Annotated in this window: 54 protein-coding genes and 1 tRNA gene (1 of these 55 running past the window's edge); 33 read left to right on the top strand and 22 right to left on the bottom strand. The window is 68.0% G+C overall.

Annotation, left to right across the window (positions count from 1 at the left end; genetic code table 11):
- Nucleotides 1–80: 80 nt before the first annotated feature.
- Nucleotides 81–1,346, bottom strand: coding sequence for an SGNH/GDSL hydrolase family protein (locus DFS13_RS30215; RefSeq protein ID WP_111442475.1), 1,266 nt, complete (start codon nt 1,344–1,346; stop codon nt 81–83).
- A gap of 199 nt (nt 1,347–1,545) precedes the next feature.
- Here DFS13_RS30215 and paaA point away from each other — a divergent pair, with 199 nt between their 5' ends.
- From paaA to DFS13_RS30175, 8 genes are all read left to right on the top strand, one after another.
- A complete protein-coding gene (gene paaA / locus DFS13_RS30210) occupies nt 1,546–2,544 on the top strand; it encodes a 1,2-phenylacetyl-CoA epoxidase subunit PaaA (RefSeq protein ID WP_006497418.1) in 999 nt (332 codons plus the stop codon).
- A 35-nt stretch (nt 2,545–2,579) separates the two neighbouring features.
- Nucleotides 2,580–2,864, top strand: a complete 285-nt coding sequence (gene paaB / locus DFS13_RS30205) for a 1,2-phenylacetyl-CoA epoxidase subunit PaaB (RefSeq protein ID WP_006482881.1) — start codon at nt 2,580–2,582, stop codon at nt 2,862–2,864.
- 10 nt (nt 2,865–2,874) lie between these two features.
- A complete protein-coding gene (paaC, locus tag DFS13_RS30200) occupies nt 2,875–3,678 on the top strand; it encodes a 1,2-phenylacetyl-CoA epoxidase subunit PaaC (RefSeq protein WP_006482907.1) in 804 nt (267 codons plus the stop codon).
- A 25-nt stretch (nt 3,679–3,703) separates the two neighbouring features.
- Complete coding sequence (paaD, locus tag DFS13_RS30195) at nt 3,704–4,258, top strand: 1,2-phenylacetyl-CoA epoxidase subunit PaaD (RefSeq protein ID WP_006482879.1); 555 nt, start codon at nt 3,704–3,706, stop codon at nt 4,256–4,258.
- 2 nt (nt 4,259–4,260) lie between these two features.
- Nucleotides 4,261–5,349: a 1,2-phenylacetyl-CoA epoxidase subunit PaaE gene (gene paaE / locus DFS13_RS30190; protein ID WP_006482925.1), complete on the top strand. Its 1,089-nt coding sequence runs from the start codon at nt 4,261–4,263 to the stop codon at nt 5,347–5,349.
- A 127-nt stretch (nt 5,350–5,476) separates the two neighbouring features.
- Nucleotides 5,477–6,298 carry a DUF1835 domain-containing protein gene (locus DFS13_RS30185; RefSeq protein WP_012492290.1) on the top strand — a complete coding sequence of 274 codons (822 nt, stop codon included), beginning with the start codon at nt 5,477–5,479 and terminating at the stop codon, nt 6,296–6,298.
- Nucleotides 6,299–6,310: 12 nt separating this feature from the next.
- Nucleotides 6,311–6,916 (top strand): TetR/AcrR family transcriptional regulator, encoded by a 606-nt coding sequence (locus DFS13_RS30180; RefSeq protein WP_006482923.1) that lies wholly within the window; start codon nt 6,311–6,313, stop codon nt 6,914–6,916.
- A 234-nt stretch (nt 6,917–7,150) separates the two neighbouring features.
- Nucleotides 7,151–7,798 carry a GNAT family N-acetyltransferase gene (locus DFS13_RS30175; RefSeq protein ID WP_006497421.1) on the top strand — a complete coding sequence of 216 codons (648 nt, stop codon included), beginning with the start codon at nt 7,151–7,153 and terminating at the stop codon, nt 7,796–7,798.
- A 65-nt stretch (nt 7,799–7,863) separates the two neighbouring features.
- Here DFS13_RS30175 and DFS13_RS30170 read toward each other — a convergent pair whose 3' ends face one another.
- Nucleotides 7,864–8,388 carry an Lrp/AsnC family transcriptional regulator gene (locus DFS13_RS30170; RefSeq protein ID WP_006482889.1) on the bottom strand — a complete coding sequence of 175 codons (525 nt, stop codon included), beginning with the start codon at nt 8,386–8,388 and terminating at the stop codon, nt 7,864–7,866.
- 214 nt (nt 8,389–8,602) lie between these two features.
- On the opposite strand from DFS13_RS30170, the gene hppD reads away from it, so the two are divergent.
- Nucleotides 8,603–9,700: a 4-hydroxyphenylpyruvate dioxygenase gene (hppD, locus tag DFS13_RS30165; RefSeq protein ID WP_006497422.1), complete on the top strand. Its 1,098-nt coding sequence runs from the start codon at nt 8,603–8,605 to the stop codon at nt 9,698–9,700.
- Nucleotides 9,701–9,833: 133 nt separating this feature from the next.
- On the opposite strand, the gene DFS13_RS30160 is transcribed toward hppD, so the two are convergent.
- Entirely contained in the window at nt 9,834–10,028 is a 195-nt protein-coding gene (locus DFS13_RS30160; RefSeq protein ID WP_006482893.1) for a hypothetical protein, read from the bottom strand.
- A 329-nt stretch (nt 10,029–10,357) separates the two neighbouring features.
- Here DFS13_RS30160 and DFS13_RS30155 point away from each other — a divergent pair, with 329 nt between their 5' ends.
- Nucleotides 10,358–13,948 carry an indolepyruvate ferredoxin oxidoreductase family protein gene (locus DFS13_RS30155; protein WP_111442474.1) on the top strand — a complete coding sequence of 1,197 codons (3,591 nt, stop codon included), beginning with the start codon at nt 10,358–10,360 and terminating at the stop codon, nt 13,946–13,948.
- A gap of 148 nt (nt 13,949–14,096) precedes the next feature.
- On the opposite strand, the gene DFS13_RS30145 is transcribed toward DFS13_RS30155, so the two are convergent.
- Nucleotides 14,097–16,367, bottom strand: coding sequence for an NADP-dependent malic enzyme (locus tag DFS13_RS30145; RefSeq protein ID WP_006482927.1), 2,271 nt, complete (start codon nt 16,365–16,367; stop codon nt 14,097–14,099).
- Between the two features lie 453 nt (nt 16,368–16,820).
- On the opposite strand from DFS13_RS30145, the gene DFS13_RS30140 reads away from it, so the two are divergent.
- From DFS13_RS30140 to DFS13_RS30110, 7 genes are all read left to right on the top strand, one after another.
- Complete coding sequence (locus DFS13_RS30140) at nt 16,821–17,507, top strand: orotate phosphoribosyltransferase (protein WP_006482887.1); 687 nt, start codon at nt 16,821–16,823, stop codon at nt 17,505–17,507.
- A gap of 240 nt (nt 17,508–17,747) precedes the next feature.
- Complete coding sequence (locus DFS13_RS30135) at nt 17,748–18,344, top strand: YbhB/YbcL family Raf kinase inhibitor-like protein (protein WP_006482912.1); 597 nt, start codon at nt 17,748–17,750, stop codon at nt 18,342–18,344.
- A 214-nt stretch (nt 18,345–18,558) separates the two neighbouring features.
- Nucleotides 18,559–19,131 (top strand): flavodoxin family protein, encoded by a 573-nt coding sequence (locus DFS13_RS30130; RefSeq protein ID WP_006497426.1) that lies wholly within the window; start codon nt 18,559–18,561, stop codon nt 19,129–19,131.
- A 192-nt stretch (nt 19,132–19,323) separates the two neighbouring features.
- A complete protein-coding gene (gene argC / locus DFS13_RS30125; protein WP_006497427.1) occupies nt 19,324–20,274 on the top strand; it encodes an N-acetyl-gamma-glutamyl-phosphate reductase in 951 nt (316 codons plus the stop codon).
- A gap of 434 nt (nt 20,275–20,708) precedes the next feature.
- On the top strand, nt 20,709–22,139 hold the full coding sequence (locus DFS13_RS30120) for a DUF2957 domain-containing protein (RefSeq protein WP_105866208.1): 1,431 nt from the start codon (nt 20,709–20,711) through the stop codon (nt 22,137–22,139).
- Between the two features lie 148 nt (nt 22,140–22,287).
- Entirely contained in the window at nt 22,288–23,529 is a 1,242-nt protein-coding gene (locus DFS13_RS30115; protein WP_105866209.1) for a DUF2957 domain-containing protein, read from the top strand.
- 18 nt (nt 23,530–23,547) lie between these two features.
- On the top strand, nt 23,548–24,381 hold the full coding sequence (locus DFS13_RS30110) for an OmpW family protein (RefSeq protein ID WP_006491960.1): 834 nt from the start codon (nt 23,548–23,550) through the stop codon (nt 24,379–24,381).
- 184 nt (nt 24,382–24,565) lie between these two features.
- Here the strand turns inward: DFS13_RS30110 and DFS13_RS30105 are convergent, their stop codons facing one another.
- Nucleotides 24,566–25,495 (bottom strand): LysR family transcriptional regulator, encoded by a 930-nt coding sequence (locus DFS13_RS30105; protein WP_058902220.1) that lies wholly within the window; start codon nt 25,493–25,495, stop codon nt 24,566–24,568.
- A 97-nt stretch (nt 25,496–25,592) separates the two neighbouring features.
- Here DFS13_RS30105 and DFS13_RS30100 point away from each other — a divergent pair, with 97 nt between their 5' ends.
- Nucleotides 25,593–26,876, top strand: coding sequence for an MFS transporter (locus DFS13_RS30100; protein WP_048986458.1), 1,284 nt, complete (start codon nt 25,593–25,595; stop codon nt 26,874–26,876).
- A 91-nt stretch (nt 26,877–26,967) separates the two neighbouring features.
- Here the strand turns inward: DFS13_RS30100 and DFS13_RS30095 are convergent, their stop codons facing one another.
- Both DFS13_RS30095 and DFS13_RS30090 read right to left on the bottom strand, forming a co-directional pair.
- The gene (locus DFS13_RS30095; RefSeq protein WP_006489505.1) at nt 26,968–27,603 is read right to left on the bottom strand and encodes a LysE family translocator; all 636 of its coding nucleotides are present in this window, start codon (nt 27,601–27,603) and stop codon (nt 26,968–26,970) included.
- 75 nt (nt 27,604–27,678) lie between these two features.
- Nucleotides 27,679–28,755 carry an NAD(P)-dependent oxidoreductase gene (locus DFS13_RS30090; protein WP_256097636.1) on the bottom strand — a complete coding sequence of 359 codons (1,077 nt, stop codon included), beginning with the start codon at nt 28,753–28,755 and terminating at the stop codon, nt 27,679–27,681.
- On the opposite strand from DFS13_RS30090, the gene DFS13_RS30085 reads away from it, so the two are divergent.
- The gene (locus tag DFS13_RS30085; RefSeq protein ID WP_034201101.1) at nt 28,645–29,415 is read left to right on the top strand and encodes a Mut7-C RNAse domain-containing protein; all 771 of its coding nucleotides are present in this window, start codon (nt 28,645–28,647) and stop codon (nt 29,413–29,415) included. The two genes, DFS13_RS30090 and DFS13_RS30085, sit on opposite strands and share 111 nt — an antisense overlap.
- Before the next feature lie 80 nt (nt 29,416–29,495).
- Here the strand turns inward: DFS13_RS30085 and DFS13_RS30080 are convergent, their stop codons facing one another.
- On the bottom strand, nt 29,496–29,729 hold the full coding sequence (locus DFS13_RS30080) for a hypothetical protein (protein WP_006494172.1): 234 nt from the start codon (nt 29,727–29,729) through the stop codon (nt 29,496–29,498).
- A gap of 358 nt (nt 29,730–30,087) precedes the next feature.
- Between DFS13_RS30080 and DFS13_RS30075 the strand changes: the two genes are divergently transcribed.
- From DFS13_RS30075 to DFS13_RS30060, 4 genes are read left to right on the top strand one after another with little or no spacing between them, the layout of a single operon-like run.
- Nucleotides 30,088–31,293, top strand: coding sequence for an efflux RND transporter periplasmic adaptor subunit (locus DFS13_RS30075; protein WP_006497434.1), 1,206 nt, complete (start codon nt 30,088–30,090; stop codon nt 31,291–31,293).
- A gap of 5 nt (nt 31,294–31,298) precedes the next feature.
- Nucleotides 31,299–31,997 (top strand): ABC transporter ATP-binding protein, encoded by a 699-nt coding sequence (locus DFS13_RS30070; RefSeq protein WP_006484506.1) that lies wholly within the window; start codon nt 31,299–31,301, stop codon nt 31,995–31,997.
- Between the two features lie 21 nt (nt 31,998–32,018).
- Complete coding sequence (locus DFS13_RS30065) at nt 32,019–33,173, top strand: ABC transporter permease (protein ID WP_006497435.1); 1,155 nt, start codon at nt 32,019–32,021, stop codon at nt 33,171–33,173.
- Nucleotides 33,174–33,181: 8 nt separating this feature from the next.
- Nucleotides 33,182–34,348 (top strand): ABC transporter permease, encoded by a 1,167-nt coding sequence (locus DFS13_RS30060; protein ID WP_069353189.1) that lies wholly within the window; start codon nt 33,182–33,184, stop codon nt 34,346–34,348.
- A gap of 13 nt (nt 34,349–34,361) precedes the next feature.
- Here the strand turns inward: DFS13_RS30060 and DFS13_RS30055 are convergent, their stop codons facing one another.
- From DFS13_RS30055 to DFS13_RS30045, 3 genes are all read right to left on the bottom strand, one after another.
- Nucleotides 34,362–35,699 carry a carotenoid oxygenase family protein gene (locus tag DFS13_RS30055; protein WP_111442473.1) on the bottom strand — a complete coding sequence of 446 codons (1,338 nt, stop codon included), beginning with the start codon at nt 35,697–35,699 and terminating at the stop codon, nt 34,362–34,364.
- Nucleotides 35,700–35,714: 15 nt separating this feature from the next.
- Nucleotides 35,715–36,347 (bottom strand): DUF2239 family protein, encoded by a 633-nt coding sequence (locus DFS13_RS30050; RefSeq protein ID WP_006497438.1) that lies wholly within the window; start codon nt 36,345–36,347, stop codon nt 35,715–35,717.
- A 137-nt stretch (nt 36,348–36,484) separates the two neighbouring features.
- Nucleotides 36,485–37,216: a glutathione S-transferase family protein gene (locus DFS13_RS30045; RefSeq protein WP_006497439.1), complete on the bottom strand. Its 732-nt coding sequence runs from the start codon at nt 37,214–37,216 to the stop codon at nt 36,485–36,487.
- A 40-nt stretch (nt 37,217–37,256) separates the two neighbouring features.
- On the opposite strand from DFS13_RS30045, the gene DFS13_RS30040 reads away from it, so the two are divergent.
- The 3 genes from DFS13_RS30040 (at nt 37,257) to DFS13_RS30025 (ending at nt 41,244) form a co-directional block, all read left to right on the top strand.
- Nucleotides 37,257–38,309 carry a LysR family transcriptional regulator gene (locus tag DFS13_RS30040; RefSeq protein WP_241308681.1) on the top strand — a complete coding sequence of 351 codons (1,053 nt, stop codon included), beginning with the start codon at nt 37,257–37,259 and terminating at the stop codon, nt 38,307–38,309.
- A gap of 134 nt (nt 38,310–38,443) precedes the next feature.
- Entirely contained in the window at nt 38,444–39,784 is a 1,341-nt protein-coding gene (locus DFS13_RS30030; protein WP_111442472.1) for an MFS transporter, read from the top strand.
- 62 nt (nt 39,785–39,846) lie between these two features.
- The gene (locus DFS13_RS30025; RefSeq protein WP_111442478.1) at nt 39,847–41,244 is read left to right on the top strand and encodes an enolase C-terminal domain-like protein; all 1,398 of its coding nucleotides are present in this window, start codon (nt 39,847–39,849) and stop codon (nt 41,242–41,244) included.
- 89 nt (nt 41,245–41,333) lie between these two features.
- Here DFS13_RS30025 and DFS13_RS30020 read toward each other — a convergent pair.
- The 5 genes from DFS13_RS30020 to DFS13_RS30000 all read right to left on the bottom strand — a co-directional run bounded on the left by DFS13_RS30020 (nt 41,334) and on the right by DFS13_RS30000 (nt 43,792).
- A tRNA-Ala gene (locus DFS13_RS30020) sits at nt 41,334–41,409 on the bottom strand.
- A gap of 66 nt (nt 41,410–41,475) precedes the next feature.
- Nucleotides 41,476–41,838 carry a c-type cytochrome gene (locus DFS13_RS30015; RefSeq protein WP_006497443.1) on the bottom strand — a complete coding sequence of 121 codons (363 nt, stop codon included), beginning with the start codon at nt 41,836–41,838 and terminating at the stop codon, nt 41,476–41,478.
- A complete protein-coding gene (locus tag DFS13_RS30010) occupies nt 41,835–42,635 on the bottom strand; it encodes a BON domain-containing protein (protein WP_006483342.1) in 801 nt (266 codons plus the stop codon). Before DFS13_RS30010 ends, DFS13_RS30015 begins: the two co-directional genes overlap by 4 nt.
- A 17-nt stretch (nt 42,636–42,652) precedes the next feature.
- On the bottom strand, nt 42,653–43,237 hold the full coding sequence (locus tag DFS13_RS30005; protein WP_006497445.1) for an SIS domain-containing protein: 585 nt from the start codon (nt 43,235–43,237) through the stop codon (nt 42,653–42,655).
- A 126-nt stretch (nt 43,238–43,363) separates the two neighbouring features.
- Entirely contained in the window at nt 43,364–43,792 is a 429-nt protein-coding gene (locus DFS13_RS30000; RefSeq protein WP_012492275.1) for a YraN family protein, read from the bottom strand.
- Between the two features lie 46 nt (nt 43,793–43,838).
- Here DFS13_RS30000 and rsmI point away from each other — a divergent pair, with 46 nt between their 5' ends.
- Nucleotides 43,839–44,726, top strand: coding sequence for a 16S rRNA (cytidine(1402)-2'-O)-methyltransferase (rsmI, locus tag DFS13_RS29995; RefSeq protein ID WP_006483673.1), 888 nt, complete (start codon nt 43,839–43,841; stop codon nt 44,724–44,726).
- A 78-nt stretch (nt 44,727–44,804) separates the two neighbouring features.
- Here rsmI and DFS13_RS29990 read toward each other — a convergent pair whose 3' ends face one another.
- Nucleotides 44,805–45,416, bottom strand: coding sequence for a septal ring lytic transglycosylase RlpA family protein (locus DFS13_RS29990; RefSeq protein ID WP_006483675.1), 612 nt, complete (start codon nt 45,414–45,416; stop codon nt 44,805–44,807).
- 655 nt (nt 45,417–46,071) lie between these two features.
- Here DFS13_RS29990 and DFS13_RS29985 point away from each other — a divergent pair.
- The 3 genes from DFS13_RS29985 (at nt 46,072) to DFS13_RS29975 (ending at nt 47,922) form a co-directional block, all read left to right on the top strand.
- Nucleotides 46,072–46,716 carry an MBL fold metallo-hydrolase gene (locus tag DFS13_RS29985; RefSeq protein WP_006483678.1) on the top strand — a complete coding sequence of 215 codons (645 nt, stop codon included), beginning with the start codon at nt 46,072–46,074 and terminating at the stop codon, nt 46,714–46,716.
- Nucleotides 46,713–47,372: an exonuclease gene (locus DFS13_RS29980; protein ID WP_111442471.1), complete on the top strand. Its 660-nt coding sequence runs from the start codon at nt 46,713–46,715 to the stop codon at nt 47,370–47,372. The genes DFS13_RS29985 and DFS13_RS29980 overlap by 4 nt, the downstream gene beginning before the upstream one ends.
- Before the next feature lie 79 nt (nt 47,373–47,451).
- Nucleotides 47,452–47,922, top strand: coding sequence for an Lrp/AsnC family transcriptional regulator (locus DFS13_RS29975; protein WP_006477376.1), 471 nt, complete (start codon nt 47,452–47,454; stop codon nt 47,920–47,922).
- A gap of 51 nt (nt 47,923–47,973) precedes the next feature.
- Here DFS13_RS29975 and DFS13_RS29970 read toward each other — a convergent pair whose 3' ends face one another.
- The 3 genes from DFS13_RS29970 to DFS13_RS29960 all read right to left on the bottom strand — a co-directional run bounded on the left by DFS13_RS29970 (nt 47,974) and on the right by DFS13_RS29960 (nt 50,697).
- Entirely contained in the window at nt 47,974–49,131 is a 1,158-nt protein-coding gene (locus tag DFS13_RS29970) for a cation diffusion facilitator family transporter (RefSeq protein WP_034201108.1), read from the bottom strand.
- Nucleotides 49,132–49,387: 256 nt separating this feature from the next.
- Nucleotides 49,388–49,681 (bottom strand): H-NS family nucleoid-associated regulatory protein, encoded by a 294-nt coding sequence (locus DFS13_RS29965; RefSeq protein ID WP_006491875.1) that lies wholly within the window; start codon nt 49,679–49,681, stop codon nt 49,388–49,390.
- A gap of 356 nt (nt 49,682–50,037) precedes the next feature.
- Nucleotides 50,038–50,697, bottom strand: a complete 660-nt coding sequence (locus DFS13_RS29960) for a HugZ family protein (RefSeq protein ID WP_111442470.1) — start codon at nt 50,695–50,697, stop codon at nt 50,038–50,040.
- Between the two features lie 232 nt (nt 50,698–50,929).
- On the opposite strand from DFS13_RS29960, the gene DFS13_RS29955 reads away from it, so the two are divergent.
- Nucleotides 50,930–52,147: an MFS transporter gene (locus DFS13_RS29955; protein WP_012492273.1), complete on the top strand. Its 1,218-nt coding sequence runs from the start codon at nt 50,930–50,932 to the stop codon at nt 52,145–52,147.
- An 89-nt stretch (nt 52,148–52,236) separates the two neighbouring features.
- Here DFS13_RS29955 and DFS13_RS29950 read toward each other — a convergent pair whose 3' ends face one another.
- Nucleotides 52,237–53,379: a branched-chain amino acid ABC transporter substrate-binding protein gene (locus tag DFS13_RS29950; protein WP_006491874.1), complete on the bottom strand. Its 1,143-nt coding sequence runs from the start codon at nt 53,377–53,379 to the stop codon at nt 52,237–52,239.
- A gap of 438 nt (nt 53,380–53,817) precedes the next feature.
- Complete coding sequence (locus DFS13_RS29945) at nt 53,818–54,900, bottom strand: nitronate monooxygenase family protein (protein ID WP_006484030.1); 1,083 nt, start codon at nt 54,898–54,900, stop codon at nt 53,818–53,820.
- Between the two features lie 225 nt (nt 54,901–55,125).
- Here DFS13_RS29945 and DFS13_RS29940 point away from each other — a divergent pair, with 225 nt between their 5' ends.
- Together DFS13_RS29940 and DFS13_RS29935 are read left to right on the top strand one after the other, a co-directional pair.
- Nucleotides 55,126–55,818, top strand: a complete 693-nt coding sequence (locus DFS13_RS29940; protein ID WP_077176751.1) for a dienelactone hydrolase family protein — start codon at nt 55,126–55,128, stop codon at nt 55,816–55,818.
- A gap of 80 nt (nt 55,819–55,898) precedes the next feature.
- On the top strand, nt 55,899–56,060 hold the beginning of the coding sequence (locus DFS13_RS29935) for an amidase (RefSeq protein ID WP_111442477.1). The gene runs 1,317 nt beyond the window's last position; 162 of the gene's 1,479 nt are visible here — the first part of the coding sequence; its start codon is at nt 55,899–55,901; its stop codon lies beyond the right edge, outside the window.

Below are 56,060 nucleotides of genomic sequence, written 5' to 3'. Positions count from 1 at the left end.
GGCTTTGGGCTCGACGGGCCGGGAAGCGCGGTCGATCCACCAGCCGTCGGCAACGTTCCCTTCTATATATAGAGAGCGTGTCAGCTGCCGCCCGCAGCAGCCTGCAGTCGCTCAATCGGCACCGCGTCGGCCATCGCCGTGTAGCCGGCGTCGCTCGGATGGATACCGTCGCCGCTATCGTATCGGCGTTGCAGCACGCTCGGGCGCGCCGGATCGCGCAGCGCCGCGTCGAAGTCCACGACGCCGTCGAACCCGCCGCCGCTGCGGATCCACCGATTCACCTCGAGCCGGATCGCCTCGCGCCCGGCCGGCAGCGCCGCCGGCGTGAGTGTCGCGCCGAAGACCTTCACGCCCTGTCGGTGCGCCGCCTCGATCAGCCGGCGATAGCCATCGATCAGCGATGCAGCCGTCACCTGCGTATGCGGGTGATCGCAATCGAGCCCCGCGCGCGGCGGCATCGCCGCGAAATTGATGTCGTTGATCCCGATCAGCACGATCGCCGCCTTCACGCCCGAGCGCGACAGCGCGTCACGCTCGAACCGCGACGCCAGCGACGTGCCGTAACACGCGGAATCGCTGAGCAGCCGGTTCCCGCTGATGCCGAGATTTACGACGCCGACCGAATCGGCACCCGCTGCAGCCAGCCGGCGCGCGAGCGCGTCGGGCCAGCGGCGGTTCCGGTTCACGCTGGAGCGCAGCCCGTCGGTGATCGAATCGCCGATCGCCGCGACGCTGGCGTGTGCGGGACCAGCTTCGACGGCCAGTTCGGTCACCCACGCATATTGGGTAAAGCGGGTGCGAAACGTCGCGGCGCCCGGATCGTTCACGTGATCACCCGGCCCGGACACATAGTTGAACTGGTTCGACACGCGATGCCAGACCGTCATTCGCTGGTTCGGCCCCATCTGGAGGCTGATCGCATACGGCTGCGCGGCCGTCACGCCGATCGCCACCGGGTCGCTTTCGAGTTCCTGGCCCGGCGCGAGCGTCACCGACGCCTTGCCGCCGAACCGGACCGGCACCGCCGCACCACCGGCGAGCGCGGCCCCTTCGCCGGCGCGCGCGAGACTCGCGGCCACGACGACCAGCGGCGCGCGACCGTATGCGTTGCTCACGCGAATCCGCGCCGCCCGCCCCGACACGGTCGGGTAGACGATCTGACGCACGGTTCGCCCGGCCACGTCTGGCGCGCGGTAGAGCGGCGGCGGTGCGGCGAGGTCGGGAATCGGCTGCAGCGCGGTCGCCCACGCAGCGACCCACCCGGCCGGCGCGGCCGACGCTGCAAGCGGCGACACGAGAACGGCCGCACCCAGCACAGCCGCGGCGAAACTGCTTCGAAATGACATCGGCAAAATCCTCATCGGAAACGGGCATTGTGCCGCAGAAGATGCCGGCCCCACGTGCGGGGCCGCACTTGCTCCGCTTGATCGCGCCCCGATGTCCCTCGTTTACCCGAGTCCCGCCGCAAATCCACAAGAAATTTATTAACCGACCGGTCGGTTGGTTTATACTTCGCACACACTCAACCGGACGAGAGCCTTCGCCATGTACACGCAATCCCTCGACATCCCCGGCAACGTCGCGCCGCTCGACGCCGCAGCCGAGTCGCCCGAGCAGGCGCGGTTCGATGCGGTGATGGCCGCGGACGGCAAGATCGAACCGCAGGACTGGATGCCCGACGCGTATCGCAAGACGCTGGTGCGCCAGATCTCGCAGCACGCGCACTCCGAAGTCGTCGGCATGCTGCCGGAAGGCAACTGGATCTCGCGCGCGCCGAGCCTGAAGCGCAAGGCGATCCTGCTCGCGAAGGTGCAGGACGAAGCCGGCCACGGCCTCTATCTTTATAGCGCGGCCGAAACGCTCGGCGTATCGCGCGATTCGCTGATCGACGCGCTGCACGCCGGCAAGGCGAAATACTCGAGCATCTTCAACTACCCGACGCCGACCTGGGCCGACGTCGGCGTGATCGGCTGGCTGGTCGACGGCGCCGCGATCATGAACCAGATCCCGCTGTGCCGCTGCACGTACGGTCCGTACGCGCGCGCGATGATTCGCGTGTGCAAGGAAGAGTCGTTCCATCAGCGCCAGGGTTTCGACGCGTTGCTGTCGATGATGAAGGGCAGCGACGCGCAGCGCGCGATGGTCCAGCAGGCCGTCGATCGCTGGTGGTGGCCGGTGCTGATGATGTTCGGCCCGAGCGACGCCGATTCGGTCCACAGCAGCCAGTCCGCCAAATGGGGCATCAAGCGGATCTCGAACGACGATCTGCGCCAGAAATTCGTCGACGCGACGGTCGACCAGGCGAAGGTGCTCGGCGTGACGCTGCCCGACCCCGACCTGAAATGGAACGAAGCGCGTGGCCACCACGACTACGGCGCGATCGACTGGGACGAATTCTGGCGCGTGGTCAACGGCGACGGCCCGTGCAACAAGGAACGCCTCGCGACGCGCGTGAAAGCCCACGAGGATGGCGCCTGGGTGCGCGAAGCCGCGCTCGCGCACGAAGCGAAGCGCCGCGCCCGCGCCGAACAGCAGGCCGCCTGAGCGGCCCCCTCGAATTCAGGAATCAGGAGAAAACGATGAACAAGGAATGGCCGATCTGGGAAGTGTTCGTGCGCAGCAAGCAGGGCCTCGACCACAAGCATTGCGGCAGCCTGCACGCGGCCGACGCGACGATGGCGCTGCGCATGGCGCGCGACGTCTACACGCGTCGCCAGGAAGGCGTGAGCATCTGGGTGGTGCCGTCGTCGGCGATCACCGCGTCGGACCCGAGCGAGAAGGCCGAACTGTTCGAACCGGCGGGCGACAAGATCTACCGTCATCCGACGTTCTACACGCTGCCCGACGAAGTCAACCACATGTAACGCCCGCGCCATGACGATCACGCCCGAACACCTCTCCTACGTGCTGCGCCTCGCGGACAACGCGCTGATCCTCGGTCAGCGCAATGCCGAATGGTGCGGCCACGGCCCGATCCTCGAGGAAGACATCGCGCTCACCAACATGAGCCTCGACCTCATCGGCCAGGCGCGCATGCTGTACACGCACGCGGCCGAGCTCGAGCGCCAGCTCACCGGCGCGACGAAGACCGAGGACGACTACGCGTACTTCCGCACCGAGCGTGAGTTCGCGAACTTCACGCTCGCCGAACTGCCGCACTACGGCCCGGTCTCCGGCACCGCGCACGCCGACAAGGACTACGCGGTGACGATCGTGCGCAACTTCCTGTACGCGGCGCTGATGCTGCACGTATGGAGCGCGCTGGAGACGTCGACCGACACGCAACTGGCGGCGATCGCCGCGAAATCGGTGAAGGAAACCCGTTATCACGTCCAGCATGCGCGCGAGTGGCTCGTGCGCCTCGGCGACGGCACCGACGAATCGCACCGCCGCGCGCAGGCCGCGCTCGACTACCTGATGCCGTACACACGCGAATTCTTCGCCGCCGATGCGATCGACGACGCGATCGTCGCACCGGGCATCGGCCCGGCGCCGGCCGCGATCGAGGCCGCGTGGCGCGCGGACGTGGATGACGCGCTCGCGGAAGCCACGCTCACGTTGCCGGCGCCGGTGAAGCATGTGACGACCGGCAAGCAGGGCGAGCACTCGGAGCACATGGGCTACCTCCTCGCCGAAATGCAGAGCCTCGCGCGCCAGCATCCCGGCGCGAGCTGGTAACCGGCCCACGCCACGGAGCCCGACGATGTCCGCCCAGACCGCCGCCCCTGCCCCCGCCGCGCACCGCGACGATCCGTTGCTCGCCCGCGCGTGGGACGTGCTCGAAGCCGTGCCCGATCCGGAGATCCCGGTCGTGTCGATCCGCGAGCTCGGCATCCTGCGCGACGTCCGCCGCGCGGATGACGGCCAGCTCGAAGTCGTGATCACGCCGACCTACTCGGGCTGCCCGGCGATGTCGCAGATCGCCGAGGACATCGCCGCCGCGCTGCAGGCCGCCGACTTGCCGCCGCACCGGATCGAGACGGTGCTCGCTCCCGCGTGGACGACCGACTGGATCACGCAGGAAGCGCGCGACAAGCTGCGCGCGTACGGCATCGCGCCGCCGGTCGGCCAGTGCGGCAGCGCCGCGCCGCGGGAGAACGTCGTGCGCTTCGTGCCGCGGCCGGTCGCGGCGCCCACCTGCCCGCGCTGCGGCTCTGCGCGCACCGAACGTCTCGCGCAATTCGCGTCCACGGCCTGCAAGGCGCTGTATCGCTGCGTCGACTGCCGCGAACCCTTCGACTACTTCAAACCCTACTGAATATGGCGACCCCGCAATTTCACCCGCTGCGTATCCGCGACGTGCGGCCCGAGACCGCCGACGCCGTGACCGTCTCGTTCGACGTGCCGCCCGAATTGCGCGACGCGTACCGCTTCACGCAGGGCCAGTTCGTCACGCTGAAGACCCACATCGACGGCGAGGAGACGCGCCGCTCGTATTCGATCTGCGTCGGCACGACGGACTACGACCGTGACGGCGAACTGCGCATCGGCATCAAGCGCGTGCGCGGCGGCCGCTTCTCGAACTTCGCGTTCGATACGCTGAAGCCCGGCCACATGATCGACGTGATGACACCGGATGGCCGCTTCTTCACGCACCTGAACGCCGACCACGGCAAGCAGTACGTCGCGTTTTCGGGCGGCTCGGGGATCACGCCGGTGCTCGCGATCGTGAAGACGACGCTCGAACTCGAGCCGCGCAGCACGTTCACGCTGATCTACGGCAACCGCAGCGTCGACGCGATCATGTTCGCGGAGGAGCTCGAGGACCTGAAGAACCGCTACATGAACCGCTTCGTCCTCTACCACGTGCTGTCGGACGATCTGCAGGACGTCGAGCTGTTCAACGGCGTGCTCGACCAGGCGAAATGCGCGGAATTCCTCGCCACGCTGACGCCGGCCGACGCGATCGACGAGGCGTTCATCTGCGGCCCGGCGCCGATGATGGACGCCGCCGAAGCCGCGCTGAAGGCGGCCGGCGTGCCGCAGGCGAAGGTGCACGTCGAGCGCTTCGGCACGCCGCTGCCGCAGGCCGGCGCACCGGTCGTCGAGATCACCGACCAGACGCCGGCCGCCGATCTCGAGATCGTGCTCGACGGCAAGAAGCGCAAGCTGCGCTTGCCGTACGAAGGCGTGAGCCTGCTCGACGTGGGCCTGCGCGCGGGCCTCGCGCTGCCGTATGCGTGCAAGGGCGGCGTGTGCTGCACGTGCCGCGCGAAGGTGGTCGAAGGCGAAGTGCGGATGGAGAAGAACTACACGCTCGAGGAGCACGAGGTGGAGGATGGTTTCGTGCTGACGTGCCAGTGCCACCCGATCAGCGACAAGGTCGTCGTGAGCTTCGACGAACGTTGAGCGGCATCGCGTCGCGGCGCCCGACGGTTTCTCGCCGTCACACATCTCGCTTACACTAGGGGCCGCCGGCCGGCTGGACATCGCAACGTCCGCCCGTCGGCGGTTTTCTTTTGTTGACGACAGGCCGATGAGTACCATTCATGTGATTCAGGGCGGCACCGCCGCCGCGTCGCTGCGCGAGGCTCTCGTGCAAGCCGGACGCGACGAGCGCGTCGTCGGTTTGCTCGACGATCTCGGCGTCGGGCCACTGAAGGGCGCCGACGAGACGCCCGACACGCGCGCCGCTTTCTGGCAGCACGTGCTCGGCGACCAGATTCCCGACTGGAACGCAGAAATCGAAGGCGAATTCGCCCGCCTCGACCAGCTCGCGATGGATACCGGCCAGGTCGTCGTGTGGCATGCGCCGAGCGTCGGCGACAAGCTGCTGCTGCGCCGCGTCGCCTATCACCTGCGCAACGTGCCGCAGCGCCTGAACGAGGTACGGCTGTCGGCCGCCGACCTCGACGCCGCGCAGCGCGCATCGCTGTCGCGTACCGACCAGGCCTGCGCGACCGGGATGTTCTCGCCCGCGGAACTGGCGCGCAAGCGGCCGGTGGCCGCGCCGATCTCGGTCCTGCGCATCGGCCGCCTTGCGCTCGAGTGGCAGGAGGCGAAGCACCTGAACGCCGAGCTGCGTTATTGGGTCAGCAACACGATCAAGAGCGGCCACTACGCCGATCTCGACGCGCTGATCGTCGCGCGCGCGGAAACCGACTGGCAGCCCGCGCGGCGCCTCGTCGGCAGCATCATGGCCGCCGCCGACCGCGGCGGGCTGTTCGTCAGCGACTCGATCGCGTGGTGGCGCTGCCGCGAACTCGCGGCCACCGGCCGACTCGAGCTGCAGGACGACGCGCCCGCGGCCCTCTCTTCCACTCAGGTGCGCGCGGCCCCGGCCGCCGCGCACCGCTAATCTTCTTCGACCATGGCCCGAACCCGAGCGCCCGACCACGAATCCCAGCGCGAGCAGATCCTCGACCTAGCCGCCGAGAAATTCGCGCAGACGAGCTACCCGAGCACGTCGATGTCCGATCTCGCGACCGCGAGCGGCACGTCGAAGGCGCGGCTCTATCACTATTACGAGAGCAAGGAAGCGATCCTGTTCGACCTGCTCGATCGCTACACCAAACGGCTGATGCTGATCATCGCCGAGGTCGAGGGTGCGAGCCAGCGGCGCGGCCTCAGCGAGCGCGACGCGTTCGCCGAGCTCGTGCGCGCGTTCCTCGCCGAATACGAGACGTCGCACAGCCGCCACGTCGCGCTGCTCAACGACGTGAAGTATCTGGAGGATGCGCAGCGCGAAATCGTGCTCGACCGCCAGCGCGACATCGTCGCGGCGTTCACGCGGCAGCTCGCGCGCGCGTATCCCGACCGCATCTCGAAGGAAAACCAGACCTCCGTGACGATGATGGTGTTCGGGATGATCAACTGGACCTTCACATGGCTGAAGCCGGGCGGGCGCCTCGGCTACCGCGACTTCGCCGAACAGGTAATCGACCTGATCGAACGCGGGCTGTCGACAGCGGCCTGATGCCGCGCAGCAGCATGCGTTGCGCGGCGGGCACAGTGCGACCGCCCGTCGCGCGTTTCATATGATGAATTTTAAATCCATTAAAAATCAAATAGATAGACGAATAATTAAGCGGATTTAGAATTCACCCTCGGCACAAATAACGTCAAATGCGGGTTTTCCCTTACCTCGGTCGGGTAGAATGCTGTTGCATTGCACAAGCCGCTTGTGCAGCCACACACTGAGGAACCCACGATGAACACGCGATCCAACCGCCGTGCCGATGCTGTCGGCCACGCCGGTACTGCGCCGGTTCTCGTCAGGGAACTGGCTTCCAAAGACCGTGAGCAGATGCTCACCCACTTTCTCTCGCTCGACGAAGAGGACCGCCTGCTGCGCTTCGGCCAGATGGTGCCCGACCACGTGATCGAGAACTATGTCCGCACGATCGATTTCGGTCGCGATACCGTATTCGGCGTGTTCGACCACGATCTCGAACTGATCGGCGTCGGCCACCTGGCCTATCTGCCGGCCGAAGGCGACAAGCGCACGGCCGAATTCGGCGTGTCGGTGCTCGAAAGCGCACGCGGCCGCGGCGTCGGCTCGAAGCTGTTCGAGCGCGCGGCGATCCGCAGCCGCAACACGCACGTGACGATGCTGTACATGCACTGCCTGTCGCGTAACGCGACGATGATGCACATCGCGAAGAAATCCGGGATGCGAATCGAGTACGCGTACGGCGAAGCCGATGCGTACCTGTCGCTGCCGCCCGCCGACCACTCGACGATCATCGCCGAGATGCTGCAGGAACAGGCCGCGGTGTTCGACTACGCGATGAAGCGCCAGGCGCGCCGCACGACGAAGTTCATCGAATCGCTGATACCCGCCGCACTGACGGCCTGACGTCGACGGCGTCGGCCAGCCGGGCCGCGCCTGTGGCGCACCCGGCTCCCTCCTTTCCCTGCCCGCTAGCGCACCGAACGAATCGGCAACGCCGTCGTTTCCTTGAAGCAGTCGAGCGAAAAGCTCGTCTTCACGTCGATCACCGACGGGTGATGCAGCAGATGCTCCTGCACGAAGCGGGAGAAATGCGCCATGTCCTCGACCTGCACGCGCAGCAGGTAATCCATGTCGCCCGTCATCGCGTGGCACGCGACCACTTCCGGCCAGGCCTGCACGGCCGCGCGAAACAGCTCCGCGTGCGTCGCGCCCGCGCGCGCCGACGTCTCGTCGACCCGGACCGGCGCGAGGCCGCCACGCTTTTCGAGCCGCACGCTCACGTACGCGAGCAGGTCGAGCCCGAGCTTCTGCGGATTCAGCAGTGCGACGTAGCCGGTGATCACGCCGATGTCCTCGAGCCGCCGGATCCGCCGCAGGCACGGGCTCGGCGACAGGTTCACGCGCTCGGCGATCTCCTGGTTCGACAGGCGCCCGTTCTCCTGAAGAATCGCGAGAATTCGCCGATCGATGGCATCCAATTCGGCTTGCGCCATTTTCTGCCCTCCGTTGATTATTTTGAGACTGGAAATTGCGCCATCGTAGGCGCGGGCGATCAAGTTCGCAAGTTTCCGCTCGCGGCCGCCCGCTACACTCTGTCGCATGTCTCGACGCGCCGCACACGCTCATTGAGGAGGCGGCCGTCGACATCGAACCAGGCCGAGCACGCGCACGCCGCCCCGGCCGATCGCCCCGCACAGGAGACACGACATGCAGATCCCCACCTGGGACAACCCCGTCGGCACCGACGGCTTCGAATTCATCGAATACACGGCACCGGACCCGAAAGCGCTCGGACACCTGTTCGAACGGATGGGTTTCACCGCGATCGCGCGCCACCGCCACAAGGACGTGACGGTGTACCGCCAGGGCGACATCAATTTCATCATCAACGCCGAACCGGATTCGTTCGCGCAGCGCTTCGCGCGCCTGCACGGCCCGTCGATCTGCGCGATCGCGTTCCGCGTGCAGGACGCCGCGAAGGCGTACCAGCGTGCGCTGGAACTCGGCGCGTGGGGCTTCGACAACAAGACGGGCCCGATGGAGCTGAACATCCCGGCGATCAAGGGGATCGGCGATTCGCTGATCTATTTCGTCGACCGCTGGCGCGGCAAGAACGGCGCGCAGCCGGGCGCGATCGGCGACATCAGCATCTACGACGTCGACTTCGAGCCGATTCCCGGCGCGAACCCGAACCCGATCGGGCACGGCCTCACCTACATCGACCACCTGACGCACAACGTGCATCGCGGCCGCATGCAGGAATGGGCCGAGTTCTACGAGCGCCTGTTCAACTTCCGCGAAGTGCGCTACTTCGACATCGAAGGCAAGGTGACCGGCGTGAAGTCGAAGGCGATGACGTCGCCGTGCGGCAAGATCCGCATCCCGATCAACGAGGAAGGCTCAGACACGGCCGGCCAGATCCAGGAATACCTCGACGCGTATCACGGCGAAGGCATCCAGCACATCGCGCTCGGCGCGAGCGACATCTACCAGGCGGTCGACGGGCTGCGCAGCAAGGAAGTGAAGCTGCTCGACACGATCGACACGTATTACGAGCTGGTCGACCGCCGCGTGCCGAACCACGGCGAATCGCTGGCCGAGCTGAAGAAACGCAAGATCCTGATCGACGGCGCGCGCGACGACCTGCTGCTGCAGATCTTCACCGAGAACCAGATCGGGCCGATCTTCTTCGAGATCATCCAGCGCAAGGGCAACCAGGGCTTCGGCGAAGGCAACTTCAAGGCGCTGTTCGAATCGATCGAGCTCGACCAGATCCGCCGCGGCGTCGTGCAGGACAAGGCCTGACGCTTGCACCGCGCGGCAGCGGCCTCGACAGCCGGGCCGCCCGCGCGATCCGGCCGCACAAAGAAAAAGGGCGGGAATCCGACGATTCCCGCCCTTTTGTATTTCGGCGCGGCCCGCAAGCCGCGCGATCGCATCAACGCACGTTCGCCTTCGACTCGGCGGCACGCTCGGCCGACGGCTGGGCTGCGGCGTCCTGGGCCGGCACGATCTGCTGCATCTGCGCGCCGGCTGCCGCCAGTGCGCTCGCGCCTCGCGCGTGCACCGGGCCGGTCATCGAGAAAAACGCGGCGGACACGATCAGGAAACTCTGGATATGACGTGTGTTCATTGCACCTCCTGTAAAACTGCCGGCGCCTCCCCGACTGCGTCGGAACGAACCCACGCGGCCGGGCACCTCCGGCAGGCCGACAAGATTAACGGCATTTGCCCGAAGATCAACGCGGCTTTACATGCTTTTACATGATGTAACGCATCATCCGCCCCGTTTTCGCGGGGCGCCGCCGCGCATCCCCCGCGTTGCAACCGGTGGGCGGCGGGTTTGCCCCAGTGCTACCATCCCTTAAAACCGGCGAACATGCCGGCCACTGCAGACGCGTCCAAAAGATGCCGACGCAACCGAAGTTTTGGTGATCCCAGACCGGGTGGAGGAGACAGTTAATGAATGCCCCGCTAGACGCAGACCAACGCGCGTCGCTAGAAGCCGCGCTGAAGTCCGTCACGCTTGACGACAAATACACACTGGAACGCGGCCGCGCGTACATGAGCGGCATCCAGGCCCTCGTGCGCCTGCCGATGCTCCAGCAGGAACGCGACCGCGCCGCCGGTCTCAATACGGCCGGCTTTATCTCCGGCTATCGCGGCTCGCCGCTCGGCGGCCTCGATCTGTCGCTATGGAAAGCCAAGCAGCACCTGGCCGCCCACCAGATCGTGTTCCAGCCCGGCCTCAACGAAGACCTCGCCGCCACCGCCGTGTGGGGCTCCCAGCAGGTGAACCTGTACCCCGGCGCGAAATACGACGGCGTGTTCGGCATGTGGTACGGCAAGGGCCCGGGCGTCGACCGCACCGGCGACGTCTTCAAGCACGCGAATTCGGCCGGCTCGTCCCAGCACGGCGGCGTGCTGGTGCTCGCCGGCGACGACCACGCGGCGAAATCGTCGACGCTCGCGCACCAGTCCGAACACATCTTCAAGGCTTGCGGGCTGCCGGTGCTGTTCCCGTCGAACGTGCAGGAATATCTCGATTTCGGCCTGCACGGCTGGGCGATGAGCCGCTACTCGGGCCTGTGGGTGGCGCTCAAGTGCGTGACGGACGTCGTCGAATCGTCGGCGTCGGTCGACATCGACCCGCATCGCACCGAGATCGTGCTGCCGACCGATTTCATCCTGCCGGAAGGTGGGCTGAACATCCGCTGGCCCGATCCGCCGCTCGTGCAGGAAGCGCGGCTGCTCGACTACAAGTGGTACGCGGCGCTCGCGTACGTGCGGGCGAACAAGCTCGACCGGATCGAGATCGATTCGCCGAACGCGCGCTTCGGGATCATGACCGGCGGCAAGGCGTATCTCGACGTGCGCCAGGCGCTGACCGACCTCGGCCTCGACGACGAAACCTGCGCGCGGATCGGCATCCGGCTCTACAAGGTCGGCTGCGTGTGGCCGCTCGAAGCGCAGGGCGCGCAGGCGTTCGCGCGCGGCCTCGACGAAATCCTGGTGGTCGAGGAAAAGCGCCAGATCCTCGAATACGCGATCAAGGAAGAGCTGTACAACTGGCCCGACGCGCAACGCCCGCGCGTGTTCGGCAAGTTCGACGAGAAGGATGGCGCCGGCGGCGAATGGTCGGTGCCGATGGGCAACTGGCTGCTGCCCGCGCACTACGAGCTGTCGCCGGCGATCATCGCGAAGGCGATCGCGACGCGGCTCGAGAAGTTCGAATTGCCGTCCGACGTGCGCGCGCGCATCGCCGCGCGGCTCGCGGTGATCAACGCGAAGGAAATGGCGCTCGCGAAGCCGCACGTGCAGACCGAGCGCAAGCCGTGGTTCTGCTCGGGCTGCCCGCACAACACGTCGACCAACGTGCCGGAAGGCTCGCGCGCGATCGCCGGCATCGGCTGCCACTACATGACCGTGTGGATGGACCGCAGCACGAGCACCTTCAGCCAGATGGGCGGCGAAGGCGTGCCGTGGATCGGCCAGGCGCCGTTCACCGACGAGAAGCACGTGTTCGCGAACCTCGGCGACGGCACCTATTTCCACTCGGGCCTGCTCGCGGTGCGCGCGGCGATCTCGTCGAAGGCGAACATCACCTACAAGATCCTCTACAACGACGCGGTGGCGATGACGGGCGGCCAGCCGGTCGACGGCGTGCTGACGGTGCCGCAGATCACGCACCAGCTCGCGTCCGAAGGCGCGAAGAAGATCGTGATCGTCACCGACGAGCCGGAGAAGTACGACAGCCAGAAGGCGCTGCTCGCGCCCGGCGTGACGATCCATCACCGCGACCAGCTCGACGACGTGCAGCGCGAGCTGCGCGAGATCGAAGGCACGACGATCCTGATCTACGACCAGACCTGCGCGACGGAGAAACGCCGCCGCCGCAAACGCGGCACGTATCCGGACCCGGCCAAGCGCGTCGTGATCAACGACGCGGTGTGCGAAGGCTGCGGCGACTGCTCGGTGCAGTCGAACTGCCTGTCGGTCGAGCCGCTGGAAACCGAATTCGGCACGAAGCGCCAGATCAACCAGTCGAGCTGCAACAAGGACTTTTCGTGCGTGAAGGGGTTCTGCCCGAGCTTCGTCACGGTCGAGGGCGGCCAGTTGAAGAAGCCGAAGGCGGTGTCGGTCGACGGCAGCGCATTGCCGCCGATTCCGGAACCGACGCTGCCGGCGATCGATCGCGCGTACGGCGTGCTCGTCACCGGCGTGGGCGGCACGGGCGTCGTGACGATCGGCGCGCTGCTCGGGATGGCCGCGCATCTGGAAAACAAGGGCGTGACCGTGCTCGACGTCACCGGCCTCGCGCAGAAAGGCGGCGCCGTGATGAGCCACGTGCAGATCTCGCACGCGCCGACCGACATCCACGCGACGCGGATCGCGATGGGCGAAGCCGATCTCGTGATCGGTTGCGATGCGATCGTCACGGCCGGCGACGAGTGCACGTCGCGGATGCGGCACGACACGACGCGGGTGGTCGTCAACAGCGCGCAGACGCCGACCGCCGAGTTCATCAAGAACCCGAACTGGGCGTTCCCGGGCCTGTCCGCCGAGAACGACATCCGCGCGGCGGCCGGTGTTGCGGTCGACTTCATCGACGCGAACCGCTTCGCGGTCGCGCTGCTCGGCGACGCGATCTACACGAACCCGTTCGTGCTCGGCTACGCATGGCAGAAGGGCTGGCTGCCGTTGACGCTCGCGTCGCTCGAACGCGCGATCGAGCTGAACGCCGTGTCGGTCGACAAGAACCGCGCGGCGTTCGAGTGGGGCCGCCGCGCCGCGTACGACCTGGCCAGCGTGAAGCAGGCGGCGGCCGGCGACGCCCGGCCCGCGCAAGGCGCCACGGTGATCTCGCTGCACACGAAGAAGGCGGTCGACGCGCTGATCGCGAAGCGCGTCGAATTCCTGAGCGCGTACCAGAACGCCGCGTACGCGTCGCGTTATGCGGCGTTCGTCGACAAGGTGCGCGCCACCGAGCGCGCACTGGCGGACGGCGACACGGTGCAGGAGCCGCTGACCGAAGCGGTCGCGCGCAACCTGTTCAAGCTGATGGCGTACAAGGACGAGTACGAGGTCGCGCGGCTGCAGTCCGACCCCGCGTTCCTCGCGCGCCTGCGCGCACAGTTCGAAGGCGACTGGAAGCTGAAATTCCACCTCGCGCCGCCGCTGTTCGCGAAGACGGACGCCCACGGCCATCTCGTGAAGAAGGCGTACGGCCCGTGGATGATGTCGGCGTTCCGGCTGCTCGCGAAGGCGAAGTTCCTGCGCGGCACGGCGCTCGATCCGTTCGGCCGCACCGCGGAGCGCCGCACCGAGCGCGCGCTGATCGGCGAGTACGAAGCGCTGATCGGCGAGGTACTCGCGAAGCTGAACGCGGCCAACCGGCCGCTCGCGCTCGAACTCGCGGCGCTGCCGGACGGCATTCGCGGCTACGGCCACGTGAAGGAGAACAACCTGCGCGCGGTACGCCAGAAGTGGGACACGCTGCTCGCGAAGTGGCGTTCGCCGGCAGGCGGCCAGTCGCACCAGCAGGTCGCGTAACGCGCGGTCGCGGCGCGGCGTTCGAAGCAGGAACGCCCGCCCGCGCCGCCGCCCGTCGCGGTTCATGCAAAAAAAACGCCACGGAATCCAGGTTCCGTGGCGTTTTTCATTGCGCCGCGCCTGACGCGCGGCACACGCGGGCGTGGATTTACTTCGTGTTCACGTTCGCGGCGGCAACGGCCGTCATGTTGATGATCCGGCGCACGGTCGCGGCCGGCGTCAGGATGTGGACCGGCTTGGCCGCGCCGAGCAGGAACGGGCCGACCGTCACGCCTTCGCCGCCGACCATCTTCAGCAGGTTGTACGCGATGTTCGCCGCTTCGACGTTCGGCATGATCAGCAGGTTCGCTTCACCCGACAGCGTCGTGCCCGGGAACGCCTGCTTGCGGATCAGTTCCGACAGCGCCGCGTCGCCGTGCATTTCGCCGTCGACTTCGAGGTTCGGCGCACGCTCGACGATCAGCTTGCGGGCCTCGGCCATCCGGCGCGACGACGCCGACGGCGCGCTGCCGAAGTTCGAGTTCGACAGCAGCGCGGCCTTCGGCGCGATGCCGAAGCGCTCGATCTCGGCCGCGGCCTGGATCGTCATGTCGGCGAGCTGGTCGGCGCTCGGCAGCTCGTTCACGTACGTGTCGCACACGAACAGGTTGCGGCCCGGCAGCATCAGCAGGTTCATCGCGGCGAAGTGCTCGGCGCCCTTCGCGCGGCCCAGTACCTGCTCGATGAACTTCAGGTGGCTGTGGAACGTGTCGATCATCCCGCAGATCATCCCGTCCGCATCGCCCAGATGCACGAGCATCGCGCCGATCAGCGTGTTGAACTTGCGCATCGCGGCCTTCGCGACTTCCGGCGTCACGCCGTCGCGCGCGCCGATCTCCTGATACGCCTGCCAGTAGCGGTGGTAGCGCGCATCGTCTTCCGGATCGACGATTTCGAAATCGACGCCGGCCTTCAGCTTCGAGCCGATCTTCTGCAAGCGCATGTCGACGACCGACGGACGGCCGACGATGATCGGCTTCGCGATCTTTTCCAGCAGCACGAACTGCGCGGCGCGCAGCACGCGCTCGTCCTCGCCCTCGGCGAACACGATGCGGGCCTCTTTCTGCTTCGCGGCCGCGAACACCGGGCGCATCACCATGCCGGTGCGGTAGACGGTCGCGCCGAGCTGCTCGCGGTACGCGTCCATGTCCTGGATCGGGCGCGTCGCGACGCCCGAATCCATCGCGGCTTGCGCGACGGCCGGCGCGATCTTGATGATCAGGCGCGGGTCGAACGGCTTCGGGATCAGGTAGTCCGGCCCGAATTCGAGCGAATGGCCTTCATACGCCTTCGCGACTTCCTCGCTCTGGTCGGTTTCCTCGGCCAGCTCGGCGATCGCGCGCACGCACGCGAGCTTCATTTCTTCCGTGATCGTGGTCGCGCCGACGTCGAGCGCGCCGCGGAAGATGAACGGGAAGCACAGCACGTTGTTGACCTGGTTCGGGTAGTCCGAACGGCCGGTCGCGACGATCGCGTCCGGGCGCACGGCCTTCGCGTCTTCCGGGCGGATTTCCGGTTCCGGGTTCGCGAGCGCCAGGATCAGCGGCTTGTCGCCCATCGTCTTGACCATGTCCTGCTTCAGCACGCCCGCGCTCGAGCAGCCGAGGAACACGTCCGCGCCGACGATCGCGTCGGCGAGCGTGCGCGCGTCGGTGTTGGCCGCATAGCGCTGCTTCGACGGATCGAGGTTGCCGCGCCCTTCGTAGATCACGCCCTTCGAATCGGCGACGAGGATGTTCGACTTCGTCAGGCCGAGGTTCACCAGCAGGTCCAGACACGCGATTGCCGCCGCGCCCGCGCCCGAACACACGAGCTTCACTTCCGACAGCTTCTTGCCGACGACCTTCAGGCCGTTCAGGATCGCGGCCGACGCGATGATCGCGGTGCCGTGCTGGTCATCGTGGAAGACCGGAATCTTCATGCGCTCGCGCAGCTTCTGCTCGATGTAGAAGCATTCCGGCGCCTTGATGTCCTCGAGGTTGATGCCGCCGAGCGTCGGCTCGAGCATCGCGATCGCCTCGACGAGCTTGTCGGGGTCCGACTCCGACAGTTCGATGTCGAACACGTCGATGCCCGCGAATTTCTTGAAGAGGCAGCCCTTGCCTTCCATCACCGGCTTCGCGGCCAGCGGGCCGATGTTGCCGAGACCCAGCACGGCGGTGCCGTTCGTGATGACGCCGACGAGGTTGCCGCGCGACGTGTACTTCTGCGCGTCGAGCGGATCGGCGTGGATCGCCTCGCACGCGGCGGCGACGCCCGGCGAATACGCGAGCGACAGATCGAGCTGGTTCGACAGCGGCTTGGTCGGGGTGACCGAAATCTTGCCGGGTTTCGGGTTCAGGTGATAAGCGAGAGCGGCCTGCTTCAGTTGTTCGTCCATGATTGACCTGCGAGAGACATGCGGAATATTGACGACTCAGTACACAGCACCTTCGGCCGCGTCTGCTTGAATCGAGGGGATGGTCGACTGCGAGACGGCCCGCGACGCACCGGATCGGCACGCCATCGAACCTTGGCGGATGGCAAGAGGAAAGTACAAAGTACTGAACGATTTCTAAGGGTCGCCTAGTGTACACCCCCTAAATGACGTCCGTTGCTGCGACGCCGCATCTCCGGCATCAGCGCCGGGATGGTCTGCCCCCGTTTGTTTCGCCGGTAGTGAGCCGGGCAGCGAATCCGCGCGAATTCCGCCGAAAACCTGCCTGAATCGGGTAAAATAGCGGGCTACGCGCGCAGCGATGCGATCGGCCCCCCGATCGCACCCCGGCCCTTCGGGCAGGTTCCCCTTGCTGCGCCACCGGGCCCGCGCTCGCTCATCACCCAAGGAATGCCCATGACAGGCTACGATCGTCAGTCGATCTCGGATACGACCGCCAAAATCCTGCTCGAAGTGCAGGCGGTGCACTTCAATGCCGAAAAACCGTTCATCTTCACGTCCGGCTGGGCAAGCCCGGTCTATATCGACTGCCGCAAGCTGATCTCGTATCCGCGCGTGCGCCGTGCGCTGATGGAAATGGCGGAAACGACGATCACGCGCGACATCGGCTTCGAGCAGATCGACGCGGTGGCGGGCGGCGAGACGGCCGGCATCCCGTTCGCGGCATGGATCGCGGACCGGATGATGGTGCCGATGCAGTACGTGCGCAAAAAGCCGAAGGGTTTCGGCCGCAATGCGCAGATCGAAGGCCATCTCGAGGAAGGCTCGCGCGTGCTGCTGGTGGAAGACCTGACCACCGACAGCCGCAGCAAGATCAACTTCGTCAACGCGCTGCGCACCGCGGGCGCGACGGTGAACCACTGCTTCGTGCTGTTCCACTACAACATCTTCAAGGAAAGCGTGTCGGTCCTGAAGGACATCGACGTCGACCTGCACGCGCTCGCGACGTGGTGGGACGTGCTGCGCGTCGCGAAGGCGTCGGGCTACTTCGAGACGAAGACGCTCGACGAAGTCGAGAAATTCCTGCACGCACCGGCCGAATGGTCGGCCGCGCACGGCGGCGCGACGGCCCCGAAGGAATGACGCCCCGCCGGCACGCATGCCGGCGCACTGGCTGAACGAGCCGCCTGCTTCATCGCAGGCGGTTTTTTTTCGTCCGTCGCGTTGCGCGCCGACCGCGCGCAATCGCGGGCGCCGGTGTGCGTCGCTCATCGAACCCTAATGCTAGACTTGATCCATCGCCGCCCTCAGCTGCGCGGGCAACATACAACGCCAACAATGCCGGGAGCCTCGGCCCGGCCCACGTGACGGGAGAAGCGCCATATGCGTGTGGATCGCCGGATCACTCCGCCTGCGCCATCGGGTCGCCCTTCTCCGCTCCGTTTCTCCGCTCTCCTGTGCGCCGCCGTCTTCGCGGCGCTGCCCGCGCATGCGGAAGGCCCGTTCACCGTGACGAGCGACGACCTGACGGCGGGCGCCCGCGTGCGGCCCGCGAACGTGTTCGACCGCGGCGACTGCAAGGGCGCGAACCGCTCGCCGCAACTCGCATGGCACAACCCGCCGCCGGGCACGCGCGGCTACGCGGTCACGATCTTCGATCCCGACGCGCCGGGGCACGGCTGGTGGCACTGGGCCGTCGCGGGCATCCCGGCGACCGTCACGAGCCTGCCTGCCGATGCGAGCGCGTCCGGCTTCCTGCGCCGCATCGGCGCGAGCGAGGCGCGCAACGACTTCGGAATCGACGGCTACGGCGGCCCGTGCCCGCCGCCCGGCAAACCGCATCGCTACGTGATCACCGTCTACGCGCTGAAAGGCACCGACCTGCGTATCTCGCAAGGCCGCCCCGCGCCGATGTTCGAGCACGAGATCGGCACGCTCGCGATCGGCACCGCGCGACTCACGGTCACTTACGGGCAGTAGGTAAGCGCGCGCCGCCGCCCGTGGCGGTCGCGATTGCCCGCGCCCGCGAATTTCTGTGCGCGGCCTGCGCGCTTTCTTCCGGTCATTTCGGCTTGCTAGACTCGGCTGCACCGGTCGCGGCATCCCGCCGCGCATCCGTCGCGCCGCCCAACTGCGGCGCGTGTCGCGGCGAGCCTGCGGGCCGCCGTTCCCGTCCCTTTCCGGAGAACGCTTCATGTCGAACATCGTCATCGTCTATCACAGCGGCTACGGTCACACGCAGAAACTGGCCGAGGCCGTCCACGCCGGTGCGCAGGATGCCGGCGCCGCCGCACGCCTCCTCGCCGTCGGCGAGCTCGACGACGCGGGCTGGGCCGCGCTCGACGCGGCGGACGCGATCGTCTTCGGCGCGCCGACCTACATGGGCGGCCCGTCCGCGCAGTTCAAGCAATTCGCCGACGCGACCTCGAAACCGTGGTTTACGCAGAAATGGAAGGACAAGATCGCCGCGGGCTTCACGAACTCCGCGACGATGAACGGCGACAAGTTCTCGACGATTCAGTATTTCGTCACGCTGGCGATGCAACATGGGATGGTGTGGGTCGGCACGGGCATGATGCCGGCCAACTCGAAGGCGGCCACGCGCAACGACATCAACTACGTCGGCGGCTTCACGGGCCTGCTCGCGCAGTCGCCGGCGGACGCGACGCCCGACGAGGGCCCGCTGCCCGGCGACCTCGATACCGCGAAGGCGTTCGGCCGGCGCGTCGCCGAAGCGACGGCGCGCTGGGTGGCCGGCGGCCGCTGAGCGCGCCCGGGGCACCCGCCCGCTCGCACCGGCCGCTGGCGTGGCCGCGCAGCGTGGGGGTGCGCCAAAGGGACACAAGACGGCCCGCGGGCCGTCTTTTTTTTCGCCCCGTGCGGTACAGGCCCGCCGGATGACGTCTTAAAATGGCGGTTTCAGGGCGCCGCGGCTCCCGTTTCATTCAGTGAGAGCGAAATGAGCACCAAAGTTTTTGTCGACGGCCAGGAAGGCACGACCGGCCTCAAGATCTTCGAATACCTGTCGGCACGCAGCGACATCGAGATCCTGCGCATCGAGGAAGCGAAGCGCAAGGACGTCGACGAGCGCCGTCGCCTGATCAACGCGTCCGACGTCACGTTCCTGTGCCTGCCGGACGTCGCGTCGCGCGAATCCGCGTCGCTCGTCGAGAATCCGAACACCACGCTGATCGACGCGAGCACCGCGTTCCGCACCCATGCCGACTGGGCCTACGGCCTGCCCGAGCTGACCCGCGCGCAGCGCGAGAAGATTCGTACGTCGAAGCGCATCGCGGTGCCCGGCTGCCACGCCTCGGCGTTCGTGCTCGCGATGCGGCCGCTCGTCGATGCGGGCATCGTCGCGCCGACGTTCGCCGCGCACAGCTACTCGATCACCGGCTACAGCGGCGGCGGCAAGTCAATGATCGCCGAGTACGAAAGCGCCGCGCCGGGCGGCAAGCTCGCGAGCCCGCGCCCGTATGCGCTCGGCCTCGCGCACAAGCACCTGCCCGAAATGGCCGCGCACACCGGCCTCGCGAACGCACCGATCTTCACGCCGATCGTCGGCCCGTTCCTGAAAGGCCTCGCGGTGACGACCTACTTCACGCCCGGGCAGCTCGCAAAGCGCGCGACGCCGCAGGACGTGCAGCGCGTGTTCGCCGAGTACTACGCGGACGAAGCGTTCGTGCGCGTCGCACCGTTCGACGCGGATGCGAACCTCGACAGCGGCTTCTTCGACGTGCAGGCGAACAACGACACGAACCGCGTCGACCTGTTCGTATTCGGCAACGCGGAGCGCTTCGTCACGGTCGCGCGCCTCGACAACCTCGGCAAGGGCGCGTCGGGCGCCGCGATCCAGTGCATGAACCTCAACATCGGCGCGGCCGAGGACGCCGGTCTCAAACGCTGATTCAGCATCGCATGCCATGCAAAGCCGGCCACTGGCCGGCTTTTTATTTACCCGTATCAGGCAATATATAAAAACACCGGATCGCGCATTTACAAATATTTACAAGCTTTCCATTGCGCGATTACCAGTGAATTAATCCAGCCCGTTCTTTATCCAGTCAATCCCGAATAGGGATAAACCGGATACCGTCGATTTAAACGCTGCCGTTATACGCAGGAAGGCGCGGCGCGAGCGTGCCAGGCGTCGCGCAGCCCCCACTCCGGCAGCTTTCGACGGCCCACCGCGCGTTTTAATTCTTACCAACCGCCTTATCGGACAAGGATTCAAATCACCGATCCCGTTTCAATCGCCTTTTTTAGACGGGTTCATCAATTGACAGCAAAAATCCAGGCAGCGACATTAGCTCGCACAATTAAACGATTGGAGACAGCGGCATGTCGCACGCCTTATCGAAGGGGGTGGCAACGGCCTTTGCCATTGCCCCTTTCCTGGTTGCATGTGGTGGGGGGGACTCTGGCGGCGCGCTCGCGCCGATCGATGCGCCCCAATGTTCCGGCTCGAGCTGCGGCACGCAAGGGCCGCCGCCTTCGCAGCCGATCAACGGCGCGCTGTGCCCGGCCAACGCGGATATCGTGAAGAGCACGTATCTCGGCGGCGCGGGCAGCGGCGAGATCGTCAGCGTCAACATCGACGCGGTCGCGATGACGTACACGCTCAAGTGGCTCGAATCGCCGATTCCGCTGAAGACGGGCACCGTCACGCCGAGCCGCGCCGGCACGACGATCACCGGCAAGGTCGTCCATCCGCCGACCGGCACGCTGCCGACCGCCGAGCAGACGCGCTGCGCGTTCGTCCTCACGCCGGGCACCGGCACCGCGCCGGACGGTTCGACCTATTCGACGGCCGCCGACTTCAACCAGGCGAACCCGCCGATGCTGCTGGTCGGCATGGGTGTGGCGGGCGGTGGCATTCCCGGCGCGACGGTTCAGTACGACGGGCTGACGATCAGCGTGATCGGCCTCCCCGTATTCCAGAACGTCGGCCAGGTGCCCAATCGCCACTTCGACTTCTACCCGTTCCTCGGCTTCGCGAACACGACGACCGACCTCACGAAGCTGCCGGGCACGTACAACGCGCTGCTCTATCACCTCGTGCCGTCGGGCAACTATGCAACGAAGGGCGTCAACTCCAGCGAGACGTTCGATGCGAACGGCGCGTGCACGTCGAGCGGTTCGGGCGGCTGCCAGACCACCGGCGATCCATGGAAGACGAGCGCGAACGGCGGCTACTTCGACAGCACCCAGGCACCGCAGATCCTGCCGCAAACGAAGCTGCCCCTGATCGGCGCGACCGGCAAGTCGGCCACCGCGCACATGGTGATCGGCCAGCTCAACGGCGCGACGGTGCCGGTGATCGTGCGCACCGGCTACGTGAACCTCGGCACGCCGCCGTTGCACACCGACGCAAAGGTCGACGACGAATCGGGCATCGCGGTGCTCGGCGCGGCGACGGCGATCACGTCGGGCGCGATCGACGGCGGCTACGCGGGCGCGGACTCGAACTTCAAGTACACGGCTGCGCTGATCCGCGGCAGCAACGCGTCGCTCATCAACCCGTCCACGCAGGCCGAGGAAGACGGCTTCACGCTCGACTACGGCCAGGCGACGCCGGGCCTGCTGAACGCGAAGACTACCCCGCCGAGCGGCGCGAGCTACCCGTCCGCATCGGGCGTGGTGATCGCGACGGGCGGCCTGTATGCGGCGCTGATCCAGGGCACGGTGAACGGCGGCGTCACGCCGACGTCGGCGAATTCGACGACGTCGTCGACCCCGTACTTCGGCGTGGGCGCGCAGATCAGCAAGTAGCGATCGAGGACGCGGCGGCCGGCCCGCCGCCGCGCATTGCAGGGAAGGCACGAAGGCGCTCGGCACGGCGCAAGCAGGACGAGCACGACCAACAGAAGCGGCCGACAGGGAGCTGGCCGCCGCACAAAGACAAATCTGGAGGAGCAACATGAAGCGCAACCTCATTCTGGCGGCGGCCCTTGCCGCCCCCCTTCTTTCGGCTTGCGGCGGCGGCGGCGACAATCCGCCCCCGCTCGTCGAAGACCGGCTTTGCCCGGCCACGCTCGACTACAACACCGTGTTCACGGGCGGCGCGGGCAGCGGCGAACTCGCGAAGGTGCAGCTCGACACGACCAAGATGACCTGGCAGGTCACCTATGTCGAATCGCCGGTGCCGCAAAAGACCGGCACCGTCGTGCCGACCCGCGCGGGCACCGTCGACAGCGGCACGCTCACGCAGGAAACGCTGCTGCCGACCAACAAGCTGAACCAGTGCGCGTTCCGCCTGAACGGCGCGAGCCTCGACGCGTCGCGTCCGGCGCGCATCTTCGTCGGCTTCGGCGTCGCGGGCGGCACGATTCCCGGCAAGGAGATCCAGTTCGACGGCGTGCTCGGCCAGGCGGCGGTGCCCGACACGAAATTCCCGTACTACCCGTTCATCGGCTTCTCGTCGATCGAAACCGACATCACGAAGGTCGCGGGCACGTACAGCCACATCGGCTTCGGCGAAGTGCCGTCGCAGAAATTCGCGCCGGCGTCGATCGACGCGAAGGTGACGATCAACGCGGACGGCACGTGGACCAAGTGCGACACGACGGGCCAGTTCGCGGGCGGCGCGTGCGTGCAGCAAGGCACGAACTTCGTGCAGTCGGCCGACGGCAGCGGCGCGTTCCAGTCGAACAACTACCGGAGCCAGCTGAAGCCGACGCTGTCGGCCACGCCGCAGGGCAAGGGCTTCATGATCGTCGGCAAGCTGCGCAACCAGCTCGTGCCGATCCTCGTGCGCACGGGTGTCGCGAACCCGAACCCGACACCGGACAGCAACGGCGTGCCGGGCCTGACCGCCGACGACGAATCGAGCATCTCGATCCTCGCGCCGCAGACGGCGGTGGCGGCCGGTTCGCAGAACGGCGAGTACATCGGCGTCGACAGCCAGTTCGACTACCGGACCACCGCGCTGATCGACAAGCAGGCCACGCTGCTCGATCCGTTCCAGCCGTCGCAGGCGTCGCTCGCGACCGCGCTCGATCTCGACTACACGCAGAAGGTGCCGGGCACGGTCACGACGATCCACACGGGTTCGGGCAGCACGTCGCCGACCGGCAAGTTCATCTTCACGGGTGGCGTGTTCGGTTTCCTCGACAACGCGGGATCGACGCCGTATTTCACGATCGGCGCATTCGTCCAGTAAGCGGAGGGAAAAGCCGTGATGAAGAAAACCCTTCTCTGCGCGGCGGCCGGCGCCGCCGCCGTGGCGCCGCTCGCGGCGCACGCGCAGAGCGCCGGCAGCAACGTCGTCACGCTGGGCTGGTTCCACATCATGCCGCAGCAGAGCAGCACGCCGATGACGACCAACGTCGCGCCGACGCCGATCAACACGCCGCTGCGGCTGCCGCCGTCGTTCACGTCGCCGGGCACCGGGCTGCACACGAGCGGCGCGGACACCGTCGGCCTGACGGTCAGCCACTTCCTGACCGACCACATCGCGGTCACGTCGGTGGCCGGCGTGCCGCCGGTGTTCAAGGTGTCGGGCCAGGGCACGATCAAGCCGCCCGGCCCGGCCGGCGCGCTCGGCACGCAGAACATCGGGCTGGGCTCGGTCAACCCGATCGTGAAGAGCGTGCGGCAGTGGAGCCCCGCGGTGATCCTGCAGTACTACTTCGGGCAGGCCACCGCGAAGTTCCGGCCGTTCCTCGGCCTCGGCGTGTCGTACAACTGGTTCAGCGACCTGCAGCTCAACACGAACTTCATCAAGCAGACGCAGGACAACCTCGGCGCGATTCTCGCGGCGGGCGCGGGCAAACCGGGCACGACCTCGGTGGAAGCGAAGGCGTCGTCGTCCTGGCAGCCGGTGTTCAACGCGGGCCTGCAGTACAACATGACGGAACACTTCGGGCTGGTGGCGTCGGTCACCTACATCCCGCTGAAGACGACGTCGACGGTGACGATCAAGGCGGCCGACGGCTCGGTACTCGCCGAGTCGAAATCGGACCTGAAGGCGGACCCGATCATCAGCTACGTCGGGATGACGTACAAGTTCTGAGCGCGGCGACAGCCGGCAACGGAAGCGCCGCGACAAAATCGCACGCAAAAAAAAGCCCGCCTAAGTGGCGGGCTGAATCCATATCAGAGGAGACATGGAGGAGACAGTTCCAATCATATCGAATCGGTTTCCGCAATGCAACATTTCCGTAGAGAAAATAAGGATTTTCCCTCGAATGCGGCCTCTAGTCCGCCGTAACGGCACCTGACCCCGTTCCGTTCTCCCGCTCGAGCACCTCGCCCAGCGCGTCGCGCAGCAGCGCGACCGGCCGCATCAGCCGGCCCGGTAACGCGCCGTGCACGATCCATACGTTGATTCGCGTTTCCAGCCCCGCCGTTTCCACGATCCGCAGCGCATCGCGATGCGCACTGCGCGCCAGCGCGTTCGGCGGCGCGATGCCGATGCCGGCGCCGCGCGCGACGAGCGACAACTGCAGCTCCGAGCCGAAGGCCTCGACCGCGACGTCGAACGGCAGCCCGGCCGCGCCGAGCGCGCGGCTCAGCGCCGAGCGCATTCCGCAGCCGTCCTGGCTCAGCACCCACGGAAAACCCGACAGCGTGTCGAGCGACAGCGGGCCGTCCGGCAGCGGGAAATCGCGCGCGGCGACGAGCACCGTCGGCTGCGTGGCGAGCAGCGTCGCGGTCAGCGCGTCGGGCAGCGTCGCGCTCGCCGGCACCATCGCGGTGGCGACGTCGAGCGCGCCGCGCTCGATGCCCTGCACCAGCGCAGGCGACCAGCCGGCCGTCACGCGCAGCGTGAGGCGCGGGAATGCATCGCGCAGCCGGTCGATCGGCCGCTCCAGCGCGAGCTCGGACAGGAACGGCGGCACGCCGATGCGCAGCTCGCCCGACGGCTCGCTGTCCGGCGCGCCCGCCGCCATCAACTCGTCGACCGCGCCGAGCACGTTGCGCGCGAGCGCGTAGACGTCGCGCCCGGCCGCAGTCGGCTTCAGCGGCTTGCTCTGCCGTTCGAGCAGCGGCACGCCGAGCAGCGTTTCAAGGTTCTGCACGCGCCGCGTCAGGCCCGGCTGCGTCAGGTGGAGCTTCGCGGCCGCGGCGACCATCGACCCGCTGTCGACAACCGCGACGAACGCCTGGAGATCACGCGTATTCAAAACAAACTCGCATAATCATGTTAGACATATTTCAATTGTCGCATAAACATCGGGCCCCTACGATGGGAGTTCCTTCGATCTTCCTCCCAGGCTTCCGATGAACTGCCCTGCCCACCGTTGCCCCGCCCCCGTTTCCCCGTCCGTCGCCGCGCCGCCCGCGCTGAGCATCGGCATGACGCTGTTCTTCGCCGCGACGGTCGGCGTGATCGTGATGGACCTGTTCGCCGCGCAACCGCTGACCGGCCCGATCAGCGCGGACCTGCACCTGCCGCCCGGTCTCGCCGGCCTCGTCGCGATGCTGCCGCAACTCGGCTACGCGGCCGGACTCGCGTTGCTCGTGCCGCTGGTCGACCTGCTCGAGAACCGCCGGCTGATCGTCGCGACGCTCGCCGTCTGCGCGGCGGCGCTCGCGCTGCCCGCGTTCACGCAGTCGGGCACCGTGTTCCTGCTCGCGACGCTCGTGGCCGGCGCCGCGTCGAGCGTGATCCAGATGCTGGTGCCGATGGCCGCGTCGATGGCGCCCGAAGCCCAGCGCGGCCGCGCGGTCGGCAACGTGATGAGCGGGCTGATGCTCGGGATCCTGCTGTCGCGGCCGCTCGCGAGCCTGATCGCCGGGTCGGCCGGCTGGCGCGCGTTCTATCTGCTGGCCGCGCTCGCGAACGCGGCGATCGCCGTCGTGCTCGCGCTGCGCCTGCCGGCGCGCACGCCGTCGATCACGGCCGGCTACCGCGCGTTGCTCGCGTCGATGGGGCGCCTGCTCGCCGACGAGCCGGTGCTGCGCCGGCATGCGCTGTCGGCCGCGCTCGCGATGGCCGCGTTCAGCGCGTTCTGGACCGCCGTCGGGCTGCGGCTCGCGCAGCCGCCGTTCGCGCTCGACCTGCACGGCATTGCGCTGTTCGCGTTCGCCGGCGCGAGCGGCGCGATCGTCACGCCGCTCGCCGGCCGCGCGGGCGACCGCGGCCACGGCCCGGCCGCGCAGCGGCTCGCGCACGGCACGATGCTCGCGGCGCTCGTCGTGCTCGGCGTCGCCGGCGCCGGCTGGTTCGGCTTCGATGCGCATGCGCATCGCGGCGTCGCGCTCGCGCTGCTGGCCGGCGGCGCGGCGCTGCTCGATGCGGGCGTCATCGTCGACCAGACGATCGGCCGCCGCGAGATCAACCTGCTGAACCCGGCCGCGCGCGGACGCCTGAACGGGCTATTCGTCGGGCTGTTCTTCTGCGGCGGCGCGCTGGGTGCGGCGCTCGCGGGCAGTGCATGGGCATGGGGCGGCTGGAGCGCGGTATGCGGTGTCGGGTTCGCGTTCGCCGGCGCGACGGCCGTGTTCGGGCTGGTGGCTGGACGCGGGGCCGGCGCGGCGGCGCTGGATCGGCCGCGTGCGTGAGCAGGCAACGCGGTGAAGCGGCTTCCAAAAGCCGAACGCCCCGCCCTCTTGCAAGGGACGGGGCGTTCGGTACGCCGGAGCCGGCCGGGAATCAGTGACGGACCAGCGCCATCATCGCGCCGAAGCCGACGAACAGCCCGCCCGTCAGCCGGTTGAACACCTTCGCGACGCTCTGGCTCTTCAACGTGGCGCCGATGCGCGTGCCGAACGACGCGTAGACGAGATACCAGCTCACCTCGATCACCGCGAACGTGACGACGAGGATGCCGAACTGCGGCAGCGTCGGCTCGGCCGCGTTGATGAACTGCGGCAGCAGCGCGGCCGCGAACAGGATCGCCTTCGGGTTGCTGCCCGCGACCAGGAAGCCATTGCGGAACAGCACCGCGCGCGACGCCGACGCCCCGTGCGACACGGCATCGACGTCGGCCGCCGGCGTGTCGTCCACGCGGGCGCGCCATGCCTTCACGCCGAGATAGATCAGGTAGGCCGCGCCCGCGAAGCGCAACCCATTGAACATCGCCGGCCATGCCTCGAGCACCGCGCCGAGGCCCGCCGCGGATACCGCGAGCATCAGCACCAGCGCGCTCAGGCAGCCGGCCATCGTCGCGGACGAGCGCCGCAGCCCGTGCCGCGCGCCGTGCGTCATCACGAGCAGCATGTTCGGGCCCGGAATCGCCGACACGACGAACACCGTCGCCACGAAAAGCCACCACGTATGCAAGTTCATGACTGCCTCTGCCTGAAAGAATGGAGGAAAACCGAACGGTCGATTATGCCGTGCGCACCGCGTTCCTGTCGCGGGTCAGCGGCCGGCGCGGCGCAGCGCGGCCTCGCCGAGCACCGCGAAATCCTGGTCGCCGCCGCCGTGCGCGAGCGCGTCGAGCAGGCTGTCGCGCACGACGCTCGCCACCGGCAGCGGCACCGACGTCGCGTCGCCCGCCTCCAGCGCGAGCCGGACGTCCTTCAGCCCGAGGCGCGCCTTGAAGCGCGCGGGCTCGTAGCGCCGCTCGGCGATCATCGCGCCGTAGCCTTCGTAGACAGGCCCCGGAAACACGCTGCTGGTGATCACGTCGAGGAAATCGCGCATCGCGACGCCGTGCGCGCCGAGCAGCGCGGACGCCTCGCCGAGCGTCTCGATCGCCGACGCGAGCGTGAAGTTCGCGGCGATCTTCGCGACGTTCGCGTGCTGCGGCAGCGAGCCGAAGCGCCAGGTCTTCTGGCCGATCGCGTCGAACAGCGGCTGCACGCGGTCGATCGCCTCGGCCGGGCCGCCGGCCATGATGGTCAGGCGCGCGGCGGCCGCGACGTCGGGCCGGCCCATCACCGGCGCGGCGACATAGTCGATGCCGCGCGACGCATGCGCGTGCGCGAGCGATTCGGCGAGCGCGACCGACACGGTCGCCATGTTCACGTGGATCAGCCCACGGGGCGCCTGGGCCAGCAGCGCATCGTCGAACACCGCGCGCGCGGCCGCATCGTCGCCGAGCATCGAGAACACGGCGTCGCCGCGAAACGCGTCGGCCGGCGTGTCGACGATCTGCGCGCCGAATGCCGCGAGCGGCTCGGCCCGCTCGCGCGACCGGTTCCAGACCCGCACCGTGTGACCCGCCTTCAGCAGGTTCGTCGCGATCGCCTGCCCCATTTCGCCCAGCCCGATAAACCCGAGATCCATGTCCTGCTCCTTCGCTCCGTGAAGCCGCGAGTTAAACACAGATGCCGGTGGTCTGCAGCGCCTGCCGCCGGCCGGGCGCGGTGCGATACTGCACGGATGGCGACCGCGACCTTCCGCTTTCACGGCGAACTGAACGCCTTTCTCGCGCGCCCGCAGCGCGACCGGGCGTTCGCGCACGCATGCGCCCGCGACGCGACGGTCAAGCATGCGATCGAGGCGCTCGGCGTCCCGCACACCGAAATCGGCCGGCTGTACGTGAACGACGCGCCGGCCGCACTCGACCGGCCGCTCGACGACGGCGACCGTGTCGAAGTCCTGCCCGAACGCGCCGGGCCGGCGGCCCACGGTGCAACGGGGCCGCCACCGGCGGCATGGCGCTTCGTCGCCGACGCGCATCTCGGCGGCCTCGCGCAACTGCTGCGCCTCGCCGGGTTCGACACCTGCTACGACAACCACTACCGCGACGACGAACTCGCGGCGCTCGCCGAGCGGGAGAACCGGATCGTGCTGACGCGCGACCGCGAGCTGCTCAAGCGGCGTGCGGTCGTGCGCGGCTGCTACCTGCATGCGCAGCGGCCGGCCGACCAGTTGCACGAGCTGTTCGAGCGGCTCGATCTCGCGCCGCACATGCGACCGTTCCGGCTGTGCCTGCGCTGCAACGCGCCGCTGCATCCGCTCGATGCAGCCGCCGCCGCACCGCGCGTGCCGGCCGGCGTCCGGCTGCGGCACCGGCGCTTCGCCGCGTGCGACGTGTGCCGGCGCGTGTTCTGGGAAGGCTCGCACTGGCGGCGCATGCGCGCGGTGGTCGACGCGATGCGCGCGCCGCCGCCCGTCCGGGCCGACGAACCGGGTGAATCCGGTGCCTGAAAAAACAAAACCCCGCATGCCGAAGCATGCGGGGCTGGCCGACCGATGGCCGGCAACGCCGGCCGTGGCGGCAGAACCGCTTAGTTCTGCGTGCCTGCGTCGTTCGTGCCAGCGGCCGATGCGGCTGCAGCCTTCGCCTGGCCCTTCTTCGAACCGTGGTGCTTCAGCTGGTGCTTCGGCTTGCTGTGATCCTTCTTGGCCGGTGCCGGAGCGGCGGCCGACGTGTCGGCTGCCGGCGCGGACGCCTGTGCGAATGCCGAAACCGATGCGAGAGCGAATGCTGCGGCGATGATCGAAGCGAGCGTCTTCTTCATTGTTCTTCCTTTAGCGGAGAAAAAATCAAACGTACCGGTAATTAAAGATGCGAGGCATTCGCATCGGAGCCCCAGGCCGCATGGCCGGCTTGCGCCGTGCCGTCGCGACAAAACCTGACGCACTGGTTCCATAACGCACCGCCTTCGCGGCAAGTTGACACGTTGCTTGCGTCCTCGGGTTTCCCCGGGGGCGGGCTTGTCGGCCGGCGCCGGCCGGCCCGACGGGCCGCCGCCGCACGGCGCCGCAAACCGGCTCGCGCGGCGCCGGAGCGACGCTTATACTGGCGTCCATCCGTCCCTTTCCCGGAAACCGGATCGCGGCCGGTCACACGACCCCCGCCGTCTCGAGGCGCTCAAATTGCCCGACCACAATCTGGACAAACTGAAAATCGACCGGCGTCCGATCGCCCCGGTGCCACGCCGGCGCCGCTGGGCGCGCTATGCGGTCGCCGCCGCGCTGATCGTCGTCGCGATCGTCGCCGGCCTCGCCCTCACCGGCCGGCCGACCGTCGACACCACCTCCGTCACGTCCGCCTACCCGTACCAGAACGACACGCAACTCAATGCGACCGGTTACGTCGTGCCGCAGCGCAAGGCCGCGGTCGCGTCGAAGGGCCAGGGCCGCGTCGAATGGCTCGGCGTGCTCGAAGGCACGCGCGTGAAGAAGGACGAGATCATCGCGCGGCTCGAAAGCAACGACGTGCAAGCGTCGCTTGCGCAGGCGCGCGCGCAGGTGCAGGTGTCCCGCGCGAACTTCGGCGTCGCGCAGGCCGAACTGAAGGACGCCGAGATCGCATTGCGCCGCACGTCCGCGCTCGCGCCGAAGGGCGCGGTGCCGGCCGCGCAGCTCGACACCGACACGGCCCGCGTGAACAAGGCGCGCGCGACGCTCGCCAGCGACCAGGCCGCGATCGTGTCGGCCGAAGCGAACGCGCAGGCCGCGCAGGTCGCGGTCGACCAGACGGTGATCCGCGCGCCGTTCGACGGCATCGTGCTCGCGAAGCATGCGAACGTCGGCGACAACATCACGCCGTTCTCGTCCGCGTCGGACAGCAAGGGCGCGGTCGTGACGATCGCCGACATGGACACGCTCGAGGTCGAGGCCGACGTCGCCGAATCGAACATCGCGAAAATCCGCGCCGAGCAGCCGTGCGAGATCCAGCTCGACGCGCTGCCGGACATGCGCTTCGCGGGCCGCGTGTCGCGCATCGTGCCGACCGTCGACCGCTCGAAGGCCACCGTGCTCGTGAAGGTGCGCTTCGTCGACCGCGACGAGCGCGTGCTGCCCGACATGAGCGCGAAGATCGCATTCCTGTCGAAACCCGCGACGCCGCAGGACCGGCAGCCGGTGACGGCCGTGCAGGCGAGCGCGGTGGTCGAGCGCGACGGCCGGCCGGTCGTGTTCGTCGTGAAGGACGACAGCGTGCACGCAGTGGCCGTGACGCGCGGCATGCGGATCGGCGAGCTGGTCGCGGTGCGCGGCGTGAAACCGGGCGACACGGTCGTGCTCGCGCCGGACGCGAAGCTGAAGGACGGCGCGAAAGTGACCGTCGCGAAGAAGTAGCGCGCGTGAACGACGCCCCGCCGCCCCTCGTCGAGCTCAGCCACGTCGCGAAGTCGTACCGGCGCGGCAACCAGATCGTGCCGGTGCTGACCGACATCACGCTCGACATCGGCGAAGGCGATTTCGTCGCGCTGATGGGGCCGTCGGGCTCCGGAAAGAGCACGCTGCTGAACCTCGTGGCCGGCATCGACCGGCCGGACAGCGGCGAGCTGCGCGTCGGCGGCCTCGACATCTCGCAACTCGCCGAGGCGCAACTGGCCGAATGGCGCGCGGCGAACGTCGGCTTCATCTTTCAGTTCTACAACCTGATGCCCGTGCTCACCGCGTTCGAGAACGTCGAGCTGCCGCTGATGCTCACACACCTGTCGCGCCGCGAGCGGCGCGAACGCGTCGAGCTGGTGCTCGACATGGTGAATCTCGGCGATCGCACGAGCCATTACCCGTCCGAGCTGTCGGGCGGCCAGCAGCAGCGCGTCGCGATCGCGCGCGCGCTGATCACGGATCCGGTGCTGATCGTCGCCGACGAGCCGACCGGCGACCTCGACCGCGCGTCGGCCACCGACGTGCTCGCGATGCTGCAGCGGATGAACGCCGAACTCGGCAAGACGATCATCATGGTGACGCACGACGCGCATGCGGCCGGCGCCGCGCGCTCGCTCGTCCATCTGGAAAAAGGGGAGCTGATCGATGGGCACGCCGGCTGACCGGCGGCGGGAGCGCGCGCGATGTACGTGCTGAAGCTGATCGCGCGCAACGCGTTGCGGCACCGGCTGCGCACGCTCTTGACCGTGCTCGGGCTCACGATCGCAGTGCTCGCGTTCGGGCTGCTGCACACCGTCGTCGACGCGTGGTACGCGGGCGCGGCGGCCGCGTCCAGCGGGCGGCTCGTCACGCGCAACGCGATCTCGCTGGTGTTTCCGCTGCCGGTCAGCTACGAGAACCGCATCCGCGGCGTCGACGGCGTGACGGCCGTGGTCCGCTCGAACTGGTTCGGCGGCATCTATCGCGACCCGAAGAACTTCTTCGCGAGCTTCGCGGTGTCGGAGAACTATCTCGACCTGTACCCGGAATTCATCCTGCCGGCGCAGCAGCGCGCCGACTACAACCGCGACCGCCGCGGCTGCCTCGTCGGCCGCCAGCTCGCGACGCAGTTCGGCTTCAAGGTCGGCGACGTGATTCCGCTGAAGGGCACGATCTATCCGGGCACGTGGGATTTCGTCGTGCGCGGCATTCTCGACGGCCGCGACGATTCGACGATCACGCGCCAGCTGGTGTTCCACTGGGATTACCTGAACGAGACGGTGCGCAAGCGCACGCCGAAGCAGGCCGACCAGGTCGGCGTGTTCGTGCTCGGCGTCGCGAACCCCGACGACGGCGCGTCGATCGCGCGCAACGTCGACGCGGTGTTCAAGAACTCGCTCGCCGAAACGTTGACCGAGACCGAGCAGGCGTTCCAGCTCGGCTTCGTCGCGATGTCGAACCAGATCATCGCGGCGATCCGCCTGGTGTCGTACGTGGTGATCCTGATCATCATGGCCGTGATGGCCAACGCGATGGCGATGAGCGCCCGCGAGCGCACGGCCGAATACGCGACGCTGAAGGCGCTCGGCTTCGGCCCCGGGTTCCTCGCGTTGATCGTGTTCGGCGAATCGGTCGTGATCGCGGTGGCCGGCGGCGGGCTCGGCATCCTCGCGACGCCGCCCGCCGCGAGCCTGTTCAAGCAGGCGGCCGGCGGCATCTTCCCGGTGTTCAAGGTGTCGACCGAGACGATCGCGCTGCAGGCCGCGTGCTCGGTCGCGGTCGGCCTCGCGGCCGCGCTCGTGCCGGCGTGGCAGGCCGCGCGCGTGCGCGTCGTCGAAGGCCTGCGGGCGATCGGCTAGAGGCGCGCATGGCGATCCCGCTCACCTACATCGCGCGCAACCTGTGGACCCGGCGCCTCACCACCGCGCTCACCGCGGGCGGGATGGCGCTCGTGATCTTCGTGTTCGCGACGGTGCAGATGCTCGATGCGGGACTCACGAAAACGCTCGTGTCGACCGGCGAACCGGACAACGCGGTGGTGATCCGCAAGGGCGCCGAGACCGAGATCCAGAGTTCGATCGACCATCAGCAAGCCAACGCGCTCGAGATGCACCCGGCCGTCGCGCTCGGCCCCGACGGCCGGCCGCTCGTGTCGAAGGAAGCCGTTGTGCTGATCTCGCTCGTGAAGACGTCGACCGGCAAGCCGTCGAACGTCGTGATCCGCGGCGTATCGCCGGCCGGCCTCGCGCTGCGTCCGCACGTGAAGCTCGTGGCCGGCCGCCCGTTCGCGCCCGGCTCGTCGGAAATCGTCGTCGGCAGCGCGATCGCGAAAGGCTTCAGCGGCACGCGGCTCGGCGACCGCCTGCATTTCGCGCAGCGCGACTGGACCATCGTCGGCATCTTCGATGCGGGCGGCAGCGGCTTCGATTCGGAGATCTGGGGCGACGTCGACCAGCTGATGCAGTCGTTCCGGCGCACCAGCTATTCGTCGATGGTGCTGCGCATCCCGAGCGCGGACGGCTTCGCGCGCTTCAAGGCCGACATCGACGTCGACCCGCGGCTGACCGACGAGGCGAAGCGCGAGCAGACCTTCTACGGCGACCAGTCGAAGGCGCTGTCGACCTTCATCAACATCCTCGGCATCACGCTGTCGACGATCTTCTCGATCGCCGCGATGATCGGCGCGATGATCACGATGTATGCGTCGGTCGCGAACCGCGTGGCCGAGATCGGCACGCTGCGCGCGCTCGGCTTCAAGCGCACCAGCGTGCTCGCCGCGTTCCTGCTGGAGGCGCTGCTGCTCGGCTTCGTCGGCGGCGTCGCGGGGCTCGCGTGCGCGTCGCTGATGCAGTTCGCGTCGTTCTCGACGACCAACTTCCAGACCTTCTCGGATCTGTCGTTCCGCTTCGTGCTGACGCCCGCGATCGTCGTGAAGACGCTCGTGTTCTCGCTCGTGATGGGGCTCGTCGGCGGGTTCCTGCCGGCGATGCGCGCCGCACGCTTGAAGATCGTCGACGCGCTGCGCGCGCAGTGACGCGCGCCGCCGCTCACGCTCGACGTTCGCGCGGCACCCACGCGCCGTGGAACCCGGCCGGCACGCGACGCGGCAGGTGCACGGTCGCGACCGGCCCCGCGTCGATCGCGCGCGCATCGAGGATCACGACATCGCTCGTATCCGTCGCCGCGCGGTAGACCATCACCAGCAGCCAGCCGTCGTCCTCGTCGGCGCCGCCCGGGCGCGGCACGAACACCGGCTCGCCGTTCTGGTCGCCGGCCGGCACCGCGTAGTGCGTCGTCGTGCCGCGCGCGTGGTCGAAGCGCATCACGCCGCGCATTTCCGCGTTGTTCGGCTGCTCGACCGCATACAGATAGCGGTAGCGGCGCCCCGTGCGGCTTTCGTTGATGCGCGGCAGCTCGATGCCGCCGTCGGCGAGCGGCCCTTCGTCGATCAGCCCGTTCGCGGTATCGATCACGTAGCGCCACAGCTCGCCGACCGGGTTGTCGGCGAAGCGGCCCGTGCGCGCGTCGAGCCGCAGGAACGACGGATAGCGCACCGCGTCGAGCACGATGCACGACGCGTCGCAGTCGTACGCGTTCACGACGTGCTGGATGAAGCACGGCTCGACGCCGAACCAGCGCACGTCGCCGCCGTGGCGCGGCAGCACGCCGATGCGCGCGGGCCGGTCGTCGTGCCAGCGCAGCGGCATCCGGTGGCCCCGCTGCAGCAGCGAGAAGTCGTAGCCGACGTTCAGGTCGAGCAGCAGGCTGCGGGTTTCGGTGATCGCGAGGTCGTGCATCATCGACGGCGCGCCCAGTTCGATCTCGAGATTGACGCGCGGCACGCCCTGCGCATCCACGACGCCGTAGCGCAGCCACGGAGCGCGCCAGTCCGCGCGGAACAGGATCAGCTCGCCGGTTACCGGGTCGACCTTCGGATGCGCGGTCATCGCGCCGTCGATGCCCGCGTGCCGCGTCGCCGCGCCGAACGAATCGAGCGCGGCAGTGATCGCGAGCGGCGCGCCGCCCTCGGCCAGCGCGAGCAGTTCGCCCGCATGCTGCAGCACGTTCACGTTCGGATTGGTGTCGGGCAGCTGCGGCGCCTGCCCGGGCGCGTGGACGGCCGCCCAGCGCCGCGTGCGCGCCCAGCGGTTCCGGTAGCCGGCCGCGCGGCCGTCGTCGAACGCGATCGCATGCAGCATCGCGGCCTCCGGCCACCACGACAGCATGTCGTTGCCATCGAAGCGGCCGCCCGGCGGGTTCGGACCGTTGCGCAGCAACGTGCCGTCGAGTTCGCGCGGAATGGCGCCCGTCACGCGCAGCTCGACGACGTCCACTTCGTCGGCGACCGGCGCGAGCGCGCCGCGGTTCAGGTCGAATACGGTCATCGCGTCGGCGCTCCGTCAGCAGTCTTCGGCGGCGGGCGGCAGATCGCCGCGCGCCAGCGCGAGCGCATGGTCGCGCACGTCGTCCGGCCAACCGGCGATCAGCTCGGCCAGCCGCGCCGCATCGTTCGCATACAGCGCCCGCGCGGCTTCCTCGAAACCGGGCAGGTCGCCCGCCATCGCCGACATGAAGTGATACGCGCGCGCCTGCGCGTCGCGCTGCCGGTCGGCCGCCGCGTGCGTGCGCCGCGCGTCCTCGACGAGCTTGCGCAGCGCGACCGACGCGCCGCCCGGCTGTGCGCCGAGCCATTCCCAATGACGCGGCAGCAGCGTGACCTCGCGCGACACCACACCGAGCTTCGGCCGGCCGCGGCCGCGCTGTTCGGCAGCGCCAGCGCCTGCCGGTTCGCCAGCGCCGCTGGACGCGTCGGCCGCCGGTGCCGCATAGCGCGCGCGGATGTCGTCCGCCGTGCCGCGCAGGTCGAGGTCGATCGAGCGGCCCGTCGCGTCGTCGAAGATCAGGATCGTGCCGGGCATCGCGTCGCCGGCCGCCTGCCGGACGGCAAGCGCGACCGTCGCGAGCGGACCCGACGCGAGCCGCCGGTGGCCGTCGAAGGCCGTGTACGAAGGAAGGAGTGTGGAAGAGGTCATCGTGGTCGCCCGCAGGCTGGAATCGGAGTGACGCTATTTTTATCCGGGTATTAATTGGATGTCAATATTATCCGGGTAAAAAAATATCACCTCGGGATTCCACCCTGCCGGGCCGCGCGCGTGGCCGGTGCCGCCTGTCAGGCTGCCCGCGCCGGCACCACGATGCCGCGCGCGCTGGCCAGCGCGTCGTCGAGCGACACATGTCCTTCGAACGCCGACGACGCCGGCGGCGGCAGGTTTTCCTCGATCGCGTGCGCGAACTGCACGCCGGCATCGTCGGCGAGCCGCGCGCGCAGCGCGGCGACGCGCGGGAACGCATCAGGCTCGAACACCGCGTGATAGTCGGCCCAGCGCGCGATCCCGGTGAAGTACGCATCGGCCAGCGTGCGCCGCGCGCCCAGCAGCCACGGGCCTTCGCCGCGCTCGAGCAGCGCTTCGAGCTGACGGTGCGCCTTCAGCACCTTGCCGCGACCGTACGCCTGCAGCGCCGCTTTCTCGGCGCCTTCGGTGTCGTGTTCGTACACGTACCAGAGCGCGCCGAACGCGTTGAAGAACGTCGTGTTCAGCCACGCCAGCATCCGGTTCAGCCGGTCGAACGCCGCGCTGCCCTGGCGAAACGCGAGGCCGCTGTCGAGCGCCTGCGCGCCGATATGGCCGAGGATCGCGATGCTTTCGGTCAGCACGTCGCCGTTCGCGGTGACGAACGCCGGCGTTTCGGCGACCGGGTTCAGCGCGAGGAACGCGTCGCTCGTCACGGCGCCCGGCATCGTGATGCGCGACAGCCGGTACGGGCGGCCGGTCCATTCGAGCGCGACGATGGAGCCGAACGAGCAGCCGGCGGGAATACCGTAGAGAAGGATCGGAGACATCGGGACATTCCGTGAAAGTTGAACGAGCCGTCATGCTCCCATGGCGAACGATGGCGCAGTAGCCGCTAAAATCGAAACCCTTCGTTTCTTCATGTGGACGCGGGAAGTGAATCTGAACGATCTCTACCTGTTCGTGCAGGCGGTGGATGCCGGCAGCATGTCGGCGGCCGCGCGCCGGCTCGACCTGCCGAAATCGACGGTCAGCAAGCGCGTGGCCGAGCTCGAGCGCACGCTCGGTGCGCGGCTCGTGCATCGCACGTCGCGCAGCTTCCGGCTCACGCCGGTCGGCGCCGAATTCTTCGAGCATGCGCGCGCGGCCGTGATCGAGGCCGACAGCGCGCGCGACGCGGTGCTGCGGCAGGCCGCCGAGCCGGCCGGCGTCGTGCGGATCACGAGCTCGGTGCCGGTCGCGCAGCACATCCTCGCGCCGTGCCTGCCGGCGCTGGCGATCGCGCACCCGAAGCTGCTGCTGCAGATTCATGCGAGCGACCGACTCGTCGACATCGCGCAGGAAGGCTTCGACATCGCGGTGCGCAGCCATTTCGCGCCGCTGCCCGATTCCGCGCTCGTGCAACGGCCGCTCGCGGCGTCCCCGATCGTCGTCGTGGCCGCGCCGGCCTATCTCGCGCGGGCCGGCACGCCCGACACGCCGGCCGATCTCGCGCAGCACGACGGGCTCCACCCGGGCCCGCAGCCGTGGCGGCTGCAGTGCGGCGGCAACGCCGTCGACGTGACGCCGCGCCTGCGGCTGCAGGCCGATGAATCGACGCTGCTGCTGCAGGCGGCGACGGCCGGCCTCGGCCTCGCGTGCCTGCCCGACTGGATCGCCGGCGCCGCGCTCGCGTCCGGTACGCTCGTGCGCGTGCTGCCCGGCTGGTGCGCCGGCACCGTCACGACGACGCTGCTGATGCCGCACCGGCGCGGCCAGCTGCCCGGCGTGCGCGCCGCCGTCGAGTTTCTCGCGCAGCACGTGGCGCGCCACCACGGCAGCGGCCCGGACGACGCGCGCGTGACCGCATGCGTCCATTCGATCGATTCAAATGCTGAATCGATCAAGTCAGCAATTGGCATGAAAGCGCAAATTTCGACATGACAGAATGGCCCGGACGCCCCGCCTGCCTCGGCGTCCGGTGCCCGGTCTCCCGCCGGCGGCATCGATACACACAACGCGCGCACCGACGCGCGTGCCGCACGACGGCACCTTCCGCCCTTCGGAGGAGACGAGTCATGAATCCGCTTCACGCGCTGCCGGCGTCCGCGTCGGCAACGGCCCGGCGCACCCGCGTGCGCTGGCTCGTGCTGGCCGTCCTGTTCGCGGTCACGACGATCAACTACGCGGATCGTGCGGCCATCGCGATCGCGGGCCCGGCGCTGGCCCGTTCGATGCACCTGACGCATGTGCAGATGGGTTTCATCTTCTCCGCGTTCGGCTGGTCGTACGTGGTCGCGCAACTGCCGGGCGGCTGGCTGCTCGACCGCTTCGGATCGCGCATCGTCTACGCATTCAGCATCTTCTTCTGGTCGCTGTTCACGCTGCTGCAGGGCGGGATCGGCTTCTTCGGCGGTGCGGCCGCGTTCGCGCTGCTGTTCGGGCTGCGCTTCCTGGTCGGCGCGGCCGAGGCGCCGTCGTTCCCGGCCAACAGCCGGATCGTGTCGACCTGGTTCCCCGCGCCCGAGCGCGGCACCGCGTCGGCGATCTTCAACGCCGCGCAGTACGCGGCGACCGTCGTGTTCGCGCCGCTGATGGGCTGGCTCGTGCACGCGTTCGGCTGGCAGTCGGTGTTCGCGGTGATGGGCGTGCTCGGCTTCGCGCTCGTGCTGGTGTGGAACCGCACGATGTACGACCCGAAGGATCATCCGGGCATCAATCGCGCGGAACTCGACTATCTCACGGAAGGCGGCGCGCTCGTCAACATCGACCAGGCGATCGGCGGACGCAACGGCGGCCCGTCGCTGCATCACGTGAAGGCGCTGCTGAGAAACCGGATGCTGGTCGGCGTGTACGTCGCGCAGTACTGCATCAACGCCCTCACCTACTTCTTCATCACGTGGTTTCCCGTCTATCTGGTGCAGGCGCGCGGGATGTCGATCCTCAACGCGGGGCTCGTCGCGTCGATCCCGGCCGTGTGCGGGTTCCTCGGCGGGATTCTGGGCGGCGTCGTGTCCGATGCGCTGCTCAGGCAGGGCCGGTCGCTGTCGGTCGCGCGCAAGGTGCCGATCGTGATCGGCATGCTGCTGTCGATGTCGATGATCGTCTGCAACTACACCGATTCGCACGTGCTCGTCGTGGTGTTCATGGCGCTGTCGTTCTTCGGCAAGGGGCTCGGCGCGCTCGGCTGGGCCGTCAACGCCGACACCGCGCCGCGCCAGATCGCCGGCCTGAGCGGCGCGCTGCTCAACACCTGCGGCAACCTTTCCAGCATCACGACGCCGATCGCGATCGGCTATATCGTCGACCGCAGCGGCTCGTTCAACGGCGCGCTCGTCTATGTCGTCGCGCACGCGCTCGTCGCCGTGATCTGCTACCTGTTCGTCGTCGGCGAGATCCGCCGCGTCGAGCTTCAATGAACGGCGCGGGCCGCGCCGGCGCGTCCGGCGGCCCGCACGCCACCGGAACCAGGAGCGAACCGATGTCCGAATCCAGCCGTGCCGGCACCCCGCGCGTCACGCGCATGCAGGTGATTCCCGTCGCCGGCCGCGACAGCATGCTGCTCAACCTGTGCGGCGCGCATGCGCCGTACTTCACGCGCAACCTCGTGATCCTCGACGACAGCAGCGGGCATACGGGCGTCGGTGAAGTACCGGGCGGCGAAGGCATCCGCCACGCGCTCGAACGCATGACGGATCTCGTCGTCGGCCAGTCGATCGGGCGCTACCAGGCGACGCTCAACGCGGTGCGCGCGGCGCTGTCCGGCGCAGGCGCCGGTGCCGGCCGCACGATCCGCCACGAGGTGACGTCGGCCGGCGAGGCGGCGGTGCTGCGCCAGCCGCACGAGATCAACCTGCGGCTCGACAACGTGATCACCGCGATCGAAGCCGCGTTGCTCGACCTGCTCGGCCAGCACCTCGACGTGCCGGTCGCGGCACTGCTCGGCGAAGGTCAGCAGCGGGACGCGGTGCCGATGCTCGCGTATTTGTTCTACATCGGCGACCGGCGCCGCACCGATCTGCCGTATCGCGACGAGGCGCAGGCGTCGGACCCGTGGTTCCGGCTGCGCAACGAGGCGGCGCTCACGCCGGCCGCGATCGCGCGGCAGGCCGAAGCCGCGGTCGAGCGCTACGGTTTCGCCGATTTCAAGCTGAAGGGCGGCGTGATGGCCGGCGCCGACGAGATGGAAGCGATCGCGGCGATCAAGACGCGCTTTCCCGACGCGCGCACGACGCTCGACCCGAACGGCGCGTGGTCGCTCGACGAGGCCGTCGCGCTGTGCCGCGGGAAAGGCCACCTGCTCGCGTACGCGGAAGATCCGTGCGGGCCGGAAGGCGGCTATTCGGGCCGCGAGGTGATGGCCGAATTCCGCCGCGCGACGGGGATCCCGACCGCGACCAACATGATCGCGACCGACTGGCGACAGATGGATCACGCGGTGCGGCTGCAGGCGGTCGACATCCCGCTCGCCGATCCGCATTTCTGGACGATGCAGGGCTCGGTGCGGCTCGCGCAGCTGTGCCGCGACTGGGGACTCACGTGGGGTTCGCACTCGAACAACCACTTCGACGTGTCGCTCGCGATGTTCACACATGCGGCGGCGGCCGCGCCCGGCACGATCACCGCGATCGATACGCACTGGATCTGGCAGGAAGGCGATGCGCGGCTCACGCGCGAACCGCTCGCGATCGTCGGCGGCAAGGTGGCCGTGCCGGAACGACCGGGGCTCGGCATCGAGCTGGACATCGCGCAGGTCGAGGCCGCGCATGCGCTGTACAACGCGGTGGGTGGTACGGCGCGCGATGATGCGGTCGCGATGCGGTATCTGGTGCCGGGGTGGACGTATGACCCGAAGCGGCCGAGTTTGGGGCGGGTCTAGGGCGGAGTGGCTGGACGGTCTAGAACAGGCCGCGGTCGCCACGGTAAAACAAAAGGCCCGATCTCGCGATCGGGCCTTTCGAATTCCGTTGGTGGAGCGGAGGAGGATCGAACTCCCGACCTTCGCATTGCGAACGCGACGCTCTCCCAGCTGAGCTACCGCCCCAACAGTCAATCATCATACACACGCATTTCCGCGCTTGGCAATAGGGGTTACGTCACCCCCAACGCGTTACTTTGACGGCGCGCCAGCCAGCACCCATTCGACCACCGACCGGACGTCGGCGTCGCTCATGCGCGGATGCGCGGGCATCGGAATTGCGCCCCACACACCGGAGCCGCCGTCCTTCACCTTCTTCGACAGCTTCGCGACGGCCTGCGGATCGGACTTGTAACGCGCGGCGATATCCTTGAACGACGGGCCGACGAGCTTGCGGTCCACCGCATGGCAGCCCATGCACGCGTTGCTGCGCGCAACCTTCAGGCCGTCGCCGACGTCCGCATGCGCGGCGCCCAGCGTGCCGGCCACGAGCGCCGCGGCCGCAGCGCCCTGCACCATCCGGCGTTTCATCGATTTGATCTGCATGCCCGTCATTGCGCCTTCGCCTTCGGATTGCCCGGATGCACGCTCGACGAATTCGAGATCGGCGCGGGCGGCTGCAGCGGCGTGGACTGCACCGACGCGTCGGGCACCGCGCCGACCGTCGCGTTGTCCGCCGGTGCGGCAGCCGCCTGCGCGCCGGAGGCGCCGCTCGCGGGCGACGCGTCCTGCAGCGCCTGCGCGTCCTGCGGCTTCACGTACTGGAACACCTTCACGACCTTCTCGACGCCCGGCACCTGGCTCGCGGCTTCCGCGCCGCGATTGCCTTCATCCACCGTCACGAGGCCCATCAGGTAAAGATTGCCGCGTTCGCTGACGACCTTGTAGTAGTTCGCCGAGATGCCCTTCGTCGCAATCAGCTCCGACTTCACGCGGCCTTCGAGGTACGAGTCGTTCGCGCGCGACGACAGCGACGACGCCGGCTCGACCGACAGCTCGTTGACGATGCCGTTCACGTTGTTGATGCCGCGCACGATTTCCTCGGCGCGCTGCTTCGACGCATCGTTCGGCACTTCGCCCGTCAGCAGCACGCGGCGGTTGAACACCGTCACGTTCACGTGCGACTGGTCCGGCAGCCCGTTGTTGATCTGCGTGAGCGACTTGACCTGGATCTCGCGATCCTCCGTCTGGGCGCCGAGCGTGCGGCGATCGGTCGCGATCAGCGCGCCGCCGCCGGCCGCGGCCCCCACGACCCCGAGCACACAGCCCTGCAGCGACACGGCGAGGCCCGCCGTCAGCGCGGCGAGCAGCGTGGTTCTGACGAGCGTCTGTTTGACGCGGCTTTGATTCATCGACGGCTCTCCTTCGTTCAATCCTCACCCAGCAGCATCGCGTCGATGCCGTCGCACAGGCTGTGGATGGTCAGCAGATGGACTTCGTGGATGCGCGCCGCGCGAACGGCGGGCACGCTGATCGGAATATCGGTGTCGGACAGCGCGGCCGCGACCGTGTGGTCGTTGCCGCCCGTCAATGCGACGACGGTCATCTCGCGCTCGTGCGCCTCGTCGATCGCCGCGAGCACGCGCGGCGATGCGCCGCCCGCATCGAGCACCAGCAGGATGTCGCCCGTCTGGCCCAGCACGCGCACCTGCTGCGCAAACAACTGCTCGGCGGCGGCCGCGCCGGCGAGGCCGGCCTGCGACGCGTCGGTGGCCAGCGCGATCGCGGGCAGGCCCGGACGCTCGCGCTCGAAACCGCCGACGAGCGACGCGGCGAGGTACTGCGCGGCGGCGGCCGACGGGCCGTCACCGCACGCGACGATCTTGTTGCCGTTCGCCAGCGCGGCGAACATCGCATCGACCGCGGCTGCGATCGGCAGCGACAGCGCGTCGGCCGCTTCGGCATGAAGCGCGGCGCTGTCGCGGAATTGTTGCTGAATACGTTCGACTGACATCGATTCCTGGTGAACTGGGCGCGTGGCACCACTCGCGCGACATCGTGGGTGCGGCGAGTTTACCGTACTCCGGCGCCCTCTCCGGGGGTCCGGCAAGAACTCTTTACATCTCGTCACAGCTCGCCGCTACGCGTCGTCGGTACGAAATGCGTCGCGCAGCCACGCAAGCCGGCCGGCCTCGAACGCGACGACGTCGAAACGGCACGCGGCACCGGCGCCGTGCCGCGACCAGAACTGCAACGCGGCCGCGACCAGACGCCGCCGCTTGCGCCAGCCGACGCTCGCGGCCGCGCCGCCATGCCGGGTGCTGCGCCGCGCGCGCACCTCGACGAACACGAGCATGCCGTCGGGCTCGCGCATCACGAGATCGAGCTCGCCGCCGCGCATCGTCACGTTCGCGGCGACGAACCCCAGACCGTGACGCTCGAGAAACTGCCGCGCGCGCTGCTCGAACGCGGCGCCGACCGGTTTGGATCGCGCCGCGCCGGAAAAGTTGTCGCCCGAACGCGGCCGACCGCGCGCGCCCTCCGGCCGCGCCGGCGCCGCGTGGCACAATGCCGTCCTTGTTCCGCTCGTGCCGCGATTGCGTGCATTGCCTGCCATGACTGCCCTCCTCGAACTCGCGCATACGCAGCACTACCCGGACGCCACGCTCTACGTGGTCGCCACGCCGATCGGCAATACGGCCGACATCACGCTGCGCGCGCTGCACGTGCTCGGCCTCGCCGACCGCATCGCGGCCGAAGACACCCGCAACACGGGCCAGCTGCTCGCCCGCTACGGGATCTCGAAACCGCTCGTCGCCGTGCACGAGCACAACGAACGCGAAGCCGCGCAGCGCGTGATCGAGCTGCTGCGCGGCGGCGAACGCGTGGCCTATGTGTCGGACGCCGGCACGCCGGGCATCTCGGACCCCGGCGCGCGGCTCGTCGACGCCGTGCGCGCGGCCGGCTTCGCGGTGGTTCCGCTGCCTGGCGCGAGCGCGGCCGTGACCGCGCTCAGCGTGGCCGGCGACTGGGCCGGCGCGTTCACGTTCGCGGGCTTCCTGCCGCCGAAGGCGAAACAGCGCGCGAGCGCGCTGCAGGCGCTGGTGTCGCACCCGTACGCGCTGGTGTTCTACGAAGCGCCGCACCGGATCGCCGAAACCGTCGCCGCGCTCGCCGACGCGTTCGGCCCCGCGCGCCGGCTGCTGATCGCGCGCGAACTCACCAAGCTACACGAGCAGTTGTTCCAGGGCACCCTGGCCGAAGGACAGGGCTGGCTCGCCGGCGACGCGAACCGGCAGCGCGGCGAGTTCGTGCTGGTCGTCGAAGGTGCGCCGGCGGCAAGCGGCGAAGCCGACGACGCCGCGCACGACGCGCTGCTCAGGCTGCTGCTCGAAGAGGTGCCGGTGAAGAGCGCGGCAAAGCTCGCGGCCGCGTTGACGGGCGCATCGCGCAACGCGTTGTATGCGCGTGCGCTCGTGCTGAAGGAAGGCACGGAAGGCTGACGCGCACCGCCGCCGCGCGGAAACGACAAAGGGCTGCCGGAAGGCAGCCCTTTGTGCATGAGCGGACGATTGGCCGCGTTACTTCGCCGAGATCGACGCGAACATTTCGTCGCGGGCCTCGCGTGCTTCCTGCGGCGACAACCCTTCGATCTTCACGCGGCCCGTGCCGGCGTGCACGAGGCCGATCACCTTGGCCGCCGCGTACGACAGGTCGAGCACGCGACCGCGCTTGAACGGCCCGCGATCGTTGACCTTCACGACGACCCACTTGCCGGTCGATGCGTTGGTCACCTTGATGTACGACGACAGCGGCAGCGTGCGGTGCGCGGCGGTAAACGCGTTCATGTTGAAGCGTTCGCCGTTCGCGGTGCGGCGACCGTGGAAGTCCCGCCCGTACCACGATGCGCGACCGGTCTGGCGGAAATCGGATACATCCTTGCCGTCGATCGGCTCGGCGTCCGCCAGCGACGACTTCTTCGCGTCCTTGCTGTCGGCCGCCGGCATCGATGCCAGCGCGGAATCGAAACTGAGGGGCTGCTTGTCGTCGTCCGCCTTCGCGGCAGCGGCCGTCTTGTCGACCGCCTTCTTCTGGTTCACGCTGCCGGTGGTCTGGCTGGGTGGCACCGCACAGCCCGTCAGCGCAAAAAACAATGCAATGGTTCCGAATCGGCTCGGAAAACGTAAATTCATCGACGTGTCGCCTTCTGGTTCGGGCCGCATCGATACAACGCTGCTACACAACGCAGAGATGCGGCCCGGACGGCAAATGCGTGCACGCCCCGCTCGAAGGCGAGCAGGCGGCTAGCATGGGCGCGGCGTTCGTCTAGGCCGCAACCGTCCTGATTAGTTTTCACGTCTGGCGCAACCTGTCCCCAACAGCCTGACCAGACCCCACATGCCGCCATCGAACATGGCTTCACGTTCGCGCGCGTCGATACGACCAACGCACAGGAACGGCGGCACAGGCCTCATCCGGCGGCGCGGCAGCAGGGCCGCAGGCGGGCGCGCAGCACCCGGCCGGACAAGACGTGAGCACCGAATGCTCGGTGCTGGATACACCGCCGGACTCCCCGGCGGCCGATGCTTGACGGTGAATCGGACGCCTCATTTAACGGGGCCGAAACACCAGCGAATTGCGTGAAATTCACGCGCAATGGGGCGCATTATACATAAATCAAAACCTTGTCTCGAAAAGCACCCCCGACGCACCATTGATTCTCGCTATGGCTGTAACAATCGACATGCTCCGGGAATGCCCGCATCCGCGCGCCACGGCATGCATCGCACGCCCGGCAGCCGGCACGCGCGACCGGTACAATCGCTCCTTTTAGCCGCCGGTGCTCCCATGAAAGTCACGCTCATTCCGGTCACGCCGTTCCAGCAGAACTGCTCGCTGCTCGTCTGCGAGAAGACGGGCCGCGCGGCCGTCGTCGATCCGGGCGGCGATCTCGACCGGATCGAACAGGAAGTCGCGCGGCAGAACGTGCAGGTCGAGAAGGTGCTGCTCACGCACGGGCACATCGATCACTGCGCGGGCGCGAAGACGCTCGCGACGCACTACGGCGTGCCGATCGAAGGGCCGCAGGAAGAAGAGCGCTTCTGGATCGAGAAGCTGCCGATGCAGAGCGAGCGCTTCGGCTTCCCGGCCGCCGACAGCTTCGAGCCCGACCAGTGGCTGAACGACGGCGACACCGTGCGGTTCGGCGACGAGACGCTCGAGGTCTATCACTGCCCGGGCCACACGCCGGGCCACGTCGTGTTCTTCAGCCGCGCGCATCGCATCGCGATCGTCGGCGACGTGCTGTTCGCGGGCTCGATCGGCCGGACCGATTTCCCGCGCGGCAATCACGAGGACCTCGTCCGTTCGATCAAGGAGAAGCTGTGGCCGCTCGGCGACGACGTCACGTTCGTCCCCGGCCACGGCCCGGTGTCGACGTTCGGCGACGAGCGCCGCACGAATCCGTTCGTGTCCGACAAGGTATTCGGATGAACCAGACCGCCATCCCGGAAATTTACGTCAGCACCGACGTCGAGGCCGACGGCCCGATTCCCGGTCCGCACTCGATGCTGAGCTTCGCGTCGGCCGCCTATACCGAGGACAAGCAGCTGATCGCGACGTTCTCGGCGAACCTCGAGACGCTGCCCGGCGCGCACGCGCACCCGGTGCAGGAAGCGTGGTGGAAGACCGAGCCGGAAGCATGGGCCGCGTGCCGGCGCGATCTGCAGACGCCCGAGGCGGCGCTGGTCGCCTACGTCGAATGGGTCGAGGCGCTGCCTGGCAAGCCGGTGTTCGTCGCGATGCCGGCCGGCTTCGATTTCACGTTCATGTTCTGGTACATGATGCGCTTCGCCGGGCGCTGCCCGTTCTCGTGGTCGGCGCTCGACATCAAGACGCTCGCGTTCGCGATGACCGGCCTGCCGTACCGCAAGGCGATCAAGCCGCGCTTTCCGAAGCACTGGTTCGACGATCATCCGCACACGCACGTCGCGCTCGACGATGCGATCGAGCAAGGCACGCTGTTCTGCAACATGCTCGCCGACCTGCGCCGGCAGCAGGCCGCGCTGGCGGGCCTGGCCGTGTCGGATACCGATCGGTCGGAAAGCGCGGGGGCGGGACAAAATCCCACGGATCCGCGGGCAAATTAGCGAATCTCGCTCAACAGCGCGTCGCCAGATTGCCTTTCCTTTCCCGGCCCTCTAACATTCAGCGTGTTGTAGCTGCCGCATGGAGGCGCAGGTGACGCTCGATTCCTTTTCGCAAAAAATCCTTCGCCTGTTGCAGCTCGACGCGCGCCGTTCCGTTCAGGAAATCTCCGACCAGGTCGGCCTGTCGAGCACGCCGTGCTGGCGCCGCATCAAGGACATGGAACAGTCGGGCGTGATCCAGCGCTACACGGCGCTGCTCGATCGCGAGAAGCTCGGCCTGCACGTCTGCGCGCTCGCGCACGTGCACCTGACGCGCCACAACGAAGGCGGCGTCGAGCAGTTCGAGCGCGAGATCGCGACCTGCCCCGAAGTCACCGAGTGCTACAGCACGACCGGCGAAGCCGATTACATCCTCAAGATCGTCGCGCCGGACATCAAGGCCTACGACGTGTTCCTGCACGAGCGCATCTTCAAGATCCCGGCCGTGTCGCAGGTGCGCACGAGCGTCGTGCTGCGCGAAATCAAGTTCGACACGCAACTGCCGCTGTAACGCGCCGGCCCGCCCCCGCGGCGGGCCGCGTTCACGGTTGCCGGTTGCCGGTCACGTCCGCGCGGGCAACGTGCGCGTGAAGCCGATCCGGCGCGCGCCGAATTCGCGCTTCAGCGTCTCGATGTCGAGCCGGCCGGCCAGCGCCGCATCGGTGTCGCGCGGATCGCTGTCGAGCGTCACGTCGACCTCGAGCCCCGTACTCAGGTAATGCAGGTTGATCGCCGCCGCGCGCAGGCCGCGCTGCGCGAGCGCGGCCTCGAGCCGCGCCGCGAGCTCGCCGCGCGGCGGCAGCGCGAGCGCCGGACGGCGCGCCGCATCGTTCTCCGGGTCGACGTGGATCAGCGCATCGAGCACGCGCGGGTCGGACAGCACGCGCGCCCGCGCGGTCTCGGCGATGTAGTGCCCTTCGGAGACGGAGATCTTCGGATCGACGAGGATGTGCGCATCGACGAGCGCGGCATCACCCATCTTGCGCGTGCGCAGGTCGTGCACGTCGCGCACGCCGGGCGTCGCGGCGAGCAGCGCGCGGATCTCGGCCGTGTCGGCCGTATCGAGCGCGCGGTCGGAGAGGTCCTGCAACGCGTCATAGCCGAACGTCCAGCCCATGCGCGCGACCATGAAGCCGACGATCGCGGCCGCGATCGGGTCGAGCAACCGCACGCCGGCCAGGCTGCCGACGATGCCGATCGCGACGACGAGCGACGACGCGGCATCCGAACGTGCATGCCACGCGTTGGCGACGAGCATCGCCGAGCGTACGCGCCGCGCTTCGCGCAGCATGTAGCGAAACAGCGCTTCCTTCGACACGAGCACCGTCAGCGCAACGATCAGCGCGGAAAAATGCACGGCCGGAATGTTTTCGAGATTAACGAGGCGATCGCCGGCACGCCAGAGCATGCCGATACCGACTGCAATCAGGATCGCGCCGAGAAACAGCGACGCGACCGTCTCGTAGCGGCTATGGCCGTAATTGTGGTCGGCATCCGGCGAGGCACCGCTATGCCGATTCGCAACCAGCACGACAAAATCCGAGATCAAATCGGAAATCGAATGCACACCGTCAGCAATCAATGCCTGCGAATGCGCAATCACGCCGACGACGATCTGAAATGTCGCAAGCACGACATTCAGGACAATACTGACGAGCGTGCTCTTGCGCGCAACTGCGTGCTTATCTGCGCTCTGCGCGTCGCCGGAAAACGTAGACATGAAATATGAGATATCGGTGTGCGCATCGGTGTGCGATACGCAATTCTATCAAAAGCGCCCCGCAAGCCCTTCCAATACCCACAAATTTCTCATTTAAATCAACCGCTTATACGAACGTGTCGCATTTTCATTCACACGACGTTTCTTACATTTTTATGACGGCGCCGAGCGGGCCGCCGGCGCCCGGAAAACAAAAAAGCCGCGCTCCTCGACGGACACGCGGCTCTTTTGAAGAGCGGGCAACCTAAACGAACGTTTAAATCGCAAACTGTTCGCGGTTCTTGCCGGCGATCCAGCGCGGCGGCTTGCCACGGCCCGACCACGTCGCGCCCGTTTCCGGATCGCGGTATTTTGCCGCCACGCCTGCGCGCGGACGACCGACCTTGCCGGCCTTCGCGCGGCTGAGACCGAGTTCGGCGAGCGAAAAGCCGTAGTCGGCAATTTTCTGCTTCACGTCATTCAGCACTTCAGCGTATTCACGCGACTTCGCTTCTTCGATTTGCTTCTCCAGCTTCTCCCGCTGGGCCAGCAGGTCCTTGTAAGAAGACATAGTTTCCCTTTCTATCTGACCAATGGCGCCGGTCTGCAGCCAGCTCACCATTCATGAAATATATGTGCCTCGGATTTTCGAAGGCAGAGATTAGCACAAAAAAGATTTGATAGAAGCGAGATTCATGAAAATACCGAGACCCATTGTAATTCACACATGTCATTTTGACCGGCCGCGGCCTTTTCTCAAATTTTTACGCTCCTACACAGAGATTAGGACATTAGCGATTGACTATTAGGTCTATCAACATACGCAATTACCCTGCATTCGAAAAAATCAAAGCTTTCATCGGACGACAGTTTTGCGAAAACCACATGACGCGGTTTGCTAAACGGACTCATCACTGACCCGCGACGTCACGTCACATCCTGTGCGCAGGCGATCAGCCGGTCGCGCAGCGCGCCGATGTCGGCCGACGGCGCGTCGAACGGCGTGCGCACCCGGCGGCCGTCGCATCGCCAGTCCGCGCCATGGCGATCGACGCCGAGCAGGTCGAGCCCGTCGCGGCGTGCGTCGCCCGCCTCGTACGCGTGCCACAGCGCCTGCTCGTCGTCGAACGCGAGCGGCGGCAGCGCATCGAGCTGCGTGCCGTCGACCCAGCCCATTCGCCCGAACCCGCCGATGTAGCGCAGCCGCTCGATCTCGAGCGCCCAGAACGCGAAATCGCCGAGCGCGAGATAGCGTGCGGCGTCCGGTTCGTAGCGCAGGTAGCGCGCGGTGACGTGCGGATCGTCGCCGAGCGGCACGAACCGGCCCAACAGCGTCGCGCGCTCGGCGTTCAGGACGTCGCCGTCGCCGGCATCGACGACGAGGAAACCCGCACGCGGATCGGCGACGAGATTGCGCGTGTGCTCGGCCAGGCCGCTCACCAGGATCACGGGCCGATGGCACGCATCGGGTGCAAACGGCACGACGGTCGGATACGGAAAGCCCTGCGGTTCGCGCGCATGGGTGGCAAGCGTGCCGAGCGCGCAGCGGTGCAGCAGATGCAGGGCGAAGGCGGGATCGATGTTCAAGGGGACTCCTGCGGTCGAAAGGGCGCATCGGTTTCGATGTTACCCGCGCACGCTGCGTGCCGCGCATCGGCCGAACGGCCAGTCCGTCACCGGGGCGCCACCGCGAGACGACCCGCTCTCCAGCGCATCGGCCGAACGGCCATCGCCCGGCAGGATCGTAAGCGGTTCGATAGAATCGGACAGGTCCGACGGGCGCCGCGTGCGCCCGCGCATTTTCCTGACGAGCCTTCCCGTGTCCGAATCCTCCTCCCCCGAATCGTCGTCCCCGTTCGCCGCGCCGCCCGACGCGCATCGCGTGCTGTCGCTGCCGGCCCGCCAGCGTGCGCGCACGGCGTCGATGGCGCTGTTCTTCGTCGCCGGCATGATGTATGCATCGTGGGGCGTGCACGTGCCGACCGTGCGCGACAAGTTCGCGCTGAGCCCCGGGCTGCTGTCGATCGCGCTGTTCGCGGTCGCCGGCGGGTCGATCGCCGCGATGCTGACCATCGCGCGCTGGATCGCGCGCGTCGGCTCGCGCACCGCGTGCCTCGCCGGCGGGCTCGTGATGTCCGCGTGCGCGGCGCTGATCCTCGTCGTGCCCGACTACTGGATGCTGCTCGCGGTGCTCGCGCTGTTCGGCTTCTCGATGGCGACACTCGACGTCGCGATGAATGCCGAGGCCAGCGCGGTCGAAATCGCGCTCGGCAAGCCGATCATGTCGTCGCTGCACGGGATGTTCAGCATCGGCGGGATGGCCGGCGCAGCGGCCGGCGGCGCGCTGCTGTCGGCCGGCATGGCGCCGGTCGCGCATCTCGCGCTCGCGGCGGCGGTAAGCGCCGCGGTGCTCGTGGCCGCGAGCCCGGCCGTGCTGCCGCACGTGCCGCACCACGAACAGGCGCACGGCGGCGGCAACCGCTGGCGCTCGCCCGCATTGTGGATGCTCGGCGGCATCGCACTGATCGCGCTGATCGCCGAAGGCGCGATGTACGACTGGGCGACGGTCTACATGCGCGACGTCGTCGCGGCGAGCCCGGCGCTCGCGAGCGCCGCGTACGCGGCGTTCTCGGGCGGGATGGCCCTCGCGCGCTTCGCGGGCGACGCCGTGCGCGCCCGCTTCGGCGCGCCGCAGCTCGTGTTCGCGAGCGCGTCGCTCGCGTGCGCGGGGATGATCGGCGCGCTGCTGCTGCCGTATCCGGCCGCGGTGCTGACCGGCTTCACGCTGATGGGTCTCGGGCTGGCCAACATGATGCCCGTGCTGTTCGCGGCCGCCGCGCGCGTGAAAGGCATCCACGCGGCCGAAGGGCTCGCGCACGTGGCCGGGCTCGCGTATTTCGGACTGCTGTTCGGTCCGGTCGTGATCGGCGCGGTCGCGCAGGCCGCGAACCTGACGATCGGCCTGTCGGTCGTCGCGCTGTGCGCGGCGCTCGTTGCGCTCGTCGCGCCGAAGGTGCTGTCGCACCTGAAGATCTGACGGCACGGCTGCGCACGCCGGCCCAAAAAGAAAGCGCGCATGCGTTGCCGCATGCGCGCTTTCACCCCTTCTGTTGACCGCTTGTCGCGTTACATCTTCACTTCGTCGAGCAGCGACTTCTTGCCGCTCTTGTAGTTGTACAGCGAGATCACGCCGTGCTGCAGGTCACCCTTCGAGTCGAAGGTCGTCGTGCCGATCACGCCCGTGTACTTCGTCGCCGGCATCGCCGCGAGGATCTTCGCCGGGTCCGTCGAGTTCGCGCGCTTCATCGCGTCGGCGATGATGTACACGGCGTCATACGTGAACGGTGCGTAGATCTGGATCGGCTGGCCGAAACGCTTCTCGTACTTCGCCTTGAACGCCGCGCCGCCCGGCATCTTCTCGAGCGAAGCACCGGCTTCCGAGCACACGATGTTGTCGGTCGCGTCGCCGGCCAGGTCGGCCAGCTTTTCCGTGCACACGCCGTCGCCCGCGAAAATCTTCGCGCGCAGGCCGAGCTGCTTCGCCTGTTTCGCGAACGGGCCGCCGGTGGCGTCCATGCCGCCGTACATGATCGCGTCCGGGTTCTCGCCCTTGATCTTGGTCAGAATCGCGCGGAAGTCGACTGCCTTGTCGTTCGTCGCGTCATGCGACATCACCTTCAGGCCGAGCGCCTTCGCCTTCTTCTCGAATTCGTTCGCGAGACCCTGGCCGTACGCGGTCGAATCGTCGACCACCGCCACGCTCTTGATGCCCTTCGAGTGCGCGTAGTCGGCCAGTGCCGGGCCCTGCTGCGCATCGGTCGCGACCACGCGATACGTGGTCTTGAAGCCCTGCTGCGTGTAAGCCGGGTTGGTCGCCGACGGCGAGATCTGCACGACGCCCGCATCGCTGTAGATCTTCGAGGCCGGGATCGACGTGCCCGAGTTCAGGTGGCCGACCACCGCGACGACCTTGTCGTCGACGAGCTTCTGCGCAACCTGCGTCGCCTGCCGCGGGTCGGCGGCGTCATCCTGCGGGTCCAGTTGCAGCGTGATCTTCTGGCCGCCGATCGTGAGACCCTTCGCGTTGATCTCCTCGACTGCGAGACGTGCGCCGTTTTCGTTGTCCTTGCCCAGGTGTGCAATGCCGCCCGTCAAGGGCGCGACGTGGCCGATCTTGACGACTTGATCGGCGGACGCGTTGCTTGCAGCTGCAGCACACAGCATCGCCGCGGCGGTGATCGGCAACAGCTTTTGCATCTTGATATTCATGTAAGTCTCCAGTTCGGTCCCAATAAACGCCATCGCCCGGTGCCCCGCTGCCATCCCCGTGTTTGCAATCACTGGACGATTCGCCGGTTGCATCGTTCATGCACTTGGCCTCAAGCACGTGAAAACAGCCGCTTTTAGCGGCCACCCGCCCGTACTTGCGCGCAAGTGTAGGTGATCAAATTAATTTGTGGGACTTTTTTGGGGTAGTGGTAACACTACCGATACGCGCGCTTTGGAAGGAGGACTCGAATATCGCCGCAAGCCCCGCCGGATAAGGGTTTCCGCTAATTCCCGGCTATCTTTTGAAAGGTCGTTTCAACGCATTCCCGGGGTATTTCGATTCGGTATTTTGTGCCCGGGATCGTTGAATGAAACGCGTGTGACGGCACACGCGTTTCGTCGTCCGACATGAACGATTTCTGGCGGCCGATGCGGGGTTCAGGCGGCCGAGGCGCGCCATTCGGCGTCGAGCGCGGCAACCAGTTGCGACGTCGTCAGCGTGTCGCCGCGCCGCCGCGCGAGGGGTGCGCCCTGCCCGGCCCACAGCGACAGATAGTCGCCGTCGTTCGCGCGCGCGGCGGCCTGGCGCAGCGGCTGGGTCAGCGCGTTCTGCACCGGATACGGTGCCGCGTCGGCCACGTGCTCGCCGAGCCGCGCCATCAGCGTGTTGCGCAGCCCGCGTGCGTGACGGCCGGTGATCGCGCGCGTGACCTGCGTCGACGTATCGGCGCTCGCGAGCAGACGCGCCTTCCAGTCCGCGGCGATCGCGCTTTCCGCGCACGTGAGGAACGCGGTGCCGAGTTGCGCGGCCTGCGCGCCGAGCGCGAGCGCGGCCGCGATCCCGCGGCCGTCCATGATGCCGCCCGCGGCCAGCACGGGCAGCCCCGTCGCGTCGACGAGTTGCGGGACGAGCGCGAGCGTGCCGATCAGCGCGTCGTCGGCGGAGCCGATGAAGGTGCCGCGATGGCCGCCGGCCTCGGCGCCCTGCGCGGACAGCGCGTCGGCACCGGCCGCCTGCCACGCGAGCCCTTCGGCCACGTGCGTCGCGGTGCCGATCACATAAGTGCCGGCGGCTTTCAGGCGGGCGACGTCGGCCGCGTCGAGCACGCCGAACGTGAAGCTCGCGACCGGCACGCGCAGCGCAACGAGCGCATCGAGCTGCGCGCGGAAATCGGGCGCATAGCGCGCGGGCGCCGTGCCCGGCGGCAAGCCGAGCGTCGCGTTCAGCGGGTCGATCGCGGCCAGCGCACGCGCGACGGTCGCCGCATCGGGCGCGGCTTCATCGGGCAACACGAACAGGTTGATCGCGAACGGGCGATCGGTCGCCGCGCGGATCGCGGCGACTTCGGCCTCGATGCGCTCGGGCGCGAGCGCGCCGGCGCCGAGGCTGCCGAGCGCACCGGCATTCGACGCGGCGGCGACCATCGCGGTCGTGGTCGCGCCGACCATCGGCGCCTGCACGAGCGGCAGACGCAGGCCGAAGCGTTCGGAAAAGGGGGTGGACAACGAGCGGGCAGACATGGCGAATCCTTCGATGACGATGCGCGAAAGCGCTTTGTAAAGGCCGACACATCGACTCTATCGAAGCGGCGCGGCGCCGAAAAATGAATAATCGAGATCGAAACGATCGCTGCGCGAGAAACGGGCGCGTGCACTGCAGCATCGAACGATTGGTGGCACACTAGGCCGCCCTCTTTTCACCCTGGGGGCGCGCATTGCGCACCCCGCACGCCAGGAGTTCAGAACGTGACTGCCCAATGGATCGACATCCCGACCGGTAACGACAGCTTCGGCGGCTATCTCGCGCTGCCCAAGCGCGGCAAGGGCCCTGCCGTCATCATCATCCAGGAGATTTTCGGCGTGAACGCGCACATCCGTGCGGTCGCCGACCAGTACGCGGCCGACGGCTTCGTCGCGCTCGCGCCCGACGTGTTCTGGCGCACGCAGCCGCGCGTCGAGCTGACCTACGAAGGCGCGGATCGCGACAAGGGCATCGAGCTGATGAAAAAGACCGACGTGGGTCTCGCGGTCGCGGACATCGGCGCGGCGGCCGACGCGTTGCGCGCCCGCCCCGAAGTGGACGGCAAGCTCGCCGCGATCGGCTACTGCTTCGGCGGCCAGCTCGCGTACCGCGCGGCCGCAACCGGCAAGCTCGATGCGGCGGTGTCCTATTACGGCGGCGGCATCCAGAACGCGCTCGACCTCGCCGGCCAGGTCACGCGGCCGATCCTGTTCCACTACGCGGAAAACGACCACGGCATTCCGCTCACCGCGGTCGACCAGGTGAAGGCCGCGTTCGCCGGCCACGGCCATGCGTCGTTCCACGTGTACCCGGGCGCCGAGCACGGCTTCAACTGCACGGACCGCGCGTCGTACAACCAGCGTGCCGCGGCGCTCGCGCACGGCCGCACGCTGACGTTCCTCGCCGAGCACCTCTAAAAACGCCGGCCGCGGGCCCGCCACGCCGGGCCCGCGTTATACTCGCACCATCGCCATGAGTCACAACGGGGGTGACCGCGATGCACTCGGACTATCTCGCGCATGACGCCATCGGACTCGCCGCGCTCGTGCGCGACCGCCAGGCCAGCCCGCGCGAACTGCTCGACGCCGCGATCGGCCAGGCCGAAGCGGTCAACGGCGCGATCAACGCGATCGTGCTGCAGGACTACGAGGCCGCGCGC

Origin of the sequence: Burkholderia sp. 28_3 (assembly GCF_003253915.1) — a bacterium.
In the GTDB taxonomy this organism is placed as follows: Bacteria; Pseudomonadota; Gammaproteobacteria; order Burkholderiales; family Burkholderiaceae; genus Burkholderia; species Burkholderia cenocepacia.
This window is presented reverse-complemented; position numbering and strand designations above follow the sequence as displayed.

Bases quoted from the DNA above. Each gene is read 5' to 3' on its own strand.
- DFS13_RS30025 (WP_111442478.1), top strand. From the start codon at position 39,847: ATGTCCGAATCCAGCCGTGCCGGCACCCCGCGCGTCACGCGCATGCAG.
- DFS13_RS29990 (WP_006483675.1), bottom strand. From the start codon at position 45,416: ATGAATTTACGTTTTCCGAGCCGATTCGGAACCATTGCATTGTTTTTT.
- DFS13_RS30050 (WP_006497438.1), bottom strand. From the start codon at position 36,347: ATGACCTCTTCCACACTCCTTCCTTCGTACACGGCCTTCGACGGCCAC.
- DFS13_RS30045 (WP_006497439.1), bottom strand. From the start codon at position 37,216: ATGTCTCCGATCCTTCTCTACGGTATTCCCGCCGGCTGCTCGTTCGGC.
- DFS13_RS29945 (WP_006484030.1), bottom strand. From the start codon at position 54,900: ATGTCTGCCCGCTCGTTGTCCACCCCCTTTTCCGAACGCTTCGGCCTG.
- DFS13_RS30010 (WP_006483342.1), bottom strand. From the start codon at position 42,635: ATGAATCAAAGCCGCGTCAAACAGACGCTCGTCAGAACCACGCTGCTC.
- DFS13_RS30100 (WP_048986458.1), top strand. From the start codon at position 25,593: ATGAACTGCCCTGCCCACCGTTGCCCCGCCCCCGTTTCCCCGTCCGTC.
- DFS13_RS30135 (WP_006482912.1), top strand. From the start codon at position 17,748: ATGCGTGTGGATCGCCGGATCACTCCGCCTGCGCCATCGGGTCGCCCT.
- DFS13_RS30040 (WP_241308681.1), top strand. From the start codon at position 37,257: ATGGCGAACGATGGCGCAGTAGCCGCTAAAATCGAAACCCTTCGTTTC.
- DFS13_RS29950 (WP_006491874.1), bottom strand. From the start codon at position 53,379: ATGAATATCAAGATGCAAAAGCTGTTGCCGATCACCGCCGCGGCGATG.
- DFS13_RS29985 (WP_006483678.1), top strand. From the start codon at position 46,072: ATGAAAGTCACGCTCATTCCGGTCACGCCGTTCCAGCAGAACTGCTCG.
- hppD (WP_006497422.1), top strand. From the start codon at position 8,603: ATGCAGATCCCCACCTGGGACAACCCCGTCGGCACCGACGGCTTCGAA.
- DFS13_RS30160 (WP_006482893.1), bottom strand. From the start codon at position 10,028: ATGAACACACGTCATATCCAGAGTTTCCTGATCGTGTCCGCCGCGTTT.
- paaD (WP_006482879.1), top strand. From the start codon at position 3,704: ATGTCCGCCCAGACCGCCGCCCCTGCCCCCGCCGCGCACCGCGACGAT.
- rsmI (WP_006483673.1), top strand. From the start codon at position 43,839: ATGACTGCCCTCCTCGAACTCGCGCATACGCAGCACTACCCGGACGCC.
- paaA (WP_006497418.1), top strand. From the start codon at position 1,546: ATGTACACGCAATCCCTCGACATCCCCGGCAACGTCGCGCCGCTCGAC.
- DFS13_RS30090 (WP_256097636.1), bottom strand. From the start codon at position 28,755: ATGCTTGACCGTCGCGTCGCGGGCGCATGCGTGCGCGAACGCCCGGTC.
- DFS13_RS30140 (WP_006482887.1), top strand. From the start codon at position 16,821: ATGACAGGCTACGATCGTCAGTCGATCTCGGATACGACCGCCAAAATC.
- DFS13_RS30115 (WP_105866209.1), top strand. From the start codon at position 22,288: ATGAAGCGCAACCTCATTCTGGCGGCGGCCCTTGCCGCCCCCCTTCTT.
- DFS13_RS30155 (WP_111442474.1), top strand. From the start codon at position 10,358: ATGAATGCCCCGCTAGACGCAGACCAACGCGCGTCGCTAGAAGCCGCG.
- DFS13_RS30180 (WP_006482923.1), top strand. From the start codon at position 6,311: ATGGCCCGAACCCGAGCGCCCGACCACGAATCCCAGCGCGAGCAGATC.
- DFS13_RS30095 (WP_006489505.1), bottom strand. From the start codon at position 27,603: ATGAACTTGCATACGTGGTGGCTTTTCGTGGCGACGGTGTTCGTCGTG.
- DFS13_RS30080 (WP_006494172.1), bottom strand. From the start codon at position 29,729: ATGAAGAAGACGCTCGCTTCGATCATCGCCGCAGCATTCGCTCTCGCA.
- DFS13_RS30085 (WP_034201101.1), top strand. From the start codon at position 28,645: ATGGCGACCGCGACCTTCCGCTTTCACGGCGAACTGAACGCCTTTCTC.
- argC (WP_006497427.1), top strand. From the start codon at position 19,324: ATGAGCACCAAAGTTTTTGTCGACGGCCAGGAAGGCACGACCGGCCTC.
- DFS13_RS29970 (WP_034201108.1), bottom strand. From the start codon at position 49,131: ATGTCTACGTTTTCCGGCGACGCGCAGAGCGCAGATAAGCACGCAGTT.
- DFS13_RS30065 (WP_006497435.1), top strand. From the start codon at position 32,019: ATGTACGTGCTGAAGCTGATCGCGCGCAACGCGTTGCGGCACCGGCTG.
- paaB (WP_006482881.1), top strand. From the start codon at position 2,580: ATGAACAAGGAATGGCCGATCTGGGAAGTGTTCGTGCGCAGCAAGCAG.
- DFS13_RS30060 (WP_069353189.1), top strand. From the start codon at position 33,182: ATGGCGATCCCGCTCACCTACATCGCGCGCAACCTGTGGACCCGGCGC.
- DFS13_RS30185 (WP_012492290.1), top strand. From the start codon at position 5,477: ATGAGTACCATTCATGTGATTCAGGGCGGCACCGCCGCCGCGTCGCTG.
- DFS13_RS29975 (WP_006477376.1), top strand. From the start codon at position 47,452: ATGGAGGCGCAGGTGACGCTCGATTCCTTTTCGCAAAAAATCCTTCGC.
- DFS13_RS30015 (WP_006497443.1), bottom strand. From the start codon at position 41,838: ATGACGGGCATGCAGATCAAATCGATGAAACGCCGGATGGTGCAGGGC.
- DFS13_RS29965 (WP_006491875.1), bottom strand. From the start codon at position 49,681: ATGTCTTCTTACAAGGACCTGCTGGCCCAGCGGGAGAAGCTGGAGAAG.
- DFS13_RS29980 (WP_111442471.1), top strand. From the start codon at position 46,713: ATGAACCAGACCGCCATCCCGGAAATTTACGTCAGCACCGACGTCGAG.
- DFS13_RS30170 (WP_006482889.1), bottom strand. From the start codon at position 8,388: ATGGCGCAAGCCGAATTGGATGCCATCGATCGGCGAATTCTCGCGATT.
- paaE (WP_006482925.1), top strand. From the start codon at position 4,261: ATGGCGACCCCGCAATTTCACCCGCTGCGTATCCGCGACGTGCGGCCC.
- DFS13_RS30055 (WP_111442473.1), bottom strand. From the start codon at position 35,699: ATGACCGTATTCGACCTGAACCGCGGCGCGCTCGCGCCGGTCGCCGAC.
- DFS13_RS30005 (WP_006497445.1), bottom strand. From the start codon at position 43,237: ATGTCAGTCGAACGTATTCAGCAACAATTCCGCGACAGCGCCGCGCTT.
- DFS13_RS30175 (WP_006497421.1), top strand. From the start codon at position 7,151: ATGAACACGCGATCCAACCGCCGTGCCGATGCTGTCGGCCACGCCGGT.
- DFS13_RS30030 (WP_111442472.1), top strand. From the start codon at position 38,444: ATGAATCCGCTTCACGCGCTGCCGGCGTCCGCGTCGGCAACGGCCCGG.
- paaC (WP_006482907.1), top strand. From the start codon at position 2,875: ATGACGATCACGCCCGAACACCTCTCCTACGTGCTGCGCCTCGCGGAC.
- DFS13_RS30130 (WP_006497426.1), top strand. From the start codon at position 18,559: ATGTCGAACATCGTCATCGTCTATCACAGCGGCTACGGTCACACGCAG.
- DFS13_RS30120 (WP_105866208.1), top strand. From the start codon at position 20,709: ATGTCGCACGCCTTATCGAAGGGGGTGGCAACGGCCTTTGCCATTGCC.
- DFS13_RS30215 (WP_111442475.1), bottom strand. From the start codon at position 1,346: ATGTCATTTCGAAGCAGTTTCGCCGCGGCTGTGCTGGGTGCGGCCGTT.
- DFS13_RS30110 (WP_006491960.1), top strand. From the start codon at position 23,548: ATGAAGAAAACCCTTCTCTGCGCGGCGGCCGGCGCCGCCGCCGTGGCG.
- DFS13_RS30145 (WP_006482927.1), bottom strand. From the start codon at position 16,367: ATGGACGAACAACTGAAGCAGGCCGCTCTCGCTTATCACCTGAACCCG.